The following is a 57671-nucleotide window of genomic DNA, read 5'->3' as shown; positions in this document are numbered from 1 at the left end:
ACCTGCAACCTTCCGTGGCTTGTCCTATGAAAACATCATCGTTGGTAACACCGTGATGTACGGTGCGACCACAGGCAGCAGCTTCTTGAGCGGTGTGGCGGGTGAGCGCTTCTGCGTACGTAACTCAGGCGCAACTGCCGTGGTTGAAGGCGTAGGCAACCATGGTTGCGAATACATGACTGGCGGGACCGTGGTGGTACTGGGTCAGACCGGCCAGAACTTTGCAGCTGGGATGAGTGGCGGCATTGCCTATGTTTACGACATTGACGGCCAGTTTGCCAAACGCTGCAATATGAGCATGGTGTCACTGGAAAAAGTCGAAGCGGCTGAAGCAGATGTTGGCAAAGTACAACACCTAGGCCAGCCAGACGAAGTGATTCTTAAAGGCTTGATCGAGCAGCACCTGGCGTTGACAGGCAGCCCTCGAGCAAAAGAACTGTTGGCCGACTGGTCAGCCGCGCGTGCAAAATTTGTTAAAGTATTCCCGAACGAATACAAACGCGCACTGACCGAAATGGCTGCAGCCTCCGCCAAGCAAGCCGCATAATCGTTTTTGTTAATTGAATGCCCCGCGTGATTGGCGGGGCTGTTTAAAGTTGTGTCTGTCACGAGCAACTGGGAAGAGATGATTTCACATGGGTAAAGTCACAGGTTTTATGGAATTTGGCCGACTGGCAGAAGAAAATCTGCCCGTTCAGGATCGCGTCAAGAACTACAAAGAGTTCGTCCTGCATTTGACAGACGACCAGGCCAAACAGCAAGGGGCACGCTGCATGGATTGCGGCATTCCATTTTGCACCACCGGCTGTCCAATCAATAACATCATTCCTGACTGGAATGACCTGGTCTATCATCAGGACTGGCGCAGCGCGATTGACGTGTTGCATTCCACCAACAACTTCCCGGACTTTACTGGCCGCATCTGCCCCGCACCTTGCGAAGCAGCCTGCACCTTGAACATTAATAACGACCCCGTCGGGATTAAGTCCATCGAGCACGCCATCATCGACAAAGCTTGGGAAAACGGTTGGGTCACACCACAAATCAACCCGAACAAAACTGGCAAAACAGTGGCGATTGTGGGGTCTGGCCCCGCAGGCCTCGCCGCAGCACAACAACTTGCCCGCGCAGGCCATGCCGTGACCGTGTTTGAGAAAAATGACCGTATCGGCGGCTTGCTGCGTTATGGCATTCCTGACTTCAAACTGGATAAAGCAAACATTGACCGCCGGATGGCGCAGATGGAAGCCGAAGGCGTGACCTTCAAGGTGAATCAGCATGTCGGTGAAAATGTCAGCGCGGCAGATCTGGAGCGTGACTTTGATGCCGTCATCCTGGCAGGTGGCGCAGAACAGCCACGTGACCTGCCCGTGACAGGTCGTGAACTCGATGGTGTTCATTTCGCCATGGACTTCCTGACCCCTAACAACAAAATGGTAGCCGGTGACAACGTGCCCAACCAGATTAAAGCCACCGGCAAACATGTGGTGGTCATCGGCGGTGGCGATACCGGTTCTGACTGTGTCGGCACCTCCAACCGCCATGGGGCAGCCAGCATCACCCAGTTCGAGTTGATGCCTCAGCCGCCTGAAAAAGAAGACAAATTTATGGTGTGGCCAAACTGGCCACTCAAAATGCGCACCTCCAGCTCGCATGAAGAAGGCGCAAACCGTGACTGGTCGATCACAACCAAAGAGCTGATCGGCGAGAACGGCAAGGTTAAAGCCCTTAAAGGTGCACGTGTGGAATGGAAAGACGGCAAAATGTCTGAAATTCCAGGTTCAGAGTTCACCATTCCTGCTGATCTGGTGTTTTTGGCCATGGGCTTTGTCTCACCGGTACAAAAAGTGCTGGAAGCATTTGGCGTGGAAAAAGACAACCGCGGCAATGCCAAAGCCACGACCGATGGCGAAGGCTGTTATAAAACCAGTAAGGACAAAGTCTTTGCTGCCGGTGACATCCGTCGCGGCCAGTCCCTGGTGGTCTGGGCGATTCGTGAAGGCCGTCAGTGCGCACGCGAAGTCGATGCGTTCCTGATGGGTAGCTCTACTCTGCCACGCTAGTCCAGGTTGCCTTGAAACCGCAAAACGCCGATGGTTTTCATCGGCGTTTTTATTTGTCATATCGCAAAAAAACCGCATTCTTTCAGGTGAAACAACGGCTTGGCCTTTATAATCATGCTTTTAGCTGATGTGCGTACGACCACACCAGCACAGGCAACCGAAACCATAGCAAATGACCACTCTTCAAAATGACACCTTTCTGCGCGCCCTGTTGCGCCAGCCTACTGAATATACCCCGGTGTGGATGATGCGCCAGGCAGGCCGCTACCTGCCTGAATACCGCGAAAGCCGCAAAACCGCTGGCAGCTTTATGCAACTGTGCCAGAGCCCGGCCTTTGCCACCGAAGTGACCCTGCAACCGCTGGACCGCTATCCCCAACTGGATGCGGCCATTCTGTTCAGCGACATATTGACCGTCCCTGATGCCATGGGACTGGGCTTGTATTTTGAAGAAGGGGAAGGCCCCAAGTTTGAGCGGACTTTACAAGAAGAGGCAGACATCCTCAAACTGGAAGTGCCTGATATGGCCAAACTGCAATATGTATTTGATGCTGTCAGCAGCATCCGTCAAGCACTGAATGGCCGTGTTCCTTTGATCGGTTTTTCAGGCAGTCCATGGACACTGGCCACCTACATGGTGGAAGGCAAAGGCGGCACCGACTTTTTGAATACCAAAAAAATGGGCTATGCCAGACCCGAATTACTGCACCGCATTCTGGAGATTACGGCGCAAACGGTGACGCAATACCTCAATGCACAGATTGCGGCCGGTGCACAGGCTGTGATGATTTTTGACTCTTGGGGGGGGGCCTTGTCGCATCAAGGCTATCAGGAGTTTTCACTGCAATACATGCAGAAAATTGTCGCTGGCCTCACTAAAACCGCAGAAGGCAAACCAGTGCCCAGCATCGTGTTTACCAAAGGCGGCGGGTTGTGGCTGGAGTCACAGGCAGCCATCGGTGCCGATGCCCTCGGATTAGACTGGAGCGTGGATCTCGGCCAGGCACGGGCACGCGTGGGGGACAAAGTGGCGTTGCAAGGCAATATGGACCCAGCGATCCTGTTGAGTTCTCCTGCCGCTATCGAAAAAGAAGTCGCACAGATTCTGGCCAGCTATGGCCATGGTCACGGCCATGTGTTTAACCTGGGCCATGGCATCACGCAATGGACCCCCCCGGAGCATGCGGCCTGCATGCTGGAAACCCTGCGCAAGCTGAGTCCACACTATCACCTGTAAACGTCGTCACCGCAAGAGCTTATTGCGGCCAGACTGTGCTGTGATGAGCTCACGAGGCCTTGTTTGGGCGAGGCAAAAACGTGAGACTTGCGCGGGACTGAATCGCCACAAATAGTGATCTCGCACAGTGGCGATCGGCGCGATGCCGGCGAGCATGGGTAAATGGTTGGCGTTACCAGGGTCGCCCGCCACCCAAACGGCCTGCTTCCGCCCTAGCTGGCAAACGTGTTGTGTCAACACACTGTCGGTTAACAACTGGTTTGCCGCTGTTTGCGGGTCAAAATGCTTGGCCTCTATCAACTCTTTTTCCCAACTGTCGTCCAACACCTCATACTCAGCAGTGCGCCAGTCAGCCACCATCCAGGCGGGATGCGATAACCGCAGATAAAACATCAAGTCAAACTGGTATTTATTGAGCAGAATCAATTGATCCTGTTTGCTAACCAAGGGCTGGACCTTGGTTGCCAGTAGGAAAGAAGCTGTTTTTTGCGCGTGCTGAATCACCATCCCCATGGCTATCACACAGGTCACTGCCGCCGCCAAAAATGTGACCCACAACCGCTTGGGGAAGCGGTGCTGCAAGGCTTGCCGCATACCCATGGCTGTCAAGACCGCTATCGCCGGCAAAACTGGCATGATGTAGCCCAGTGGTTTGGAAACCGGGATCGAAAAAAATAGTAGGATCAATGCCAGCCAACATACCATCAGCAATGCCACATCCTGCTGCCGTGAACTCCAGCACTGGACTTCGTGCTTGCGCAAGCGGGTCAACCACAGAGAAGCGGGCAAGGTCAGCGCCAATAGCACGGGCAGATAAAACCAGAACGGCTGCTGATTGTTAAAGTGCGTGCCGGTGAAGCGCTGCACATGGTGATGAATAAAAAAGTACTCCAGAAAGCCCTTAAACTGCGATTCCATGCATAAAAACCAGGGACTGGCCATCAGAAAAAACAATACCAGCGCTGGCCACCATAAGAAATACTTGAGAGACGCAAGACGGCGACTCACCAGCAGCCAGCCACCAACGACCAGTACTGGCAAGACCATGCCAATCAGGCCCTTGGCCAGAACGCCTCCTGCAGCAAACACCATCGCCATATACAGATATTTCCGCTCCGGCTGGCCTTGTTCAATACTCCAGGTAAATTCTGCCGCCAGCATGATCGTCATGGCAATCATGCTGGCAACCAACATATCCAGATTGGCAAACTGGGCACTGGCAAAAAAGAATGGCTGCGTCACGAGCGCGACAAAAGCCAGTACCGCAGTTTTTTTGTCCAGATGCCTGGCTGTAAACCAATACAGCGCGATCGCCATCAATACGGCAGCCAGCAAGGAGGCCAGCCTGCTCGCAAGCAGCGAAGGGCCAAACAGCTTGAAACTGGCCGCCGTGATCCAGTAAAACAAAGGCGGTTTATGAAAATATGGCAAGCCATCCAAATGAGGAATCGCCCAGTTTCCAGAGGTCAACATCTCCCAGGCAATGCCGACATAGCGGCCTTCATCCGGCAGAGTAAGTGGCCGACAAACGGCGGCTATGCCCAACCAAAGCAGGGTGACCGCTAACCACAGGAAGTGACTCAAATGACTGTTTTGTTTTATTTGTACTGGCGACATGCCTATCCGCTTGCGATTGATGAACGACTGAATGGCGAGTCAGGATTCATCACACGCTGATAGGCGCGATGTTGATTCCCGACATCCATCACTCACCAGCAAGGCGTATGCCAAATAAAATCACATTTAAAATCAATTACCTGCAATCAAAACCAATTTACCCTGTGCATTTTTTGCAGGGCTATAAATGCGTTTAATCAGCCGGGTGCACTTTTTGCAGTGCGCTTGGGCACCATCAGCCGAAAAAGGAAAATAAAAAAGCCTGCAATCGCAGGCTTTTTTCAGGCAAACCGCTCTCTACTTCAGAGACATGCGCGACATGGTCTCGTCTTTATCTTTCCATTGATGTTTGAGTGCCCCAAGCACATGCACGATAAATGCAGCCAGCATCAGGTTGGCAAACAATTCGTGAGACTCTTTGAACACATCGCGCAAATCGGCATTATCCAGCCCGCCGAACACCTCCAGCCCAAACCACTTCAAGCCGAACTTGCTGTAAAGCGTCATGAGTACGCCGCTCAGTGGGATCAAGACCATCAGCAAATACAGCATGTGATGCACGGCTGTCGCCAACTTACGCTCCAGCGCTGAATAGCTGGCCAGCATGGCAGGCGGGGTATGTGTCACACGCCAGTAGACGCGGAAAATCACCAGCCAGAGCAAGGTAAAGCCGATGGACTTGTGCAGATTAAAATACAGGGTCCGGGCTGTGGCCGGCTCGTCCATCTGCCAGGTGACGATCCCCAGATCGAACAGATCAAAGGCCGTTTGTTTTGGCCCGTCTTTCGGCAACTCGCCCATGTACCAGCCCAGGGCAAACATGCCAATAATGACCAGTGCGATGAGCCAGTGCAGAATAATCGCCACCTTGGTATAACGCTGGGTTGAACTCATTGAATCTCCTTTGTTGATGGATGTGACCAGCCTGTGACAGCGGTCACTATGACTGCATGCATGAATTGTTTATGATGCATGAATCATTCATGGGTAAGCCGTCATGTTATCAAAAATCAACCGCTTTGGTGTGCGTCTTGTATACGTATTTGTAACGCTGTGTAGCCAGGCCTGGGCCGACGACTTTGAATTTAAACAGGTGGCGGACGGCATCTATGTGCACCATGGCAAGCATCTGGATATTGATGATGGCTATCAGGGCGACATCTGCAATCTGGGCGTCATTATCGGCCAAGAGGCCATTGCCGTGATTGACAGTGGCGGCAGCAAACATACCGGTGACCAATTACTCGCCGCCATTCGCCGCATCAGCCCCTTGCCTATCCGATATGTCATCAATACCCATGTCCATCCAGACCACACCTATGGCAACGCTGCTTTTCAAAATGGCACTACTCACTTTGTCGGTCACGAAAAGCTGGCCACCAACATGCTGCTGCGCAAGGACCAATATGAAAAACTGAATGCGCGCCTACTGGGGGCTGACGGTGCGGCAAGCCCCACCATCCCCCCGGATACCCTTGTGCATGCTGAGCAGACGCTGGACCTGGGGCACCGCATCCTGCAACTACAAGCGCGCAAGGTGGCCCACACCCATACTGACCTCACTATTCTAGACACGCAAACCAATACCCTGTTTGCTGGCGACTTGCTGTTTGCGCAACGTACGCCAGTGGTAGAAGGCGACCTCAAAGGCTTGATCGCCGTGCTGGAGCAAATCAACCAGCAACCATACTCGCTCATCGTCCCCGGCCATGGGCTAGAGAGCAGCGACCAGAAAACCATCATTGGAAATGCGTTGCGCTACCTGAACCTGTTATTAAGCGATATCAGAACCAGCATCAAAAAAGGCATCAGCATGGAACAAACCATGGACACCGCTGCCGCCTCTGAGCATGACAACTGGGTATTGTTCGACATCGCCAACCGGCGCAATGTCAATGTGGTTTACCCGCAACTGGAATGGGAATAAGCCAGGCTACAAAAACCGCTTTGCCAGCCGAGCTTGTTGCTTCAAGCCCAGATTCACCAGCCTGGGCGCAACACCATTCAGCCAGGCAAAGAAGCTTTGCGGTTGCCCGATATACAGCTCTTGCTGGTCTTTGAGCAGCGCCTGGATAATTTTATCCGCAACAAATTGAGGTTCATCAATGGCTTGGCCGGACGCTTGCCACATGGCATTGGTGCGGTCATCATTCATAGGCGTGGCGATAGCGCGGGGGGCGATATAGGTGACCCCGATGTTGCTATCAATGAGTTCGCGTCGCAAGGCCTGGCTAAAGCCATGGATGGCAAACTTGCTGGCGCAGTAGGTGGCAAAATGCGGAAACCCCAGCGAACCAAAAATAGAGCCGACAAATGCCAGATGCCCGCGGCCGCGCTGGCTAAAATAGCTGACAAATTCACGGCTTAATACCAAGGTCGCCGTGACATTGGTATGAATCATGTTGTCAATGTTCACTTCGGCCTGCTTGGCAAACTCGGTGAACTCGATGATGCCAGCATTGTTCATCAGCAAATCGACATGCCCCATCTCGCGCAAAGACTGCGTGAGCAGTTGACTGGCCATATTTGGCTGCGCCAGATCGGCAACCATAATGTGCGACTTGCCGCCCTGGCTGGTGATTCTTTTTTGCAAGGCATGCAGCTTGGCCGGATCTCGGCCAACGAGTCCGACGACGGCCCCTCTTGCACTCAACGCAAGCGCCAGCACCGAACCGAGGCCGCCGGTTGCACCGGTCAACACCACATGTAAATTACGCAACTCCATGACTGATGGCTCCTAAGCTGCCTGGTGCAGCGTGTGATTGATCGCCGCTTGTGCCGCGACATGTTTAAAGATATCGCCATACAAGCGGTAAAACCGTTTGGCCGCATGAATGATCGCTTGCTGGTCTTCTACGTTGGTCACTTGATTCATGAGACTTTCGTAGAAAGTGACATGGCTAATATCCAGCGACCCATGCGAAAACAGGTAGCTAAAGGCTTTTTTGGGCAACTGCAGGGCCTGCATGATTTTTTCGCCGGCCTGGGTGGCCACCGCTGTGCTGGTGCCTTCAAGCACTAACACCATGCCAAAAAAGCCCAGTGGATTGACGCGGTGTATCATGTCGTAGGCATAAGCCACCATCACCTCGGTTGCATGGCAAGCGGCATCTTGCTCGGTTGCACTGTGACGCACAGACTCTTTGTCGCCACCGCAGGCTTCAATATCATTCAGCACCCATTCCTGATGCCCCATTTCTTCCTCGATATATTCACCAATCGCGGTCCGCAACCATTCATACTCACCGCTCAACCGGCCGCCGCAGGCCATCAGTAACGGCGTGGTGTGCTTGACGTGATGATAAGCTTGCGTCAGGAAAGCACGATAGGTTTCCAGAGTGATGTTGCCCTGTGCGCCTTGTTGAATCAAGGGCAAAGTCATTAAGGCGTTGCGCTCCTGCTCAGTGGCGCTCAATAATTGCTGATAAAAACTCATGCGGAAATTCCTTCATAAAGGGCGTTGATTTCTGCGGCATACGCAGCAGCAATCACATCGCGTTTTAAACGGCCATTGGCCGTCAGTTGTCCGTTTTGTGGGGTAAAGGGCTGCTTGGCATATATCACATCACCCACTTGCGCATAATCAGGCAAGCCCTGATTCGCCAGTGCAATGCCTTGCGCCACTTGCGCCTGACTTGCCTGTGGTGCAAGCACCACCACCGCCACGTTATACGGCCTCGCTTCTCCAAACACACAAGCCTGTAACAATCCGGCCTGCTGAATCAATGTCGTTTCGACCCACTCTGGCGACACATTGCGCCCGAATGAAGTAATAAACAGATTTTTTTTGCGGCCAGACAGGATCCAGTGACCTTCGGCATCCTGGTAGGCCAAATCGCCGGTCGGCAAGTAACCGTCCACATCAAGCGCTGGTTCAGTGATCGTCCCATCTGCCGCCATATACCCAGCGTAAATGGCTCCTTTGACCCACAACTCGCCGTGGCTATCCACGCGCAATTGCACGTGCGGCAAGGGCTGACCAATACTGCCGGGCTGATTGGCCAGTGGGGTATTCAGTGTGACCACCGAGGCACATTCGGACAAGCCATAGCCTTCGTATACCGGCAACCCCAGTGCATGTGCCTGTAACAGCAGCGCTGGCGACACCTTGGCGCCCCCCACTGCGACAAAGCGCAACTGAGCCAGGGCCGACTGACCGGCTTGCAGGCAAGCCACCAGCGCACGCAACAACTCTGGAATCAAAATGGCCGTGGTGGCCTGGCTGGCTTGCAGGCCATGGTAGAGCTTGAAGATATCAAACTGGCTACCGCTAAAGCCAACGGCCTCGCAGCTGTAGACCACGACGGTGGTGCCAGAAATCAGGCTGGCATAAACGCCGGCGACATTTTCCAACAAGGTCGCCAGTGGCAACACGCAAAAATGGCAGTCATCGTGGCCCGGTTTGACCAGTGCCCGAATCGAACTGGCAACTTGCCACATGTGGTCTTCGCTCAGGCAAACGCCTTTGGGCGCGCCGGTCGTGCCAGAGGTATAAGTAATTTTGGCCACAGGCGCCGCCCTGTCATGCGCCTGCACGCGAAGCACAGTGACCATCTTGTCGGCCACCTGCCATTTAGCAACTAGCGCAGCCTCGGGGAACAGGCCTAGCCAGACTGCGGGTGCATCGGTCAACACCAGGCTGACGCCCGCATCCAGAATGGCATGCTGCTTTTGCGTCGCAGAGAAAAAGGCGGGCACCGGTACATTGGTCCAGCCCGCCGCCAGTATCGCCAGATCCAGCACGATCCAGGCCGGGCTATTATCAAGCGCCAAGGCGACACTGGCTTGCGGTGTCAACGTCATCAACGCCGAAGACACGCGCGTGATTTCTTTGGCAAGGGCAGCATAGCTCAGTTGCGTCTGTGCGCCCTGTAAGGCAATCTGCCCGGGAACTTGAGCCGCCTGCGCTTGAATTTCGTTCAGTATCATGATCGTGGCTTATAAAGGATCAGCCACACCGCGAATCGCCACAATTTGCGGGATATGTTTGTAGTAGCTGCCCCATTTTTCACGTTCTTGCGCGTCCAGACGATCAGGATTCGCCGCCGCTAATGGATATAAGTCTCGCCCACCCTTGATCAGGCCATTTTGCAAACTGTGATGTGCGGTCGCAACGCCCCATGGTAAATTCATACTCAGGCTATGTTGAATCACATGCGCAATCAGCACGCCGGCATTACGCGGATTGGCCACCGCCAGGTTACCAAAATAGGTGATTTCCTCACGTGCAATGTCGCGGCCAAGCTGGCGCGACATCAACTGCTCAATCGGCTCATCAATATACTGCTCGAGAAACAGACGGCCATGGGCGGCATGATGCAAACCAAAGGCGGCCATCAGCACACCACTGGCATCCCGCAAGGCCACCAGTTGCGGCATAAACTGGCTGACTTCTGCACCATACATCTGTTTAAACACCGCAGCAATAAAGGCCTCCACCTCCTGACGGCAGGGGGCCCCCTGCTCGACTAGGTGTCCGGTAATTTCATTGACCTGATAACGCTTGGCCTGGGCAAAGTCTCTCAGCTCATAGGCAGAGGCCGCGTGATAAAATGCTGTGTTTGGTTCTGAATGTAACATGTCAACCGTCTCGCAAAGAATGCTCTTGGGCTTTCATTTGCAATCCTTATGCCAGATCAATTTATACTTATAAATCATCATCTTAATCAAAAGCCACCCCGCGAACCCCTGCATATTTTGCAGACTATTGAATACTGTGTATTCAGCTTCTGCACATTTTGCAGAGGCTGATCGTCTATGAGCTGGCGCAGCCCTGTCAAGGATACAGTGTTTTCCCAATGCAAATCAGTCGTTTACCTTAGTATTAACGACGCGTACGGGAATGTGGCACACGGTTTGCATTTCATGTCCACGTTTTTGAAAACAAGAGACGCACCTCCTGTTAATCGTGCGAATATGGATAAAAACAGGCATACACACTGAGCGATGAATACTCAAACAATAACGCAACCCTGGTTACCTGAACCGACCTTGGCCATGCTGTGGAAAGCGTGGCTGCTCTCCGCCATGGTGATTGTCTGGCTGGCCAATGGTACAAGCATAGATCTCTATCTGGCCGATCAGCACTTTGACTTTGCTCAACAGGCCTTTAGCCAAAAGCATGCTTTTTTTTACGAAACCATCATGCATGAATATGCCAAGCATCTGCTGACCTTGCTCTGGCTCACCCTGTTGTTGATCAGCAGTGTGCCTGAACGCTGGGTCGGCAAGCGGCTGACAGCCTCCATGCGCTATAAATTACGCTGGATTCTTTTTTTGGCCTTGCTCAATGCGCTGCTGGTCTCTGGCCTCAAACATCAAATGCCGCATGCTTGCCCCTGGGATGTCGTGCGTTATGGCGGCGAGCTACAGTGGGCGCCTACATTCAGCAGCCATGCCGGGATTGAAGAGGGACACTGCTTTCCAGCCGGACATACCACCAGTGGCGTCTGGCTGTCGGCGCTCTGTTTGTTGTGGCTGCCGCACGCCCCGCATAAAGCTCTGCTGGTGGCGCTATCTGGCCTGGCCGTCGGCTTAATGCTGGGTTGGGCGCAACAAGTCAGAGGTGCCCACTTTTTATCGCATACCCTGACATCGCTTTGGCTGATGTGCAGTTGGCTATTGCTGGTCCTTACTTATACCAAGAGTCGTATTGAATGAAACTATTTGCAAACCTCAAGCGTGCTTTGTACGTACTGTTTACCCCCCAAATCTGCCTGATTTGGGCCGTCAGCCTGTGGTTGATGCTGACCAGCAACCATGCGCTGTTTAGCCACATCCTGAATCTCTACCCCTGGAATGCAGAAAATGCAGGCTTTATTATCAGCTTGAGCCTGTTTTTCACCTTTAGTATTACCTGGTGGCTGATGCTGTTGAGCCATGGCAAATCTGCCCGCTGGGTGTTGGCGGTGATTGTGTTGTCTGCCGCCTGGGCCGCGTTTTATATGGATGAATTCGGCGTGATTATTGACCATGTCATGCTGGACAACGCCGTCAAAACAGATGCACGTGAAGTCATGGGGCTTTTATCGTGGGGCTTTTTCATCAAAATGCTGTTGCTGGGTGTGATACCGGCACTGGTATTGATCAAAGCCGTGCCTGCCCGTTTTTTTGTGCGGGATGCGCTTAGCATTCGCCTCAAACAGATCGGCCTGTTGATGTTGGGCATGGCCCTGGTAGTGATCCCCTGCAGCGCAGATTACGCGACCTTTATCCGCGAACACAAACTGGTACGCATGTATGCCAACCCCACCTTCTTTCATTACTCGCTGGTGAAGTGGGCCTCGAAAAAAGTGTTTACCCGCAGTATTACCGGCTTGCAGAAAACCGCGGTAGATGCGGTCAATGTAGGGGAGCCGCGTCACCATGAACTGATTATTATGGTGGTCGGTGAAACCGCCAGGTTCGATCGCTTTTCATTGAACGGCTACCATAGGCTGACCAACCCCAGACTGAGCAAGGAAACCGTACTGAGCTTTAAGCAGGTGACCTCTTGCGGGACGTCCACCGCGGTTTCCGTACCGTGTATGTTTTCTTTGCTGACGCGCAAGCAATATGACGAGGAGAAAGCCTTGCATATGGAAAATGCACTGGACGTCCTGCAAGCGCATGGCGTAAGCGTACTTTGGCGTGACAATAACTCGGATTCAAAAGGGGTGGCGTTGCGCGTACCGTATGAGGATTTCAAATCACCGATACACAATCCGTTCTGCAATGACAACGAGTGCCGTGACATCGGCATGCTGAGCGGCCTGGACAAATTTGTCGCAAAAAACAAAGACAAGGATATTCTGATCGTGCTGCATCAGATGGGCAATCACGGGCCGGAGTATTACCGCCGCTATCCAGATGAATTCAAACGGTTTACGCCCGTGTGTAAAACCGGTCGCCTGTCGGAATGTACACAAGAAGAAATTGACAACTCTTACGACAATGCCATTTTATACACCGATTATTTCTTATCTGAAGTAATTCAGTTTCTGAAAAAATACGACGCCCAACGTGAAACAGCAATGCTCTATGTCTCTGACCATGGTGAGTCATTAGGCGAACACGGGATTTACCTGCATGCGGCGCCCTACATGATTGCGCCGCAGCAGCAAACACATGTGCCGGCTATTTTGTGGCTGGGGCAGCACTTTGACTATCAGCTGTCGCAAGTGACCCCTTATGAAAACTATCCGCTCAGCCACGACGATGTGTTCTGCACACTGCTCACCGCCTACGAGCTGAAATCAGAAGTGTGTCATGCCGAATTTAGCTGGTTGGCACAAAACCGTGAATTGATCGAGGAGCAAAGAAAGCACCTGATCCCACAACCGGGGCAGGCTGCCATCCCGGCAAACTAATTCGTATCACACCTGATCGTGGGCGCATCGGCGCTCACTTTGCCGGAGGACAGCCACAACACGGGTTTGACACGCTCATCCACATGGCAGGCATCAATGTAGCCGACGGCGCCATCGGTTTCAGCCACGTAACGAATCATCGCTTCTTCGGATTGCACCGTGTAGGGCGGCTGCACCCCGTGGAAGTAGAGCCCGTTCCAGTAGTTGATTTGTGAGCGCGGCGTACTATGCAATACCCATTGTGAAAACTTGAGCCGCAGTGGGTGCTCACTGTGCAGATTGACAGGATGCAGCGCCTGCCCATGCTCGGCATACAGTTTCTTGCGCCAGAAAATCAGGCCCAGCTCATCGGCATGGATGCCGGGGGCCAGCCCCGCTTGTGCAGGCACAATCACGGCAATAGGACGGTTGTCGTCTGCCGCCTGAACGCTTGCCGCCATGAGCATTAGCATGCTCAGCAGACTGACGAGTCTACGCAGGCGATGATGTCTTTGCTGTAACAACATTAAAACATCACCGCAAAAGAGGTTACAAACCCGCGCGGCACATCGCTGTACTCCCCGCTGCCCCCAATAAACTCAAACTTGAGCAACTGGTTGGGTTTGACGCGCTTGGTCATGCCTAATACCCAGCGGTCTGCATTTTTGCTTTCCACTTCATGCAGCGTTTCCAGGCGGGTGATCCAGTACCACTCCTGACCTAGCGCATAGGCACTCTGCACGTAGCCGCCGCTGCCACCGTCATCGCCCGCCGTGGTTCTGCGCTCATACACTTCACCGCTAAACTCCCAGCGGTTGAGTTCAAGCAAAAAATCCAGGCCAAAGACATGATACGTGGGTGAGCCAGCATAGTTTTTCTGATAGCTCATCACATTGAGGCCCAAAGTATTTAAACCAGCATTGGCGCCGGTCAGGCCTAAAATATTGTTGAAGGCGACGCGGGCTCCCATGACATCGCGAAAGATGATTTCGTCGCCATCCTGATGCTGATCCTTGAGGGCTTCTGCATATACCTGATACTCAAGATCTACTTGCTTGACCGGCAAACTGCCAAACAACATGGCACCGTTGATGCCATAAGGGAACATGCGGCGTGTGACCAAGGGCCGGCTGGCGGTCCATACCAGCGGCGGCGCATGCAGTTGGTTCCAGCGTCCGGCAGGAGTTAGAAAACGTCCCAGCCTGACATTGGCTTTGTCATTAAGGTTGTAATCAAAATAAAAACGCTCGAGGTCAACGTAGCTTTTTTTGGTATTGACGCCCTGATGATGGTCGTAAGAAAGCGGGTCTTCCAGCTCCAGCTCGCTAAAAAACTTGACGCGCCCCCCTTGGTCCCAAGTGGTGATCATGCTGATCTGATTCAGCGTAAACTGGGTGGATTGCGTGCGAGGGACGCGAATGTCAGCACTGGTGTAGCCCCCCACATGAAACGCATTCCAGAATGCATCCAGGTCTTCGGCGGCCACCGGCTTGCATAGCATACTCAGGCTGATTACACTGAGCATGACTCGAATACTGAGCACAACCCGACTGAAGCTGTTTAACATATCTGACCCATGATGATCGTCCCGGCTAAAACCATTTGATGCGTATTTTCTCACATCTGCCGCGCTTGCAAACGCCACTCACCATCCGCAAAATGCTTTTAATTGTATTTTTGCTGGCGGGCCTGTTGCCGGCACTCATGGTTAGCCTGATCAGTTTTTACCAGGCAAGGCAGGCGCTACGCGTAGAAATCAAGCACGACCTTCAAACCACCGGTAAAGCAGTTGCCGAGCACGTCGACCGGGTGTTGAACGAACGTGTACAGAACGTCCGCAGCTGGAGCCAGCTTGGCATCATGCAAGACTTGCTGATAGAAGACATTGATAAACGCTTGTCGATGTTTTTGGCCGAGACGCGTAAAAGCTACGCCGAGCAATACCTCAACCTGGATGTCATTAACCTCAAAGGGCATGTCGCAGCCTCCAGCGAACCCGCGCATATCGGCCAGCACCTGGCAATTCCGCCTGAGTGGATGCGGTTCCAGGATGATGATCAGGTGATCACGCTTTACCGGCTGGATCATCAGCAGCTCATGATTTCGGCCCCCATCCTGTCGCAGAATACCCTGCAACCGCTTGGCACCCTGGTCGTCACCTTTAACTGGCGCGTGATTGAAAATCTGCTCGACCATGCAGCCCAACACAGCACCGAGCTGGCCTTGTTTGATCAAAAATTAAACTTGTTGGCTCAATCCAGCCACTGGTCCGATCAACAGCATAGCCTGCATGCACAGGCACCGCTGATCAGCCGCCTGCCGTTACAGGGCTGGCAGGTACATCTGAATAAAGATCACGATGAAGCCGTCGCGCCTGTGCATAGGCTGGGCATGATTTTTATTGTGGTGCTGGGCGTGACGCTGGTCTGCTCCATCCTGCTGGTGCGCCCGATCGCGCAAAACATCAGCCGACCGCTGGAAGCCTTGACCCGTTATGTACAACGCTTTCGCCAACTCGACGCCATTGCACCGGTATCCAGCGGGCCGGTCGAGGTGCAATCCTTGCACCAGGCGTTTACCGACATGGTGGCAGAGCTCGCCGCCTCGGAACAGCAACTGACACGCGCGGCCAAGCTGGCGGTGGTCGGTGAAATGGCAGCGGCCATGAGCCATGAAGTCCGCACCCCCTTGGGCATCATGCGTTCGTCCGCAGATGTCTTGTTACGCGAACCGAATCTTTCAGAAGATGGCCGAGAAGTGCTGGGCTTCATTATTTCTGAAACCGAGCGCCTGAACAAACTGGTCAGCACGCTGATAGACTCGGCCCGTCCGCGCGCACCCAGTAAAATCCCGCTCGACCTGCAAGCACATTTGCAGCATGTGATCGCCCTGCTGCAGGCGCAGGCACAATCCAAACAATTGACCTTGTCGCTCTCTGCCTCAGCGGCCGTGGTGGTGGAGGCGGACCAGGACCAGATGACGCAGGTCCTGCTCAACCTGCTCATGAATGCCATCCAGATTCTGCCCAAGGGGGGCAACATCGCCCTCAGCTTATGGTCAGATGCGACACATGCCCATATTTCGGTCGCAGATGACGGTCCCGGGGTACCCCCTGCACAACAAGCCCATCTGTTTGAAGCCTTTTTTACGCAACGCGCGGGCGGCGTCGGGCTGGGCCTGGCGGTGGTCAAACAAATCATGGAGACCCACGGTGGTACAATCCAATACTCAACCAGCCCCTGGCAAGGGGCGCAGTTTAACCTGACCTTGCCACTCGCAAACCCTTGATTATGTCCAGTCCACAACACACCATTTTAGCCGTTGACGATGAACCCCATATGCGCAGGCTGCTCGAAATCAGCTTGCGGCAAGCCGGCTACAAAGCGCTTTCGGCAGGCAACGGCCGCGAAGCGCTCGAGCTTGTCCAGCAACAGCAGATTGACTTGGTCGTGAGCGACCTGCATATGCCGGGCATGAGCGGCTTGCAGTTGCTTGAGGCCTTGCGCAAGCAATTTGAGCGCCTGCCATTCATCATGGTCACCGCCCAGGGCGAAATCAAAACCGCCGTCGAAGCCATGAAGCTGGGCGCCAGTGATTATATTTTGCGTCCGTTTGAGCTTGAAACATTGGAAATCGCGATTCAGAAGGCACTGGCAATCAACCGGATTCAACTGGAAAACTCGTTTTTCAAGGAGAGCAGACAACCCACGGTCACCGGCCTCATCGGCGATAGCGTGCCCATGCAGTCGCTCAAACAAATGATCCAGCAAGTGGCGCCGGAAAGGGCCACCGTGTTTATTGTCGGTGAAACCGGTACCGGCAAAGAGCTGGTCGCTAAAGCCCTGCATGATGCTTCGCCCAGAAAAACCGAATTGTTTGTTGCGGTGAACTGCGCGGCGATCCCGGCAGACATTCTTGAGTCAGAATTATTTGGTCATGAAAAAGGCGCATTTACCGGGGCGGTGAAAGAGCGCGTTGGCAAGTTTGAGCTGGCCAATGGCGGCACGCTGTTTCTGGATGAAATCACCGAAATGCCGATTCAACTGCAGTCGAAACTGTTGCGCGTATTGCAGGAGAATGTGGTGGAAAAACTGGGTGGCAACCGCCAAATCGCGCTTGATGTGCGCGTGGTGGCGGCGACCAACCGCGACCCCATGCAAGCCGTCAAAGAAGGCAAACTGCGCGAGGATTTGTATTACCGGCTCAACGTGATTCAACTGCAAGTGCCGCCATTGCGCGAGCGGGGGGAAGATGTCGGCTTGCTGGCAGCGTATTTTCTGGCTAAACGCCACGGCCAACTCAGCGAAAGCGCACGCCTGTGTTTGCATCAATATCGCTGGCCGGGCAATGTCCGTGAGCTGGAAAATATTCTGGAGCGCGCCGCGATTCTGGCAGGCAGCCAGACCATCCAGCCCCAGCACTTACCGGCGGACATTGCGCAATCGCCCGGCCTTGGCCCGGCTTCGTCCACCGCCAATCTAGACACGTCCGCGACTCCGGTGGAAAACGACCTCTCGATTCCGCGTGCCACGGAAGCCATTGAACGCCGCTTAATTCTCAAGGCACTTGAAGCCTGCCAGGGCAACAAAACCAAAGCCGCCAAGCAGTTAGAGATTAGCGAGCGCTCACTGTGGAACAAACTGAACCAGTACGGCCTGCGTTAATCGGCCATCCTCAACCCTGAGCGGTCCACAAGTAGGCATCCATGGCCAGAATGCCATAGGTGGTTTCGGGCGTGTAGCGTTGCGCGGCGCCAAACACCTTTCCAGGCGCCGTGCCCGACACACTGCCTGCGGCGACGAACAGCGGCATCAAATGATCTTCGGTGGCATGCGCTTGTCGTGCCCAGACACATTCATTGCGGTAATTGCACAGCGAGTCCCATTGCTGTTGCGCAATGCGTGCCGCCATCCAGTCGGCAAATGCATGCACATAAGTCAGCGGCGGTGCATTGCGCTCTGCGCTAAAAAAATCCGATAAATTATGCGTGATGGCGCCTGAGGCGAGGATCAGGATATTTTGCGCATGCAGTGCTTGCAGGGCCTGACCCAGCGCAAACTGGGCAGCAGGCGAGCTGCGGCTCTGGATTGAAAGCTGCGTCACCGGAATATCGGCTTGCGGATACATGAGCATCAAAGGCACCCAGGCGCCGTGATCCAGCCCCCGGTCAGGATGCGCTTGTACAGGTAAATCATGCGCCTGCAGCAAAGCGAGCACTTGCTCCGCCAACCAAGGCGCGCCTGGTGCCGGATAGGTTTGCATGTACATGGCCGGGGGAAAGCCCGCAAAGTCATGCATGGTTTCTGGCTGGCTAGCCAGGCTCACCGTTGGCACACGCGTATCCCAATGCGCAGACACCACCAGGATCGCCTCAGGCCGGGGCAAACTGGCAGCAAGCGCGGCCAGCATTTGCCCGGTCGGGCCCGGCGCTAACGCCAGCGATGGCGCGCCATGCGAAACAAACAAAGTGCTCATATCAGCCTTGACCGCAACCTAGCGGCGACGATTATCAACACTCAACGCCCCTGGCCCGAACGCAACAACCATCAACAACCCACCGACGATGGTCAGATTTTTCAAAAACATGATCTGCTGGATTTGGTCTGCCATATTGTTGTGAAACATGAACGCGGTTGCCACGGTAAATACGGCAATCCCCGCTGCGGCCAGACGGGTTTGATAGCCAACCAGCAAGGCGATGCCCAGCACCAGTTCGACAAACAAGGCAATCGCATAAGCCACTTCAGGCATAGGCGCGCCGACACTTTGAATATAGCCGATGGTTCCGGCGGGATTAGCAGCTTTGCTCAAGCCACTGATGATAAAAATATGTGACAATAAAATACGGCCGGTCACACTGGCGGCAGATTGCAAAGCATTCATGGGTAGGCTCCTAAAAGCGTGTGCAGGGGAATCTGCCAGCACGCATCTGATTAAAAAAGTCGGGTTCATCCGGCTCACTGACAAAACGCATTGTATGCCCGCGCCATAGAAATGATAATTACCCTATAATGCGTAAAACTGTCTCATTAAAGTTGACAATACATGACCTCTTTTGAAGATTTGCATTTCTTTGTCGAGGTGGTGAAGCATGGCAATTTCACCACCGCGGCGCAATCGCTGGGGATTTCCAAACAGCTGGTGAGCCGGCGCATTATTGCGCTGGAAGCGAGATTGGGCATGCGACTGCTGCAACGCACCACCCGCAAACTGTCTGCCACCGAGACCGGCAAAGTGTTTTTTCAGCGGGCGCAAACAATTCTGCAAGCACTGCATGAAGCGGAGCTGGAGGTCAGTAACCGCTCAGGCGATCTGCGCGGCCTGCTGAAAATTTCAGTGCCACTGTCTTACGCCAGCTTGCGCCTGGCGCCGGCTTTAACCGCATTCATGCAGCAACACCCGCAACTGGAAATCTGGCTGGATGCCGATAACCGGCATGTGGATATGGTCAGCGAAGGCTATGATATGGTGATACGCGTGACTGACCAGCCAGAGGAAGGCATGGTGGCACGCAAGCTGGAAGACGCCGCGATGAGCTATTGCTGCAGCCCGGCGTATATTGCACAGCATGGCATCCCATCGACCCCGCAGGCGCTGGCCAAGCATATTTGCCTCACCCATCGCGCCAGCGAGTGGCAGTTTGTCGAGCATGACCAGATCCACCGCATCCCCATCCAGCCCAGGCTCAAGTCCAACCACGGCGAAGTCTTGCGTGATGCTGCCCTGGCCGGGCTCGGGATCACCGGGCTGCCGGCGTTTTATGTGGCAGCTGACCTGCAAGCAGGCCGCCTGGTGGAAGTGCTGGCCGACTACCGGCGGCCGCAGGGGGGTATTTACGCCATGTACCCTTATCACAAACAGGTCTCAGCCAACACGCTGGCCTTGATTGAGCATTTGCGTCAATGGCTGCAAGCACCGCCTGCGGGGACAGCGATCACTGCGGTAACATAATGCGCTTGCCGCCATCCACACTGTAGCCGCCTGGACCAAAGGCAATCACAATCAGCAAACCACCGACGATGGTCATGTTTTTAAGAAACATAATGACTTGCAGCGGGTCGGCCATATTGCTGTGAAACACCAGCGCAGTGACAAAGGTAAACAGCGCAATGCCAGCCGCAGCCAGCTGTGCACGAAACCCCAGCAGCAAGGCAAGACCCAAGCCAAGCTCAACCACCAGCGCCACTGCATAAGCCAGCTGCGGCATCGGTAAATGCGCACTTTCGATATAGGCCAGCGTGCCCGCAGGATCCAGCACCTTGCCCACCCCACTCACAATAAACACCAACGATAACAACACACGCCCCAACAAACTGATCCAACGTTGCCGTACATTCATCTTGATCGCTCCTTATCATTATTTGGATTGCGCAAGCGTCGCCCGCCCCCATGACTCCACCGGCCAGTGCATTGCGGCAATCTTAACCCGCGGCGCAGCTCAAAACCGGATACCGGTGTATCACATTTGTTACTCTGCACCATTCAGCACAGAATTACCAGCACCCATTGACATTAAATAATTACAGTGTTAACTTAACAATGTTACATTTAATTTCATTGGTCAGCCATGCCCCCCAAGGTTAAGACAGAAGTCGAGAAGCAAGCGATCAGGATGCAGATCATGGATGCTGCGCGCGAACTGTTTATTCACCAGGGGATAGAAGCGGTCACCATGCGCGCGGTCGCCCAACGGGTAGGCTATACCGCCACCAGCCTCTATCTGTATTTCAGTGACAAAGAAGCCCTGATCCGGGCGGTGGTCGATGCCGATGTCCTCAAACTGGCGCAGTCGCTCAAAAGCACCTTTGAAATTCGCGACCCCTTGCAGCGATTTTTGCAATTTGGCCAACACTACATCGAGTTTGCACTGAAGTATCCCAATCACTACCGTATGATGTTCATGACGCCTCATCCACCTTTGGCCCCAGAACTGTCCAGTATCGAGCGTCACAACCCGGAGCAGGATGCTTACGCGCAGCTGATTGAAGTGGTGACCAGCGCCTGGCAGGCAGGCATCTTCCGGCCGACACTGACTGACCCGGTACTGATTGCGCAGACGGTATGGTCCGCCATGCACGGCCTCTGCGCCTTGCATATCAATATGTGTGATGACGCCTGGATCAACTGGCGGCCGGTGGAATCCCGCATGCAGGCCATGGTAAACATGTGCACGTATGGTTTTTTGAAAGCCCCTACCCATGAATAACGCTCGCCTTTATTTATACAGCCTGGCCCTCATGACCGTATTGAGCGGCTGCCAACCTGAGACAGAGGCGCCAGCTGCGCCGCGCCCGGTGTGGGTGATGACCATCGCAGACAGCGCAGTCGCAACCACCGCCCGCTACACCGGCGAAGTGAAGTCGCGCTATGAGTCGAATATTGGCTTCAGAATTAGCGGCAAAATCATTACGCGTGCCGTCAATGTCGGTGAGCTGGTTAAAAAAGGCCAACTCATTGCGCAACTGGATCCGAGCGATACCCGTTTGAATGCCCAATCGGCCAGCGCCGAAGTGCAAACCGCACAGGCCAACCTGGCGCTGGCGCAAACTGAGCTGGCCAGACGCCAGCAACTTTACCGCCAGCAATTTATTTCAAAATCGGCCCTGGACAGCTACGAGACACAAGTGAAAACCAGTGCAGCCAGGCTAGAGCAGGCCAAATCGCAAGCCGCAGTCAGCCAGCATCAAACAGGCTACACCCAACTGCTGGCAGACCGTAGCGGTGCCATCGGCATGATACAGGCCGAGCCGGGACAGGTGGTGGCCGCCGGACAAACCATTGCCCGGATTTACGACTTGCAAACGCTGGAAATCCAGATTGCCGTTCCCGAAACCGTGATTGATACCCTGCACCCCGGTGATCAGGCCAGCGTAACGCTGCAAGGCCTGTCCCACGCCTATCAGGGCCGTATTCGCGAAATTGCGCCAGCAGCCAATAGCCAGACCCACGCCTTCGATCTGCGCATCCAGTTGCTGGATGCCGATGCCAAAATCAAACTGGGCATGACCGCAGACGTGCGCTTTTTATCAGGTGCAGCCAGGCAAACTATCTTGGTCCCGAGCACGGCGGTCACCCAATTTGCCGACCACCCCAGCGTCTGGGTGATCGATGCGCAACAGCAGGCGCATCGACGTGCGGTGACCACCGGCAACGTCACTGAAGCGGGCGTAGAAATCACCTCTGGCTTGCAAGCCAACGAGACCATTGCCACCATCGGCGTGCATACCCTGACAGAGGGCATGCGCGTGCAGGCCGTCACCCCTGGCCCGGAGGTATTGCGCTAATGAGCGAACACACCACACCAGTGCATAAAGCCACCGGCCCCTCGCTGTCGCAGCGCTTCAACCTCTCGACCTGGGCCCTCAAAAACCAGGCCCTGGTGCTGTATTTCATTTTGCTGACCTTGCTCGCCGGCAGCTTTGCCTATACCCACCTCGGGCAATCAGAAGACCCGCCCTTTACCTTCAAAGTCATGCTGGTGCGCGCCAGCTGGCCGGGCGCCTCTGCGCAAGAGGTTGAGCAGCAGATCACGGATAAAATTGAAGAAAAACTGCAAGAAATCCCCTCCATCGATTACACCAGCAGCTATTCACGCCCCGGTGAGTCGGTGGTGTTTATTGTCATCCGCGATAATACCTTCTCCGAAAAAATCCCCGAGCTCTGGTATCAGGTACGCAAAAAAATTGGCGACATCCGCCACACCTTTCCACGCGACCTGCAAAGCCTGACCTTTAACGATGAGTTCAGCGACGTCTATGGCAGCATGTATGCCATCACCGCCGACGGCCTCAACCCGCAACAACTGAAAAGACAAGCCGAATGGGTAAGAGCGCGTCTGCTCAAACTACCCGATGTGGAAAAAGTTGATTTGTTTGGTGAGCAACCACAAAAAATCATCATCGAAATTTCCAATCAAAAACTCACTTCCCTGGGCATCACGCCGGCACAACTGGTGCAAATCCTGCAGCAGCAAAACAGTGTCGTTGGTGCCGGGACCTTTGATGCAGGCCCGGAAAGAATCCGCCTGGATGTCAGTGGTCGCTTGCAAACACTGGAGAATTTACGCCAGTTTCCCATTCGGGCAGGGAATCAGAACCTGAGGCTGGGCGAGATTGCCACCATTAAACGCGGCTATGCCAACCCGCCGGCAGAGCGCATTCACTTCAACGGCACGCCCACCTTGCTGATCGGGGTCAGCATGCAGGCCGGCGGTGACGTCATTGCCTTGGGCAAGGCCATGCAAAGCACCATACGCAGCGTGCAAACACAATTACCGGTCGGCGTGCAATTGCATCTGGTCACCTCGCAGCCCGAGATCGTGCAACACTCGGTGCATGATTTTGTCCGCTCCCTCATTGAAGCCTTGCTGATTGTGCTGGCGGTGAGCCTGCTCTCCCTGGGCTGGCGGACCGGCATTGTGGTCGCCGTCGCCATCCCGATTGTGCTGGCCGGGACATTTCTGCTCATGGACTGGTTTCAGATTGGCCTGCACAAAATTTCGCTGGGCGCACTGATTTTAGCGCTAGGCTTGCTGGTCGATGATGCGATTATTGCGGTCGAAATGATGGCTGCCAAAATGGAACAAGGCTGGGAGCGTATGCAAGCCGCCTCGTTTGCCTTCACCTCCACCGCCATGCCCATGCTGACCGGCACGCTGGTTACAGTGGCAGGCTTTCTGCCGATTGCCACCGCGGTCTCCTCAACCGGCGAATATACCCGCTCCATCTTCCAGGTCTCGGCCATTGCACTGAGTCTGTCCTGGATTGCCGCGGTGATTGTGGTGCCCTTTTTAGGCTATCACTTGCTGCCAGATGCCGCCGCACATGCCCAACCTTCACTCTGGCGCCGGCTCAAGCATAAATTAGGCTTTAAAAGCGATGATCAAGAAGCGAGCGCTCACAACGAAGAGACACTGTATGCCACGCCGTTTTACCAGCGCCTGCAAGGTACGGTCAGCTGGTGTGTCCAGCATAAGGGCCTGGTGATTCTGGCAACCATTGCCTTGTTTGTGGTGGCTATGCTGAGTTTTGGCAAAGTGCAGCAACAGTTTTTCCCCGACTCGACCCGCCTCGAAATCGTGGTCGATTTGCGTCTGGCCGAGAATGCCAGCGACCAGTCCACCGAAGCGGCCGTGACCAAACTCGAGCGCTGGCTCAACGATTGGCAAGCAAAACATGGCAAGGTGGAGAATGTCGTGTCCTACCTGGGCTCAGGTGCACCCCGCTACTACTTGCCGCTAGACGTGCAATTGCCACACCGCGCCTTTGCCCAACTGGTGATTTTGACTAAAGACCTGCAACAGCGTGAAGCCTTGCGCACAGATCTGCTGAACTTGTTTCAACACGATTTTCCACAACTCCGCGCCTCGGTATTGCGGCTGGAAAATGGGCCGCCGGTCGGCTTTCCGGTGCAGTTCCGCGTCGACGGCAAAAACCTGAAGGCGATCCGTGAGGTGGCGCACCAGATTGCAGACGCGATGCGTGCCAACCCGCACCTGATCAATGTGCAACTGGGCTGGGAAGAACCGAGCAAAGTGATCCACATTGAGGTGGACCAGCACAAGGCACGCCTGCTCGGCATCCATTCGCCAGACATCGCGCAGTTGCTCAACACGCAGTATTACGAACAGGTGGTCAGCGAGTTCAGGGAGGCAAATGAGCGCATAGACCTGGTCATGCGTAGTCCGGTCGATGAGCATGCGCAACTGTCGCAAATCGGCCAATTAACGGTATTGAGCCAGAATGGCGAACGCGTGCCGCTGGCGCAAGTGGCCACCATTGAATATGGCTTTGAAGAAGGCGTGATCTGGCGTCGCAACCGCGTGCCTTCGCTCACGGTGCGTGCGCATTTGCGCGGCAAAATGCAGGCACCGGTGGTCTCCGGCCAGGTGCAACAAGCCATTGCCCCGATTTTGCAGCACTTGCCGGCAGGCGTCACGGTAGAAACCGGTGGCGCAATTGAAGAGTCCGCCAAAGGCGCCAGCTCGGTGGTCAAAGGCGTCCCGCTGTTTTTGGCCGCCGTATTCACGTTGCTGATGCTGCAACTGCGCAGCTTGGCTAATGTCTTTCTGGTGGTATTAACCGCGCCCTTGGGCATGATAGGCATTAGCTTTGCCCTGCTGATTTTTAATATGCCGTTTGGCTTTGTCGCCATGCTGGGCAGCATTGCGCTCTCCGGCATGATCATGCGTAACTCTGTCATTCTGGTCGACCAGATCAATCAGGACATTGCCGAGGGCGCCTCGCTCGAGCAAGCGGTAGTGCAATCGACCGTGCGCCGCTTCCGGCCGATTGTACTCACGGCCGCTGCGGCCATTCTGGCCATGATTCCGCTGACGCGCAGCGTGTTCTTCGGGCCGATGGCGGTCGCGATTATGGGCGGGCTGGCCGCCGCCACCTTGCTGACCATTTTATTTGTGCCAGCACTGTATGCGTTCTGGGCCCGTTTGACCGACAGAACCATGCAATCATGGCGCAATCAATGATAGGGCGCTGCTATGCATGCAAATGGCTCAGCCAGACAAGGCGCGATTAAAAAATTTCGACGCCGCATAGATTGAATAGGTAAGGCGCAATTTTTTATGCGCAACGCAGTATCGCAACGAAAGTTGAATGAATAGAAGTGCCCTATAATGTTTTTTCTCTTTAACCGGATAGTGGGATTCAAAAATGACAGACCAGGCAACCGCACGTTTTAACATGATTGAGCAACAAATCCGCACCTGGGAGGTGCTGGACCCGCAAGTATTGGCCACGCTGAGCAACACGCCGCGTGAAGCATTTGTGCCAGACGCCTACCGTGGCCTGGCGTTTGCCGATATTGAAATCCCGCTGGACATGGGTCAGCACATGCTGAGCCCAAAAATCGAAGGGCGTTTTTTGCAAGCGCTGCAACTGCAAGCCAAAGACAAAGTGCTATTGGTCGGCGCTGGCAGCGGCCATCTGGCCGCACTGATGGCGCAACACTGCGCACAAGTCACTGCGCTGGAGATCTTCCCCGAGCTGTGCGCGCTGACCGCGAAAAACCTGGCCACACAAGGCATCCAGAATGTACAGCTGATTGAGGCCGATGGTCACAATGGCTATGAAGCCAAAGCGCCTTATGCCGCCATCGTGTTTACCGCCTCCAGCCCGGTTGAGCCCGAAGGCGTGCGCTACCAGTTGAGCATTGGTGGCCGTATGCTCATCGTGCTGGGCAAAGCCCCGGTCATGCAGGCGACGCTGGTACAACGTCTGGCCGAGCACAGTTTCAAACAAGACGTACTGTTTGAAACCAGCCTGACTGAAATGCAAAACGCCCCCCAGGCCCTGGCCTTTACTTTTTAACACCTCATGTCTGTTTAATGCCTTATGTCTAGCCCTGCCTATTTGAGAGTAGTGATGCTGATTGCCAGCCTGTGGTGGTCGGCACACGCCAGTGCTGCCGCGCAAAGCCTGGTAGACATTTATCAGGAAGCCCTCGCCAGTGATCCGGTGCTGGCCTCGGCGGGCAGTGCCAATCAGGCTGCGCAAGAAGTCATAGAACAAGCCAAAGCTGGCTACCGTCCTTCAGTGAATTTCACGGCGGGCGCGAATGCCAATCGCACCGATTTAAAAATCGTCGGTAGCCAGGCGCCCTTCCCCGGCGGACGCAATAACTACGAAGCTTATCAGGCACAGTTACAAGCCAGGCAACCGCTTTTCCGCAAAGAAGCGCTGGAGCGCATAGACCAAAGCAAGGTGCAGGTGAGCATCGCCGACAAGCAATATCACCTGGCACAACAAAACCTGATGTTACGCACCACGCAGGCCTATTTTGAGGTGCTGCTGGCGCAAGACCGCAACATGCTGATCACCGCGCAAAAAGAAGCCATCCAGCGCCAGTTGCAACAGGCCAAGGCTAATTTTGAGGTGGGCACCTCCACCATTACCGACGTCAATGAAGCGCAAGCGCGCTATGACCTGATCGTGGCGCAAGAGCTGGCCGCACTCAATGACATTGATATTGCCAAACGCAGCCTGCAGGCGATCACCGGTAAATTGCCAGAACGCCTGGCCAGTGTGCGCGAAGATATCCAGATCAGCCCCAGCCTCAAGCCCATGCAAGAATGGCAAGAGGTCGCCCATGCCAGCAACCTGAATATCCAGATTCAGCAAGAAACGGTACAGGTGAATGAAAAAGATATCGAAATCGCGCGCGCCGGGCATTACCCCACCGTAGATGCCGTCGCCAACTATCAGGACAGCTACGCCAATGGCGGCCAGTACGGGTTTGGTGCCGATCTGAAAAGTGCCAGTATAGGCGTGGAAGTCTCTGTCCCGCTCTATCAAGGTGGGGCCGTGAATTCACGCGTGCGCCAGGCGGCTTACAATCGGCAAAAAGCCCTAGATGACTTGCAAAACGTCATGCGCCAGACCACTCTGGAAACCCAACGCGCCTACCTCAACCTGAACACCAGCATCGCGCAGGTAAAAGCGCTTGAGCAAGCGCTCAAGAGCAGCCAAAGCCAGCTCGACTCCACCAAGCTCGGTTACGAAGTCGGCATACGCACCAGCGTAGATGTACTCAACGCCCAGCAGCAATATTACAGCGCCAACCGTGACTTATTGCAGGCCCGCTATAACTACCTGGTGAATATCATTCGCCTCAAAACCGCCAGCGGCATCGTCTCCGAAGCCGACCTGCAAGATATCGACCAACAACTCGCCAAGAGATAAGCCCATGAAGCCAGTCATTGCCACCACAGATGCCGTTTGGATGCTGATTGATATACAAACCCGGCTCTGTGACGCGATGCAACCTGAGCCCATGGCCGCCGTCATCAAAAACATCCAGCGCCTGATTCAAGGCGCCCAGCTCCTGAATATCCCGCTCTGGGTGACTGAACAATACCCGGAAAAACTCGGCGCAACCCTGCCCGCGCTGCAAACCCTCTTGCCCGATTACACCCCTCGCACCGCAAAACTCGCCTTCTCCGCCTGGCACGAGTCCAGCTTTCAGGAATCCTCCGTCAGCGTCGCCCCGCAAGTCGTTCTGTTCGGCCTGGAGACCCATATTTGCGTGCAACAAACCGCCCTAGATGCACTGGCCGCAGGCAAGCAAGTGTTTATCGTAGAAGATGCCGTCATCTCACGAAATGAGGCCAACCGCAACAATGGCATCGAGAGAATGCGTAATGCCGGTTGCATCATCACAAATACAGAATCCATGCTGTTTGAGCCCATGCAAGGCGCCACGCATGCGCAATTCAAGGCCGTGTCGGCACTGATTCGCTAGCTAGCTGACTGCACCAACGCCTTTAGCGTATTTGGATGTGGGAAATAAATACTTCGTTACCATTTTTCAGGCTTAGTCAGAGATAAAATATATTCGATGAGATATATTTTTAACCCCTTCCTCTCTAAAATCATAAAATATATGCGTTCCGATATATTCCTTTATTTTGAAAAAGATCTGGAATAGAATATATGCGATCATATATTTTTGGGGAATTCGCATGAAGGTTCCGATTAACTCGCCAGCAGATTTGGGCGAAGTCATTCGCGCTACACGCAAATCAAATAATCTTCGTATGGATGATTTGGCTGGTATTGCTGGCGTGGGGCATGTTTTCGTGGGCGATGTCGAATACGGAAAAGAAACCGCCCAAATCGGCAGAGTCATGCGGCTTTTAGGAGAGCTGGGAATAAAACTGTCTGCCGAGGTTCCAGCTTCTGCAGAAGCCTATCTGGGCAAGATTCGTGACCAGAACGGCTTGGTACGTCCCAGCCAACGCAAGTCCCAAAAAGGTACTCAATGAAGCGAATATTGCTCGCTTACATCAACGATGCCCATGTCGGCACATTGGTCGCTGAAGACAATATCTGGAGGTTTGAATACACAGATACCTGGGCCACGGATAACAAGGGATACGATCTTTCTCCAAATCTACCCAGAGTAGATGCTGAAGGCAAACCCAGCATTCACATTGACGGTAGCACGACAAGACCTGTGCAATGGTATTTTGATAATTTGCTTCCTGAGGAAACGTTACGAACGATCCTAGCTAAGGAAGCCAAAGTAGCCATAGAAGATGCGTTTGGTTTATTAGAAGCTTATGGTCGAGAATCTGCGGGATCGTTAACGCTCCTTCCTGAGGGCGTACTTCCAGAACAGGGAGGAAAGAGAAAGCTCTCCCTAAAAGAGCTATCTGATCGCATTAAAGCGATGCCCAGAATTCCCTTGAACGCAGATTCACCGAAGAAAATGTCCCTGGCCGGTGCTCAACATAAGCTAGCAGTCATCTATCAAGATGGGGAAATTTATGAGCCAGATGGCCAGGCAGCCTCAACACACATCTTAAAACCTGAGCATCCAGAAAAAAACCGCTACCCGTCGACCGTTATCAATGAGTACTTCACCATGCGCGTTGCAAACCTGGCAGGATTGGATGTGCCTAAAGTATATCGACTGTTTTGCCCAGAGCCGGTGTATCTCATTGAGCGTTTTGACAGGGCTATACATCAAGATGGCAGAGTCGACAGGCTCCATGTAATTGATGGATGCCAACTCCTCAACATAGACCGCGTATTTAAATATGATGCAGCCAGTACTGAATCACTTGCAAAGTTAGCTCAGCGCCTTTCAGTCCCGGCTATCGGAAGGCTATGGTTTTTCGATTGGATCGTCTTTAACATTCTGATGGGTAACGGAGATAACCACCTCAAAAACATCTCTTTCATGGTTTCCCACGATGGCATTCAAATTTCACCATGTTATGACCTTTTGAGTACAGCCGCTTACGAGACGCAAGCCATAGATAAAGAACATGCTAGCTGGCCTAAAACAGATTTCCCCATCAGACTGGGCCAAGCGCAAAAGTTTTTTTCAGAGATTACACGTGAAGATATTATCGAAACCGGTAAAAAACTGGGATTAAGTGGAGACACTGCCACCCGCAGATTAAATAATCTGCTCAAGAAAGTGCCGCTGGCATTCAGTCATCTGAAAAGTGAAATTACCATCGAAAACGCTAACCTGCCTGAAGACGCACGCTGGAAAGTAGAGGGTGATGGCCGCATGATAGGGATTATGGAAAAATACATCATGCATCCGATGGTGAAACAACTCAGCGGGATGGATGACAGAAACTAACCGAAAAATGCCGTCGAAAGAATATGCCATCCAAGGCAGTGATGGCATTGCTTCGCTCGCTCCTGATTAAAGTCTTCTGCGATAATGCCCAGTCACTTTAGAAGACTGGGCACATGAATCAAATCGAATGGAATGACTTCACCAAAGTTGAATTACGCGTTGGCCGGGTGATTTCGGCAGAGGTATTTGCGGAAGCACGCAAGCCAGCCTACAAACTACAAATCGACTTTGGCCCTGAGATTGGCCTGCGTAAATCCAGCGCCCAGATTACAGCGCACTACACGCCAGAAAACCTGATCGGAAAACTGGTGGTCGCCGTGGTTAACTTTCCGCCCAAACAAATCGGGCCATTGATGTCAGAATGCCTGGTGACGGGTTTTCATGATACAGAAGATAGAGTAACTTTATGTGTTCCAGAACATGAGGTTCCGCTTGGCACCAAACTACTCTAAATTCTCACTTATTAGAAAACTATGTCATCGCTGGAGTTAGCGTTGACGGTTGGTTATCGCTTCAACTCTTCAAACTTTTCAGCCATCGTCGGATTACCTTTAGTCAGTTTCTTGATAGTCACATCTTGTGCTTTGTCATTGGCTAAACGCAGGTTACGGCTGGTACTTAGCAATGCATCCTTAGTTTTTTGCAGGTGATCGATGGATTTATCAATCTCATCAATTGCTCTCTGAAAGTGATTTGAGGCTAGCTCATAGTTACGAGAAAACGTACTCTTAAAGGCTTCTAGCTCATTCTCAAAATTAGTGATGTCGATATTCTGCGCTCTTACGGTAGCCAACTCCGTTTTGTACTTCATTGAGTTTAACGCTGCATTGCGCAACAGGGTAATCATAGGAATAAAGAACTGCGGGCGTACCACATACATTTTAGGGTAGCGGTGGAACATATCGACTATCCCGGTGTTGTAAAGCTCGTTCTCAGGCTCCAACAAAGAAACCAGTACAGCATACTCACAACCTTTTTCGTTACGATCCTTATCCAGCTCTTTTAAAAAGTCTTCATTTTTACTTTTGGTTGCTGTGGTGTCTGACTCGTTTTTCATCTCAAACATAATTGAGACGATTTCTGTGCCGCCATCATCGTGGTCACGAAAAATGTAATCGCCTTTACTGCCAGAACGTGCATCGTTATCTTTCTCAAAATATGCTTTTGGGAAAGCCGTGGCGCGAATCCGATTAAATTCAGTTTCGCAATGCTGTTCCAGCGTTTCACCCACCATTTTGGTTGAGAGCTTTGCTTTCAAGTCCTTCAATCGTTCAATCGCATCATCACGATCTTTAATCTGGGTTTCGTATTTATCCTTGAGAGCCTTTTCAGCCAATTCTTTTTCAAGTGCTGCTCGAACCAAATTACTTTTGAGCTCATCTCTCTCTTTTTCAACTTGGCTCACCGCTTGATTAATCGCCAGCTTCTTTTCGGTTTCTATTGCGTCAAGCTTTGCTTTTAAATTTTGTATTTCACTATCTTTGGCTGAAGTTGTTTTTTGAATCTCATTCGCGAGCTTTGCTTCTGCCAAATTAGCCACACTAGCAACTTCTTGTTTTGCTTGAGCGAGCTGATTCGCCAAAGTATCACGTTCTTTTTCAATCTGACTCAACGCCTGAGTGACTGCCAATTGCCGAGCTACTGCCTCAGACTCAAGCTTAGCCTTAAGCTCTTTAATCTCACTGTCTTTGAGCGCGGCGGCTTGCTGTAACTCACTAGCCACTTTGGTAGTAGCTAGATCAATAGCGCTTTGCTTTGCTTTTTCAGCTAACTCAAGGCGTTCATGCAGTTGATGCTCAAAGTCTCTATCACGCACTTGTTTGAGGATATCAGCATAACCAGCCTCATCAATTGTGAAGGCTTTGTTGCAATGTGGACAGATAATCTCGTGCATACTCACCTTTCTAATACTTTATTCAATATTTGTTTTAGTATTTCTGGAATATCCCCCCCAGCTTTAAGCGTTGCCTGTCTGTAAGCAGCACTATTCTTTTTTAAATCAATACCAGCTTGATCTTCAAGCTCTTTGCAAGACGTCACCCATTCAGTCCAGTTTATTTTTAAAAATGACTCAATATTATCAGCGAATGTCGCTACTTTCTCTCCAACTTTATCGGGGGGAAAATCAACTACATCTTCATCAAGGTATGCTAACAACAACTGATTTTCTTTGATGAGTTTTATTCGCTCGCTATTTATATCCTTTTCGCTCCTTCCCAAGGCTATAGCTCTACCTTCAAAACCTGCATCACCATCAAAAAGTACGAATGTTGGGATACCAATACTAGTTAGAATCGCATGCGCTAAAGGTATTGCGCCCTTGCCACCAGCATCTATAACTGCAACGCCATTTGTCTCTAAAAGACCAATATTCTCTTTGTCAGCGACTCCATGAAGTAACGCTACATCCGAAGGCCCCTCTACTAAAAGCACACCCTCAGCAAACAATCCAACTGTCAGTCTTCCTGCAACAACACCATCTAATTGACGATCAACCTGATCCGGAGGTACTACTCCATTTAACTTCCCTTTTACTAAATCAACTGTTGAAAAGTTAACTTCAACATGAGTCTTACCTTCATGGTTAGATTTTCTTGTTAACCGCCTTACTTGATCAAAATACTTAGCTTCAATAAAGTACTGACTATGAGTAGCATAGGTTACTTGAACTCTTTTTGAATCATCCTCGGCAAGCGATCTAAGAACCTTCGCGAATGCTTGTGCTTGAATTGGATGTTGAAAAAGCTCGGGCTCCTCAATTGCTAGACATATAACACCTTCGGTATCAGCGGCCGTTGACTGAGCCAACAACTGAAGTGCTGAAATCAGCAATGTCCTTTGAAAACCATGCCCTTGTCGATCCACGGCTGTCTCAGTGTCACCATCCAACATACCCACATTGAAAGTAGTTTTTGGTGCTTTTAACTCAATTGATGCTGGCTCAACAGTAACCTTGCGCCCTGGTGAGTAGATCGAAATCACATCATTAAGTTGAGTAGTTAAAACATCAAGTTGCGAATTAAAGGTTTCTTCAAACACTTGTTGCTGCTTTAATTTTGACTCTGCGACTATTTCAGCAATTTTCGCATCTGCGGCAGTCCGATTAATCGACCTTTCAATGATTTTCCCAAGGATGCTTGATTTACCATCCTGAGATTCTTCACTCGCTCTTAGATCTGCGGTTACAAGAACGAAGTCAAACAAGCCGCTCATCTTGCCACCACTATTAAATCCAAAAAAATTCGTCTCTAACACGTCAGGTGCGTCAACAAGTCGGTCAACATTAGCAGCTTCCCAGGCAGTCAAAGTTTGGAATGCCGCATCTTGGTTTGTCCATGCTGCCAGTTGCAGTGCCGGATCAGCAGCTCTTAGTTCGTTATATGCCGCTCTCTTCTCACCTGCTGACATTTTTGAGCGGATTTCATTAAATGGTGGAAAACTTTTAGCGTTTGCTGATAACACTTCAATACCGGCTGGATTTCTATATTTCCATGCAGTAAATGTTTCAACCCCAGCTGGTACATATTTCCCAAGTGCGTCTTTATCTTTTGGTGTCAGCTGAGAAAAGGTAACTCGCACTTCAATATCTTCTTCAACTGCGCCAAAAGAGCAGTCATCGTCAGCAAGAGAGCCTTGCTTACCGTTAAAAAACCAATCAAGCGCACGCAAAACTGTAGACTTACCAGCCCCGTTCGGACCTATGAAGGTTGTCACCTTATCGAACGGAATGGTCACATCTTTCAATGTGCGGAAATTTTTTATTCCCACTGACTTTATTTTCATATTCCCCCTTAAGTTACTTTTATTTTCTAGGGTTTAGAAAAATAATTTATCGTTTATATCCATTTTTAACGGTAGGATGCTTCATTATGTAAGCGTTTAAACCATCCCCTAAATCAGCAAGCCTTTTCATATTAGATAGATGCTCAAATCCAATTATGGATGCCGGATACTCATATATTTTCCCAGATTCAAATTGCACACTGATACTTGTCTCAGTGTAGTCATAAGCTATAACGCCAGAATCATTATTGATATCTTTATAGGCTTTCATAGAACGTCTCCTTGACTGATTTAATGGTCTGATGAATCATCAGGATATCCCACTGCGCAATAAAATACCAATGGAGTCCCTCATTATAAGTATCTGATTAATAAGGAAAGTTGGCTTCTAAACGCAAGAAGATAAACCCACAGGATACATACTCGCTTGATTCAATAATTGACGCATCTCAACTACCTCGGAATAATATGCACCTTCGCATGCATCACCCCCGTCTGTGACGAGATTGCATTTACGCACGCTTCCACTTCAGCAATTTTACCCTTCAAAATCACCGTTTCCATACAGTTATCATGATCCAAATGCACATGCTGGGCAGTGATAATCACGTCATGGTGGTCGTGTTGTAGTTGATTTACCCGGCTGGCGAGCTGGCGCTCGTGATGATCATAGACATAACTGAGCGAGGCAACACATTCGGCCTGTGCGTGATCTGTATCGGCAATCACAGCTTCATCGAGTGCTTTACGGACGAGGTCACGGAAGGCCTCTGAGCGGTTGACGTAGGATCGAACGGCTACTAATTGGTCAAAGGCATCGGCCAGGTCATCTTCCACCGAAATGGTAATACGTCGCATAGGTCATGCTCCTCGTTAGAACTGATATGTGAGTGTCAGCCGTGCAGCCCTAGGCTCTACAGGGTGAAAGTGAATATCGCTGACCGGTGCAGCCTCGCCTTTGAGTTGTGATTCGTAGTAGTAGTCGATGTCACTGGCTTTGCGGTTAAACAGGTTAAATATGTCTAACGTCATGGTGGTTTTCGGGTTAAAGCGGTAGCCGACGCGGGCATAGGTGAGCAAGGTCGCGTTTGACTGGACCGTATTGTCTGCCACCAGTGGCCGTGGGCCAAAGTAGCGGAGTTGCACGGCGCCAAACCAGTGACCCCATTGGGTCACGGTGGCGCCTAGCGAGGCCACTTTATTGATGGATCCGGGAATAAAGTGGCCTGGGTCACTGGGGTCTTGTTGGGTAAAGCGTGCTTTGGAGAGGGCAATATCCATATCCAGCAGTAGCCAGTCATTCACCACATAATGGTTGTTCCACTCCACGCCATAGCGACGGCTGGCCAGGCTGGGTTCGGTTTCACCAGCGTCGCCGACAAAGACCAGCTCAGAATCAATATCCAGTTGCCACACCGCCAGCGAGCTTTGCAAGCCGGGCATCCATTCGCTGCGGATGCCTACTTCACTGCCGCGGGTGCCAACCAGAGGCGTGACGGGAGAGGCAGGGTTGCCATCGGGCAAGCGGGTTTGCGTGGTGCCGCGGGCATCATTACTGTGAAAGCCCTTGCCGAGATTATAGAAAAACTCGGTATGGGCCCACGGCCCGAAAATCACAGATACTTTTGGCGAGACGATGCCATCACTGACACGGCCTGAATTACCCTGAAGTGAGCTGTTCACGTCGAACTGGTAACGGTCATAACGCAGGCCTGCGATGGTACGCAGTTTGTCGTGCCACCAGACGGTGTTTTCGGCATAGAGGCCCGCGCTGCTTTCTTCAACCTTGTCTGAGCGTATCAGCGACAAACGCTGTTTTTGTGCCGTGTTGTATAACGCGACCGGTGACAGTTTGTCATAACGCGTTTGTACGCCCAGCTTGTTTTCCATGGGCAGCCCTGCCAACTCGCCCAACCAGAATTTGCTGAGATTGACGCCCAGCATGGTGCGTTTTTCGCTCTGGTTAAACTGGTCGCCATTGACCGGATCATTGAGAAAGTAGGTGAAATTGCTATATAAATCTAGCGCGGAGCGCACGGCATAGGCATTGATTTGCCAGCCGCCCTGCGCGTCACGGTGCAGCTTGCTAAACGACAGGCTGTAGCGCGATGCATCGCCACCATCGGTCGGGTCTATCGCATCAAAACGGCTGATCTGCCCGGCGCGGACGGCGCGCAACGGGATCTGGTCGGTGCTGTTCCAGCGGTTGTGATAAGCCATGGCGGTCAGGCTCATGTTGTCGTGCGCATCCCCTGTACTAAAACGCAGGACGCCATTGTATTTTTTGACGCCTTCGGCCACTTGCCAGGGGCCGTCATAGCGATTGAGTTCCAGCGCATAAAGGAGCTGGCCATTGTGCATGGCCTGTGAATCTGCCACCAGCATACGTTGATAGTCGTAACTGCCCAGCGTGAGACTGGCGATGCCTTGCGGCAATCGATTGACCAGGTGCAAATGCGCAGCACCGGCAGAGGAAAAATCCCCCTCCTCTGCTGAGTAAGTGCCTTTTTTATAGTGGATATGGCTGACCAGCTCGGGAATCAGGAAATTCAAATCGGTGTAGCCTTGGCCATGTGCATGGGTGCGCATATTGACCGGCATCTCGTCCACATAGGTGGCAAAGTCGGTGCCGTGATCGAGGTTAAAGCCGCGCAAAAAATACTGGTTGGCCTTGCCACTGCCGCTATGCTGGGTGACGATCATGCCGGGGACGAATTCGAGCAGCTCGCCCACCCGTGAAATGGGCCGGTTTTGAATCAGGCTGGCATTCACGCGCCCCTCGCTGGCGGCATCGGACGAACCGACCGCGTTGTCATAATGCGCACGCACGGGCACGTCATCGAGCGTGAGCGCCTCACTGGCGACAGTCAACCGGGATAACAGTACCGCAACCAGGCCGACACTTAGCCGTATGATTTTTTTGTTATTTTTCATACGGCGGCATTATGCGCGAAAGCAAGGTGACACCCTATAAGTAAATTAACGCAAGACGCGGTGCGCTGACGCCAATAAAAAAGCCCGCTGGCGCGGGCTTTTTTAGATCAGAGCGGGCAACTTATTCAGCTGCTGGCGCTTCTTCTCTTGCTGGTGGATCGATCAGGGCTTTCATGCTCAAACGCACTTTGCCTTTGTCGTCCAACTCAACCACTTTCACTTTTACAATGTCACCCTCTTTGAGGTAATCACTGACCGCTTTCACGCGCTCGTGAGCAATTTGTGAAATGTGTACCAGACCATCTTTACCTGGCATCAAGGTAACCACTGCACCGAAGTCCAGAATCTTGACCACTGGGCCTTCGTAGATCTGGCCGACTTCGACTTCAGCGGTGATCTGCGCGATACGGCGTTGTGCCTCAGCGCCTTCGTCCGCATTGGTACAAGCGATCTTCACGGTACCATCATCTTCGATGTCGATGCTGGTGTTGGTTTCTTTGGTCAGGGCCTGAATCACGGCGCCACCTTTACCGATCACGTCACGGATTTTGTCCGGATTGATCTTCATGGTGATGATACGTGGGGCAAACTGTGACATTTCGGTGTTTACGCCAGACACGGCTTGTTTCATCAGGCCCAGAATGTGCGCGCGGCCTTCTTTAGCTTGTGCCAGGGCCACTTGCATGATTTGTGCCGTAATGCCAGTGATCTTGATGTCCATTTGCAGGGCGGTCACACCTTTGTCGGTACCGGCCACTTTAAAGTCCATGTCACCCAGGTGATCTTCGTCACCCAGAATGTCGGTCAGCACCGCAACGCGGTTGCCTTCCTTGATCAGGCCCATGGCCACACCAGCCACGTGGGCAGTCAATGGCACACCGGCGTCCAGCATGGAGAGGCAGCCACCACAGACAGACGCCATGGAGCTGGAACCGTTAGACTCAGTGATCTCGGACACGACACGCAGGGTGTAGTCAAAGTCTTCTTTCTTAGGCAATACGGCTTTCAATGCGCGCTTAGCCAGGTTACCGTGGCCGATTTCGCGGCGTTTTGGTGAACCGACACGACCCGTTTCGCCAGTGGCGAACGGAGGCATATTGTAGTGCAGCATGAAGTTTTCGTAGTATTCGCCAGCCAGTGCGTCAATGATTTGCTCATCTTTGCCTGTACCTAAGGTGGTCACGACCAAAGCCTGTGTTTCACCACGGGTAAACAGGGCAGAACCGTGGGTGCGTGGCAATACGCCGGAGCGGATGGTGATCGGGCGCACGGTACGTGTGTCACGGCCATCAATCCGTGGCTCGCCGTTCAAAATCTGGCTACGCACGGTTTTCGCTTCAAGTTTAAAGAACTCGTCTTTAATCTTGTTGGCTTCTAAAGTAGAAGTTTCTTCAGTGATCAAAGTGCTCATGACGCGGGACTTGATTTCGTCCAGCTTGGCAGAGCGCTCGCCTTTGGATTTGATTTTGAAGGCAGCGTTGATGTCTTCAGCCGCAATCGCTTCAATTTTTGCAATCAGCGCAGTGTCTGGCTCTGGAGGTGTCCAGTCCCAGGCATCTTTACCGGCTTCAGCAGCCAGTTCGTTGATCATTTTGATCACAGGTTGCATTTGCTCGTGACCGAACACAACCGCACCCAGCATCACGTCTTCTGGCAATTCTTTGGCTTCGGATTCCACCATCATCACAGCGGTTTCAGTCGCAGCCACGACCAAGTCCAGCGCGGACTCTTTCAGTTGTGTCGCCGTTGGGTTCAAGACGTATTCGCCATTGATATAACCCACTTTGACCGCACCCATTGGGCCGTAGAACGGGATACCTGCCAGCGCAACCGCAGCAGACGCACCAATCATGGCCGGGATGTCAGCATCAATTTCCGGATCCAGGGACAACACGGTCGCCACAATCTGCACTTCGTTATAAAACGCATCCGGGAACAGTGGACGCATAGGACGGTCGATCAAACGTGCCGTCAGGGTTTCTTTTTCGCTAGGACGGCCTTCACGCTTGAAGTAACCGCCTGGAATGCGGCCAGCCGCATAGGTTTTTTCCTGATAATCCACAGTCAATGGAAAGAAATCCTGACCTTCTTTGACTTCGGTTTTTGCAGTTGCAGCCACCAGGACTACTGTATCGCCATAGCTCACCATGACGGCGCCATCTGCCTGACGTGCGACTTCCCCGGTTTCAATAGTCAGGGTATGCGCACCAAGCTGGAGGCTTTTTCTCGTAATTTCAAACATTGTTTTTCCTTTATCTACCATGGCTATTCACTACCTAATAGCCAATCTCAACAATGAAAACCAGACTGCCAGTGCCGGCACTCCACGCATATGCATAGCATTGTGCGCGACAACTGACGACCGGTTTCCCGATTTGCGGTGACTTCCATCAGCACGCTTTTTGTACAAACCATGCACAAAACGCACTCACAGAAGCCACCCCAGTTGGTGATATGAAAATCCCGAATATCAGCAATCTCAGGATTTTTAAAGCAAAAAAGCCGAGGCAGTCACCATGCCATCGGCTTTTATTTCGTTAAAAGTGAACTGGATTAAACGTCACTTTTAGCCAAATTATTTACGCAGGTTCAAGCGCTCGATCAGCGTTTGATAGCGGCTAACGTCTTTACCTTTGAGGTAGTCGAGCAAACGACGACGCTGGCTGACCAAAGCCAACAGACCACGACGGGAGTGGTTGTCTTTTTTGTTGGATTTGAAGTGCTCGGTCAGGTAGCTGATACGGTATGTCAACAAAGCCACTTGTACTTCTGGGCTCGCTGTATCGTTAGCACTGCGTTGAAAATCTTTAATGATTTTTGCGGATTGTTCTGCGGTAATCGCCATCTTTATTTTCCTTGAGTTAGCGTCAATATCGTCGCAGCCAGACAACCCATTTGCCTACCGCACCGACATTCAATTTACACGAAACGCGCATTATAGCGGCAAGCGCCAACCTTGCATAGGTTTTTATCACATTAAGTTTCTGTTTTTATGAATTAATTTAAATATCGCAGCTCATTGAAGGCTCTATAAAAAGTCATCATAAAAATCGGCAGCCGCTGGCACCGCCCCGCGAATGCCGCAAATGGAGGCGGCGAAACTGGCCGCGCGGGTCAGGATGGTGGGGCGTGACCAGCCCGCCAGCAAGCCGCGAATCACCACCGAGGTATAAGCATCGCCAGCGCCTACACTATCGACAAATGCCGTGCTCAACCGCACCGGCGGCACGCGAAAGCCCTGACCAAACCGGTCCAGCCAGAAACTGCCCTCTTCACCACAGGTGACAAACATTTCAGTCAAGCCACACACCATCAACAAGCGCCGGGCCAGCTCATTCACATCTGCCGCACCCGGCAGTCCAAGCAATTTACAGACTTCTGGCAACTCTTCATGATTGATTTTGAGAATATCAGCGGCCTGCAAGGCCATGCGTACGCTCTCCACGTCATACCATGGCGCACGCAGGTTGATGTCGCACAGCACCGTGGCGGGCTGGCACAGCGCCAACCACTGCGTGGCAAGCGCCTGCATGGGCGCATGGCGCAAAGCCAGTGACCCGAAATACACCAGCCTCGGGGGATGTTTCAAGGTGAGCGCCTCGACAGGCGGCCATTGCAAGTCATCATAGGCCTGCTGATCCAGAATCTCGAAGCGATGACCATCGGGGCCCAGATGCACCTTGACTTGCCCGGTCGGCAAACGCTCAGAGTGCTGCACCCCTTCGGTAGGCAGGCCACTCGCCTGCATTTCGGCCACAATACGTTCGCCCAGGTCATCCTGGCCGATGGCAGTGAGAAAGTGCACGGGCAAGCCAAATGCGTGACAATGGCGGGCAACATTATAAGGTGCGCCGCCGATGACCGTTTGCTCGGGAAACACATCCCCCAGCACCTCACCCAAAATCATGATCGAATCTGACATCTGCTTATCCTGCCTTTAATAACCAACCAATTGCCATACACGCTGGCAACAGCCAAAGAATTGAAATCCGCTTGCCGACCAACAACCACAGCGACAGCACCACCATGCTGGCAGCAGCGACATCTGGCGCATCGGGCCAGACCACGTGCCGGCTCAACGTGAGGGCCAGCGCCACCATGCCCGCGATCACCGCCGCACTGATGGCATGCAGCGGCGCAGTCCAACGCCATTGCTGGCGGGTACGCTCTATCCAGGGCGCCCCCAAAAACACCATGACAAAACTGGGCACAAACGTAAACCAGGTCACAATCGTCGCCCCAATCAACCCCGCCTGCCAATCAGGCAAGGCCAGCCCGGCCTGCCAGGCCGCAACAAAGCCAATATAGGTGACCACCATAATCAGCGGGCCCGGCGTACTTTCGCCCAAGGCCAGGCCATCCAGCATCTGCTCTGTCGTCAACCAGTGGTAATGCTGCACGCTGGCATCAAACACATAGGGCAAAACGGCATAGGCGCCGCCAAAAGTGAGAAACGCAGCCTGGCTAAAAAAAGCTGCCATGCGGGTGACCAGATGTGACGGCCCATAATAAAGCACTAAGGCCGCAGCGACACCTAAACCACATAGCGCGCCGCAGATCAGCACTGTCGCTGTCCACCGACGCAAATCAGCCAGCCCGGCCAGCGCCGTGTTGTCATCAATCACACTTGGCGCCGTCTGCATGGCCCTTGCCGCTGCATGGCCAACTGACGTTTCGACCCACTGCGGCCAATATTGTTGCACCGCAATGCCCAACACCGCGGCCAGCAGAATAATCACCGGGAATGGCAGATGGACCGTTTGCATGACCAAGGCCAGCAAAAACACGCCCCACAACCAGCGGGCGATCAGCACTTTTTTAGCCAGGCGCCAGGCGGCACAGCAGACCAGCGCGACTACCAGCGGCTTAACCCCATACAACAAAGCCGCGACGGCGGGCTGACTGCCCCACTGCATATACCCCCACGCCAGCGAGACCAGCAAGCCAAACGCAGGCAACACAAACAAACTGCCAGCCACAATGCCACCCCAGGCACCATGCAATAGCCAGCCCATATAGACCGCCATTTGCTGCGCCTCGGGGCCGGGCAATAACATGCAATAGTTCAAGGCATGCAAAAATCTGGCCTCTGAAATCCAGCGCTTTTCTACCACCAGCGCCTGGTGCATCAAGGCAATTTGTGCCGCAGGCCCACCAACACTAATACAGCCCAGGCGCAACCAGTAGGCCCAAAATGCCTGTGCAGAAGGCTTCGCTGGCGCCTGCATTTCAGGCGGTGTCTCGACAATAGACATCAACCATTCCTTTTAAAACAGCGGCCTCAAATACCGCCTCGCAAGCATATCAGGATTTTTTTTAACTTTTGTGTGCATTCTTGGCGTTCTTTGCTATAATGCGCGTCTTGCGATTCGGGACACACCCAAATTGCTGTTGGCCAGATAGCTCAGTCGGTAGAGCAGAGGATTGAAAATCCTCGTGTCGGCAGTTCGATTCTGCCTCTGGCCACCACTCCTCTTGCCTTTCGGCACATTTCTTTTTCTGGGTTTGTTGATGTCATTAAAACACTTAACACCGGATGAATTACAGCCATTACTCAATGATCCCTCATTGTTGCTGATTGATATCCGCAATGATCACGAGCTTGTTTCCGGTATCTTGCCTGGTGCCATGCATTTGCCATTAGGACATCTGGCGACGATGTTTGATCAACTGCCGCAAGACAAAAAAATCGTGTTTTACTGCCGTAGCGGTGTACGCTCCATTTCTGCAGGTGAGTTTGCCTTGGCGCAAGGCTGCCACGATGTCTCGCATTTGGCGGGCGGCATTCTGGCTTGGGCTCAACACGGCTTGCCCATCGAGCCCGCTTAATTCAGAGACTCAGGATTGTTTATGCAATACGACAAAGAAGTAGATGCCCGCCACCTGAATTGCCCCCTGCCCATTTTGCGCTGCAAAAAGGCCCTGAACGAGTTGCAAGCAAATCAGGTACTCAAAATCACGGCCACGGATCCTGGGTCAAAGAAAGATTTTGATGCCTTTTGCCGCCAAACCGGCCACACCCTGATCGAGATGCAAGAGGCAGAAGGTGTTTTTACCTTCTGGCTACGCAAGCGCAGCCAGTAAACCGCTCTCCCGCGGACTGACACTCAGCAACCAACCGCACCCACCATCCATCCATTCATCCGCTGCAGCGCAAAAAAAGGGCTTCCGAAGAAGCCCTGTGAGGAACGACGTTAACCCGTGGGTTAACGTGGTCTGCATGCCGAAACAACGATTGCCCCACTGGCGACTCAGGGACTCAACCTGACTTGCAGATTGCCGGCATGGCTTCCGACAATCTGCACACTCCAGACGCAATCATTGTTATCTAAAGATGATTTCGGCAGCTTTGCGCAAAACTTTAGGGTGCGCTCAAAAAAATTTAATAAAAAAGCCCGCCGATCAGGGCGGGCTTGTTCAATCAATTGAAACGCGATTGGAAATAAATTTATTTGGCGTTTTCCAGACTACCCATGGCTTTAGGGAAGGTCACCACGCCCCATGGCATATTTTTGACTTCAATCTGGTTCGTGACTTCAAGCTTATCTGCATCAATCACGAATACCGCATCAGACTTGCCGCAAGCCAACAGCACCTGCTTGTTGTCCGGGGTAAAACTAAAATGCCAGCACCGGTTACCGGTCGGCACTTCCTTGATTTTTTCAAAGGTCTTGGCATCAAACACCTGCAACAGTTTTGCCTTGTTGGTCGCCACAAAAATCCGCTCACCCTTGCTGTCGTAGGCTATGCCGTATGGGGTTTCAGCCGTGTCTACCGTGCGTACCACATTAAAGTCTTTATCCATCACCATAAACTTGTTACCAAACTCCAGCGTGGCCAGATAGGTATTGCCATCCGGAGAGACTTTGATGCCGCGCGGACGATCTCCATATTGATGGGTGGAAATGGTTTTGACCAGATCGCCAGTTTCGATGTTGTGTACAGTGACGGTATTGTCAGCTTCGTTCGTAATCACCAGCTGTTTGCCATCGGCCGAAAACTCCAGGCCTTCGGTTTCTGGCCCGCCAGTAATTTCGCGGACTTTTTCACCTTTGGTCAGATCAACAATCGCAATCTTGGCTGGGACTTTTTCTTCATCGTCGTCATCGTCTTCTTCTGGCTTGCTGCCCGGCTTGGGTGGCGGACCAGCTTTAGAGCTAGGCTCGGACGAAACAAAAGCATAATTACCACTCACCCGCACAAACTCAGGGTTTTTGCCGACCTCAATCTGCTTGACGACTTCGCCTGTGGCGGTATCAATCACGGACACACTGCCATTTTCACGCGTCGCCACCACCAGTTGCTTGCCATCGTCTGTCAGCGCCAGGCCACGCGGGCCCTTGGCTTTCACATCCAGCATGCTGGTCACTTGCATGGTCGCCAAGTCAATCACGTCGACGCCGGCATCCTGGGTGGACACATAAGCCAACGTCTTACCAGAAGAACTTTCGCTAACAGCGCTCGTGGCCGCTGGCGTTTCCGGGGTTGGTGCGGACTCTTCTTGCTTGTTACAAGCGGTAACGCCAGCGAGCAAGGCCAGCAACCACACGCTGGTGCGCGCACGACGCGCCAATGATGAATTCAACATTTGCATTTATCTCCTGATTATTATTTAAGTCTCATCGCTCTAAAGTGCAGGCATTCCCTGCAAGAATCGTTCTCAGCCATCCAATCAGCGCCGTGGCTCGCATTCAGCTGACATCACCCACGGCACTGGCTGCAAACAACCACCATCATGGCTGCTATCAGCCTAAAAATAAACGATACGCCGGATTATGGCTCTCATCCCAGTACGGGTAACCCAATTGCTGTAAAAACTGGGTAAAGGCTAGCTGATCCTCGGGCGGTACCTGCATGCCCACCAATACCCGGCCAAAATCTGCCCCATGATTACGGTAGTGAAACAAACTGATGTTCCAGTTGTGACCCATGGATTCGAGAAAGTTCATTAAGGCGCCGGGTTTTTCAGGAAACTCGAAACGGTAAACCACCTCGTTTTGGACTTGTGGCGCATGCCCGCCCACCAGATGGCGCAAATGTAACTTGGCCATCTCGTTGTCGCTCAAATTAATGGTGGGCAAGCCAGCCGCCGCCAATTTGCTCGCGATAACATCGGCCTCGGTTGGGTGATGCACCGCCAACCCGACAAAAATATGCGCCTGCTCGGTGTCAGCAAAACGGTAATTGAATTCGGTAATATTGCGCTGCCCTAACAAGCGGCAAAAACGCTTAAACGCGCCGGGGGTCTCAGGAATGGTGACGGCAAAGACCGCCTCCCGGCGTTCCCCCAACTCCGCGCGCTCGGCAATAAAGCGCAAGCGGTCAAAGTTCATGTTGGCACCTGAAGCCACTGCGACCAGGGTTTTACCTTGACACTGTGCGCGTTGACTGTAGGCCTTCAAACCAGCCACGGCCAGCGCCCCGGCCGGTTCCAGAATGCTGCGCGTATCCTCAAACACGTCTTTGATAGCGGCACAAATCGCATCGTTATCAACCACGATCATTTCATCGACATATTGCTGCACGAGCGCAAAGGTATGCTCGCCCACTTGCTTGACCGCAGCCCCATCTGCAAACAGGCCCACTTGTTCCAACATGACACGTTGGCCGAGCTTCAGCGATTCGGTCATGGCTTCGGCATCTTGTGCTTCGACGCCGATGACTTTGATTTCGGGGCGGACCGCTTTCAGATAGGCCGCCATGCCTGCCAGCAAGCCACCGCCGCCGACACAACAAAACACGGCTTCAATCGGCGCCGCATGATCCTGCACCAACTCCAGCGCAATCGTGCCCTGTCCGGCAATGACATCCGGATCATCGTAAGGATGCACAAAGGTCAACCCTTCCCGTTGCTCGAGATCGAGCGCGTGCAAGTAGGCATCGGAGTAACTGTCGCCAAACAACACCACTTCGGCACCGCGTGCGCGCACCGCATTGACCTTGATCGCTGGCGTGGTGGTCGGCATCACAATGACGGCACGGCAGCCCATTTTTTGCGCACTCAAGGCCACGCCTTGCGCATGGTTTCCGGCACTGGCGCAAATCACGCCACGCTGCAAAGCCTCAGCCGAGAGGTTGGCCATTTTGTTATAGGCACCGCGCAGTTTGAATGAAAATACCGGCTGCATATCTTCGCGCTTGAGCAACACCCGGTTATTCAGTCGCGAGGACAAGTTGGGCAATTCATCGAGCGGCGTATGTCTGGCAACGGCATAGACTTGGGAGTGTTCGATTTTTTCGCGGTAATTGATGGTCATGAAATGCGTGGAGATTTTAAAACCGCAAGGTTGCAGTGTATGATAGAGAATTGTTTGTATTATAAAGAATTAATCAAGGATTGAAGCACATGGCGATGGATAAAGCACAACAAGACGCATTGAAACTCGAAGTGGCAAAAGCAGCAGTCAATTATGTCAAGGATGGCATTATTGGTGTGGGCACCGGCTCAACCGCCAACTTTTTTATCGACGAACTGGCCAAAGTCAAACATAAAATCACCGGCGCAGTCGCCAGCTCAGAAGCCACCGCGCAACGCCTGCGTAACCACGGTATCGAGGTCTTTGACTTGAACAGCGTCGACAGCATGGATATCTATGTGGATGGCGCCGATGAAATCACGGAGCACATGCATATGCTCAAAGGCGGCGGCGGTGCATTGACCCGTGAAAAGATCGTGGCAGCTGTGGCCAAATCTTTCATCTGTATCTGCGACGAAAGCAAATTTGTACCCGTCTTGGGCAAGTTTCCCCTGCCAGTAGAAGTATTACCGATGGCTCGCAGCCATGTGGCACGTGAACTGGTAAAACTGGGTGGTCAACCCCAATTGCGTGACTTCACGACTGACAACGGCAACTTGATCCTTGATGTGCATGGCTTGAGCATTACCGACCCGATTGCAATGGAAGCCAAGATTAACCAGATCGTAGGGGTGGTGACTAACGGCTTGTTCGCAGCACGCCCAGCCAATGTGTTGCTGCTGGCCACGCCAAACGGCGTTAAAACTCTGACCAAGTAATTGCAACTTCTGCACACTGAAAATTATCATACAGTTGTCATATTGGGCTGGTACTCTGCACCGGCACAATAATTAGGAAAAATTTGTCATGCAATTTGAACACACCTCTAAGCAATATGATGTTGAACTGGAGTCCGTCCGGGCCAAGGTTCTGGAAATGGGCGGGGTCGTTGAGCAGCAAATCGTCAATGCACTGGAGTCGCTGACCAACGCGGATGTCAATCTAGCCAAAGACGTCATGGAGCGCGATGCGCGTGTCAACGCCTTAGAGGTGCAGGTAGATGAAGACTGCAGCCATATTATTGCGCGCAGACAACCTGCAGCACGTGATTTGCGCATGATCATGATGATGGTGAAAACCATCACGGATCTGGAGCGGATTGGTGATGAAGCCACTAAAATTGCACGGACTGCCCAGCGCATCTACGAGCAAGACCGGATGTACAAACCACGGTTCAACGAGATCAAAACCATGGTTGGCATTGTGCGTGAAATGCTGCGTACAGCGCTGGATTCATTTGCACGCCTGGATGTCAGCCAGACCGTGGAAGTCGCCAGACAGGATGAGCAGGTGGATGAACAATTCCGCGCCGCCATGCGTCAGTTGATCACGTTCATGCTGGAAGATCCGCGTACGATCTCGATGTCACTTGAAGTACTGTTTGTGGCAAAAGCCATTGAGCGCATTGGTGACCATGCGAAAAACATCTCGGAGTACGTGGTCTATATGGTCAAAGGCAAAGATATCCGTCATACCAGCCTGGAAGATATTCAGCGCGAGACGCAGTCGTAATAGACCGCAAATAAAAAGCACTCCGAGGAGTGCTTTTTATTTTTGTTGGCCGGGATACGTTTAAAGCCTCATCGCATTAACCATTTTCACTAGGCAGAAGGAGGCACATAGCCAGTGGCAACATCTGCGCCTTCGCCAAAAAAGTACTTTTCGGTTTGCTCGGATAGATATTTACGTGCACTCGGGTCCGCAAGGCTCAAGCGGTTTTCATTGACCAGCATGGTCTGCTGTTTTAACCAGCCTGCCCAAGCTTCTTTAGACACATGCATATAAATCTTTTTACCCAGTTCTCCCGGATAAGGCGGAAAATCCATGCCTTCGAGCTCTTTGCCCAGTTTCACACATTGCACCAATCTTGCCATGTTCGATCCTCACTACACTGCTAAAAGCGCTATCATAGCGCATGTTAAAATCTGATGTTCGCAATTTTAGAGATAACCCATGCAAAACAACACCCCTTCAGGTCACCAGGAAAGTCCGTTCAAAGGCAAAACCGGCCTCCGGCGCTTGATTAATGCCTTTGGCTACTCCATGGATGGCTTCAAAGCCGCTTACAAGCATGAGGATGCTTTCCGTCAGGAGGTCTGGCTCTCGCTGGTGCTGATTCCTCTGGCATTTTACCTGGAGTCTGAAGCCCTGCACCGCATCCTGATGGTGGGCAGTGTGTTGCTGGTCATGATTGTGGAGCTGCTGAATTCGGCGGTTGAAGCGGTCGTAGACCGCGTGTCGATTGAACGGCATGCGCTGGCCAAGCGAGCCAAAGATATTGGCAGTGCTGCCGTGTTGTTGGCATTGATCAACTTGACGGTAGTCTGGGGCTTGATTTTATTCAATTAAATGACAACAGGCTGACCAAGTCAGCCTGTTGCTTTGATCTGTTGCGCCTCTGCGCGCCGCGTAATGCGGCGTCCAGAGGCGCAGTTAGTTCCACCGCTTAAAAGTCAGCGCGGGCGCCCACCAATACCGCCCTCGCGCCTGACGGGGCAATATCCTTCAGAAAAGAAGCGTGCTCACGGATCTCTTCATTGAGCAGGTTATTCGCCTTGGCAAACAACTCCACGTTATACTTCACCGGCAACTTGTATGCGACCAATGCGCTAACATTAGTATACGCATTGGTTTTGAGCTCGTTCTCGGCCACGTTATTCTGCTTAAAGGCATGCAGCACATCGAGGCGAGCATTCCAGTTACCCAGGCGATAATCTAACCCACCGCCCAAACGCAAGGGCGAGATCCTTGGCAAGTATTGATTGTTACGCGTGTCTTTGGCATGCACGTAGTCACCGCGCATTTTTAATGTCCACTCGTCGTTCAAGGCAAACTTGCCTTCTAACTCCAAGCCCTTGAACAAGGCCGGAACCGCTCTAAACTGTGCTTCAGGCAACAGCTCGCCATCCACCGGCACCTCAATGCCTGTATTAAACAAGCCGATAAAGTTTTTAAATTTGGTGGCATACGCGCCTAGCGTCACACTGTGACCACCTGACTTCCATTTCAGCTGAGCATCAATACCGTTGGAGCGCTCTTTGCTGAGGTTAGTATTACCGACCTCCACCTGCCCAGTCGCAATATGTGGTCCATTCGCATACAGTTCAAAATAGCTAGGTGCACGCTCGTTATGCGACAAGTTGGTCGTCACACTCCAGGATTCATCAATGGTGTACAGCCCCCCCAGCGCAAAGCTATTAGGGTTAAAGTGTTTGCTAAACGCCTGGGTGAATTTATCATCGACATGGGAGTCTATCGAGGTATCGCCCAACCGCCCGCCAAAGGTGACTTTGTGTTTATCGATTGCATATTCTTCGTAGACATAAGCCCCTTGGTCCACGGTGGTAACACTAGGCACAAATGCCTCTTCGCCTAAGGCCTGAAAACGCGTGTTCTGGAACTGATAGCCGACCACCCCATTCAAGCCAGCCAGTGGGACATGGGTGGCTTCGAGGCTACCCTGTAAACCACGGTTTTTAAAAGTGGTTCCAACCACCCCACTCTCAACTTCTACGTGCTGGTAATCGGTGTAAGCCATTCTCACCTTGATTTTTTGTACAGGTCCCTTGAGCTCTCTCACTTCACCTGCCAACTCCGTACGTTTGTTTTCCATATTGATTCTGACATTCTCTTCGGCCACGGTGCCATAGTGGTTGTTGGAGTCAGCATAGGAAATCCCCAGATAGCCTGTATCAAAGGTCCAGGAAGCACCCAATGCGCCGCCATTGGCCAGCGCAGAACTATTATTGAGCTTGTCCTTGCCGCGACTATCGCGCGCAGTACCATCGGCCAAACTCTTGCGCTTGGAAAGCGCATAACCAGGAATCTCAAGATTGCTGGTTTCACGGCTGTAGATATCGGCATGCAATGCAAACAGGCCATTGCCCACATCGACCACAGCAGCGCCATTGCGCGTATTGTCTGGCCCGCCAAACCTGGTTTCAGCGCGGCCGGTATAGCCATTAAGGGATTCCTTAGGAATACGGTGGTCAATGGCGTTGACGACACCGCCCATGGCACTGCCGCCATACAGCAACGCTGCCGGACCTCGCACCACATCAATTTGCTCAATAATCAATGGATCCACGCCCACTGCATGGTCAAAACTCAGTGACGAGGCATCCAGAATACCAACACCGTTTTGCATGATACGCACACGCTCGCCGTCCAGGCCACGGATAATCGGACGCGAAGCATTTGGACCAAACTGTGTGGCCGTCACGCCCGGAATGCCATTCAGGGTTTCGCCCAGAGTCCCCTGACGACGCAAACTGAGCTCACGTCCGCCCAGTACCGAGACCGGCACCACCATATCATCCGATGCCACGCCGAGGGGATTGCCCGTGACAGGCACATTATCAATATCAAGGGTTTTCGCGTCTTCTGCCGAGACCAGCATGGGCGAGCTCAACGCCGCCATCAATGCCAGCCATAATGATTTTTGCTGCCCACGTGCAGACATCCTCTTTTGTAACATTTTCATTGTTTTTTCCAGACAAGGTCAGGCAGTGCTGTGTGCACTGCATAAATAGCTCACTCCAGCCGCAAGCGCGACCTGGAGAATGTATCGTCAAGGGTTAAACAATGGCAGGAGGGGCGCGTGCGGCATAGGCCGCGAGCGTTGGGCGCTGTATGGCAATCGCCAGGGCGCTGATGACAGCAAGATAGCTAAGCTCTGGCAAGCTCCATTGCTGGGCCTGCGTCATCACCCCGACGAGATGCGCGTAGGCGACACAGAGCCTGCATTGGTCTTTGCTTTGATGTTTGTCAGATTGCGAGTGTTGCGTCAGCTCTTTGAGATGGGTAATTTCATGTGTGACAAGGCCTGTCTGCGTGATCGCAAACAACACTGCCAATAGAAAATACACATAAAAGCGCTTTAACATGTTGAATATACTAACATAAATTCTTGCCCACAGAATGCAACTCTATTGCATTTTTATGCAAAAGCCATGCGTTTTAGCGAGATGAGCAAGTGAAAAGCTAGAGATTAACGACGCGCTTGGGGGCAATACGGCCATCGCGCTGCTGCTGGCCGACCCCAAGAAACAAGCCGGAAGCACTGTAAATACGTAAATCGCCCGCTGGGATAACGCCAGCCAGCCAGACTGGATTGCCTTGTTTGAAATAATAGGCGGCATCCTGATGCAGCTCGACTTTAGGCAGGATTTGAATAGCACTATCGACAGGCAGCAGCAACGCATCGCGCTGCTCAATAGACATCTGCTCCAGAGCTTCTATCGTCACGGTCTCGGCGATTTGATAAGTGGCGGTCGCCGTACGGCGTAAAGCTGTGAGGTGCGCACCCACATTGAGTGCTTTACCGATATCCTCGCCTAAGGTGCGGATATAAGTGCCTTTGCTACAACAGACTTCGATTTCTGCACTATTCTCAGCACAGGCCAAGACACGCAATGCATGAATGGTTACCTGACGCGGTGCACGTTCTAGCTCGACACCATTACGCGCGTATTCATACAAAGGCTTACCGTTTACCTTGAGCGCAGAATACATGGGAGGCACTTGTGTAATTGACCCCATAAACTGCGGCAACACGCGCTCAATCTCTGCACACGACACCTGGCAAGCCACCTCACTGACGACGTCACCCTCTTTATCTCCGGTGGTGGTGGTCACACCAAACTTGACGGTCGCCACATAGGTTTTGTTTTCATCTGTCAGGTGTTGTGCAAATTTGGTGGCTTCGCCCAAACAGATCGGCAACACGCCAGTTGCAAGAGGATCCAAGGTCCCGGTATGTCCGGCTTTTTGGGCCTGATATAACCATTTGACCTTTTGCAGGGCCTGATTGGATGAAAAGCCATAGGGCTTGTCCAGCAACAACACGCCACTGACGGCACGTTTAATGCGTTTGGTTTGCATAGCGCGAAAGGAGGTGAAAATTATTCTTGCGGAGGGGTATCAGACAAAGCGTCGCTGATCAGCTTGTCCATATGCATCCCACGATCTATGGATTCATCATAGACAAAATGCAACTGCGGGACAGTACGGATCATCATGCGCTTGCCCAGCTGCGTACGCAAAAAGCCGGCGGCTTTCTCCAGGCCGGCTTGCAGACCTTTGCTATTCTTCTGCGCGGTGTAAAAGACCTTGGCATGTGCCATATCACCCGCCACCTCAACCCCGGTCAAGGTGACCATCTGCACACGCGGATCTTTCACCTCAAACATGAGCAAATCCGCCAGTTCACGGCGCATTTGCTCAGAGATGCGGTCATTTCTTGAAAATGCTTTAGCCATTAGAGTGTTCTGGCCACTTCAACGACTTCATAAACTTCAAGAATATCGCCGACTTCAATCTCATTGTAGTTCTTGAGAGACAAGCCGCACTCAAAGTTATTTTTAACTTCTTTAACGTCATCTTTGAAGCGCTTGAGGGAGTCGAGCTCACCCGTGTGGATAATCACATTGTTACGCAGCAAACGGACTTTGGAGTTACGTTTAACCACGCCATCCTGTACATAACAACCGGCCACTGCACCCACTTTGGAGATCCGGTATACCTCGCGGATTTCTACCGTACCAATCATTTGCTCTTTCTGCTCTGGTGCCAGCATGCCACCCAGCGCCGCTTTGATCTCATCCACAGCTTCGTAAATAATGTTGTAGTAACGCAGGTCGACATCCAGATTCTCAACCAGCTTACGTGCGCCGGCATCTGCCCGGACGTTAAAGCCGATCAGTACCGCACTTGAAGCGGCGGCCAGGTTCACATCTGACTCGCTAATAGCACCCACGCCGGTGTGAATAATATTCACACGTACTTCGCTGGTAGACAGTTTTTGCAGGCTGGTGGTCAAGGCTTCGTAAGAGCCCTGTACATCTGATTTGATAATCAGGTTCAGGGTTTGTACTTCGCCTTCAGCCATCTGCTCAAACATGTTTTCAAGTTTGGCAGCCTGCTGCTTGGCCAGTTTCACATCGCGGAACTTGCCCTGACGGAACAAGGCAATTTCACGCGCCTTGCGCTCGTCGTTCAAGACGATGGTTTCTTCACCAGCACTTGGCACATCAGACAAGCCCAGAACTTCTACCGGAATAGACGGGCCGGCTTCTTTAATGTCGTTGCCATTCTCGTCAAGCATGGCACGCACACGGCCATAAGCCGTACCTGCCAGCAGCATATCGCCGCGGCGCAGGATACCTGACTGCACCAGAACGGTAGACACCGGACCACGTCCTTTGTCCAGACGACCTTCAATGACCAGGCCTTTGGCTGGCGTATTGAGCGGGGCTTTCAACTCAAGCACTTCCGCTTGCAGCAACACGGCTTCCAACAACTCATCAATGCCTTTACCGGTTTTGGCAGACACTTCACGGAACATGGTATCGCCACCGTACTCTTCTGGCACCACCTCATGTGAGATCAGCTCGCTTTTCACGCGCTCTGGCTGGGCTTCCGGTTTATCAATCTTGTTAATCGCCACCACGATAGGCACATTACCTGCCTTGGCATGGTGTATCGCTTCAATCGTTTGTGGCATCACGCCATCATCAGCCGATACCACCAGAATCACGATATCGGTCGCCTTCGCACCACGGGCACGCATAGCGGTAAAAGCCTCGTGGCCAGGGGTATCCAGGAAGGTCACCATGCCGCGTGGCGTTTCCACGTGGTAAGCACCGATATGCTGAGTAATGCCGCCTGCTTCACCTGAAGCCACGCGACTGCGGCGGATATAGTCCAGCAAGGAGGTTTTACCATGGTCAACGTGACCCATGACCGTGACCACCGGTGGACGTGATTCCAGAATCGCTTCAACGCCTTCGGTTTCCTCCAGGAAGCTTTCAGGATCATTCGCAGCCGCGGCTTGCGCTTTGTGACCCATTTCTTCGACCAGAATAATCGCAGTGTCCTGATCCAGCACCTGGTTGATGGTCACCATCATGCCCATTTTCATTAAGGCCTTGATCACTTCCGCCGCTTTGACAGACATTTTGTGCGCCAAATCCGCAACCGAAATGGTCTCCGGCACCATCACCTCTTTGATGATAGGTTCGGTTGGTGCATTAAAGGCGTGCTGATCATCTTTATTGGATTTGTGATGCTTGCCCTTAGGGGTGCGCCAGCCTTGAGCGCCGCCAGCAGGTGCATCACCACGGGTTTTAATGCCGCGTTTTTTGTTCTCGTTTTCATTCCAGTCGCGGTTGTCGGTCTTGGCTTTTTTATCTTTATTTTCTGGCTTGTCTGTTGCTTTGGCAGCGGGCTTGTGTAGCGTCCCTTCAGACAACTTGGTGGCTGCGGGTTTATTCTTCGCAGCCTCGGCCTCTGCCTGGCGCTTGGCTTCTTCTTCTGCGCGACGTTGTGTCAACGCTTGCTTGCGCTTGATATCTTCTGCCTGCAAGGCAGCCAGCTTGGCCGCACGCGAAGCTTCTTGTTCACGTAAGGCAATCTCCTGCGCCGACAGAACCACGCCTTTTTTCACAGGGGCTGGGGCTTCTACGACTGGTGTAAGTGCTGGTGCCTCAACTACTGGCTCTGGCTCTGGCTCTGGCTCTGGCTCTGGCTCTGGCTCAGGTTCAGCCACGACCTCAACGATCTCTTCGATCACAGGTTCTTCCACCACGACCGGCTCAACCTCTACGGGCAAGCTCTCCAGAACTTCTGCTGGTACTGGCTCGGCTTCATCATAAGCAGCGGCATCCACAGGCGGCTCATAACCCAGCTCAGGGCGCTCCAGCACGCGTTTTTTACGCACTTCCACCTGAATCGTACGGGCTTTACCTGAGCTATCCAGCTTTTTGATTTCGGTGTTCTGCTTACGGGTCAGCGTAATCTTGTTTTTAGGCGCGTTACCTGCCCCATGCTCTTTACGCAAGTAATCCAGCAAGGCAGCCTTGTCACCCTCTTCCAGGAAATCATCCACAGACGTTTTATGAACGCCTGCGCTTTTCAGTTGCTCGATAAGAAGAGTCGTTGGAAGACCCAGCTCGGCGGCAAATTGTGCGACGGTTGAAAGTGCCATGTACTGCTCCAGTTCAATTACTTTATTTTTTAATTAAGAGGTATGCATGATGTTTTAAACGCATAGGTTATTTAAAACGCCTGGTTACTTAAACCAGGGTGCTCGCGCCGTCATAATCAATGACTTCGCACGCTCTTCATCTATTCCGGTCAACTCAACCAGCTCATCGACTGCCAGTTCGGCCAGATCTTCGCTGGTATGAATCTCGCTGGCTGCCAGTTTATGGGCAGTGTCTGCATCCATACCGTCCAGCGTCATCAGGTCGTTGGTGTCTTCTTCAACTTTTTCTTCTTTGGCAATCGCCTCGGTTAACAAGGCAGCACGTGCGCGTGAACGTAACTCATTGATCGTGTCTTCATCAAAGGCCTCGATTTCAGCCATCTCTGCCAAAGGCACGTAGGCAATCTCTTCCAGTGTGCTAAAGCCTTCCTGCACCAGGATATCCGCCACTTCTTCGTCCACATCCAGCTTCTCGATAAACAATTGGCTGATTTTGGCATACTCGTCCTGACTCTTCTGCGCAGCCGCTTCTTCGGTCAGGATATTCAGGTTCCAGCCAGTCAGTTCCGACGCCAGACGCACGTTTTGACCGTTGCGCCCAATCGCTACCGCCAATTGCTCTTCGTTCACCACCACATCCATGCTGTGTGCATCTTCATCGACCACAATCGACGTCACTTCAGCTGGCGCCAAGGCATTAATGACAAACTGTGCCGGATCCATGCTCCACAATACGATATCCACGCGCTCGCCACCGAGCTCAGAAGTCACCGCTTGTACACGGGAGCCACGCATGCCCACGCAAGTCCCCACAGGATCCAGGCGCTGGTCATTGGTTTTAACCGCAATTTTGGAACGCAAGCCAGGATCACGCGCCGCAGAACGAATCTCCAGCAGGCCTTCTTCGATTTCAGGCACTTCCAGCTCAAACAAACGCTTGAGGAACTCGGGAGCGACACGCGACAGGATCAGTTGCGGCCCACGGCCACCACGGTCCACGCGTGACAGATAAGCACGCACACGGTCACCCACGCGCAGGTTTTCTTTTTGAATCATGGCTTCACGTGGTAGCAGGCACTCAATACGGCCCACTTCAATAATCGCATTGCCTTTTTCCATCCGCTTGATCACGCCAGTGACCAGGCTTTCGCCACGCGCCAAAAAGTCCTGGATCATTTGCTCACGTTCAGCTTCGCGCACCTTCTGCAAAATCACCTGTTTGGCTGCCTGTGCGCCAATGCGGCCAAACGAGATCGATTCTAATGGCTCTTCGTAATAGTCGCCAATTTGTCTGCCAGCAGCACGTTCGTCTTCTTCATCAAACTGGTAAGCCGAGCTTTCCAGCAGGTCATATTCTACATATTGCCAGCGTCTAAAGGTTTTGTAATCTCCGGTTTCACGGTCAATTTCGACACGAATATCAGCGCCTTCTTCATGGTTCTTTTTCGTCGCCGAAGCCAATGCCAGTTCCAGGGCAGTAAAGATTACCTCTTTATCCACGTTTTTTTCATGGGCCAGGGCATCAACCAACAACAATAATTCACGACTCATCGTAATCTCCAACTCACCGTACGGATTAGCTAAAACAAATTAATCAAAAACCGGGCTCAATCGAGCCTTATCTATATTATCCAGCGACAATCTATAAACCCAGCCATCGCACTCAATCAACACTTTCCCCTCGTCAATGCCTTGCAACTTCCCCAAAAAAGTCTTTCTGGGCAATGTGGTTGGCGTTGCTTTAGGGCCATCATCCGGAATTCCCACTCGCAATTTGATTTGTGCACGCTCACCAGTAAAACGCATAAAATCACGTTCCTTGCGCAACACACGATCCAGACCGGCAGAAGAGACTTCCAGGCGGTCATAATCGATATCCAGTTCTACCGTCAGCACGTTGCCAAGCTGGTTGCTCACCAGAACACAATCATCAATCGTAACGCTGTCCTTATTGTCTTTGGGTGCCAGCTTGTCGATGAACACGCGCAATAACTTGCCACGATTGGCTGCCTCAAAATCAACCAGCTCGTATCCTAACTGCGTGACTGTCTTTTCAACTACCGAATGCAAATTTTGCATACGCACCCTTAATTCAAAACGTTACGTCCAAAAACAAAAAATGGGCGTAACGCCCATCTATCATTTTGATTATACCAAAATTCCTTTTAAATTCAAAGTAACAGATGGCGCAATGGCAGGGTCGGGCGGGTTTTGTTTGACGTCTACAGCCTGTAGTAGCCCGAACGGGTCAATGACATACGCCTGTGTATTTTTTAAGATGTGTGTAAAAGAGGGAGAAGCAACAGATCAACAACC

Annotated in this window: 54 protein-coding genes and 1 tRNA gene (1 of these 55 running past the window's edge); 25 read left to right on the top strand and 30 right to left on the bottom strand. The window is 52.4% G+C overall.

Translation table 11 applies throughout. The features are described from left to right. The 3 genes from Q9292_RS06630 to hemE all read left to right on the top strand — a co-directional run. Positions 1-547 carry the 3' end of a glutamate synthase-related protein gene (locus Q9292_RS06630; RefSeq protein WP_409934478.1) on the top strand. The gene continues 4103 nt to the left of window position 1, outside the view, so only the last 547 of its 4650 coding nucleotides appear in the window; its start codon lies beyond the left edge, outside the window; the stop codon is at positions 545-547. Positions 548-635: 88 nt separating this feature from the next. Beyond that, positions 636-2063: a glutamate synthase subunit beta gene (locus tag Q9292_RS06625; protein ID WP_313986214.1), complete on the top strand. Its 1428-nt coding sequence runs from the start codon at positions 636-638 to the stop codon at positions 2061-2063. Positions 2064-2235: 172 nt separating this feature from the next. Beyond that, positions 2236-3300 (top strand): uroporphyrinogen decarboxylase, encoded by a 1065-nt coding sequence (hemE, locus tag Q9292_RS06620; protein WP_313986212.1) that lies wholly within the window; start codon positions 2236-2238, stop codon positions 3298-3300. Between the two features lie 6 nt (positions 3301-3306). Here hemE and Q9292_RS06615 read toward each other — a convergent pair whose 3' ends face one another. Together Q9292_RS06615 and Q9292_RS06610 are read right to left on the bottom strand one after the other, a co-directional pair. Next, positions 3307-4917, bottom strand: coding sequence for a glycosyltransferase family 39 protein (locus Q9292_RS06615; RefSeq protein WP_313986210.1), 1611 nt, complete (start codon positions 4915-4917; stop codon positions 3307-3309). A 297-nt stretch (positions 4918-5214) separates the two neighbouring features. After that, on the bottom strand, positions 5215-5811 hold the full coding sequence (locus Q9292_RS06610; RefSeq protein ID WP_194749732.1) for a cytochrome b: 597 nt from the start codon (positions 5809-5811) through the stop codon (positions 5215-5217). Positions 5812-5914: 103 nt separating this feature from the next. Here Q9292_RS06610 and Q9292_RS06605 point away from each other — a divergent pair, with 103 nt between their 5' ends. Further along, positions 5915-6844 carry a quinoprotein relay system zinc metallohydrolase 2 gene (locus Q9292_RS06605; RefSeq protein WP_313986207.1) on the top strand — a complete coding sequence of 310 codons (930 nt, stop codon included), beginning with the start codon at positions 5915-5917 and terminating at the stop codon, positions 6842-6844. Between the two features lie 6 nt (positions 6845-6850). Here the strand turns inward: Q9292_RS06605 and Q9292_RS06600 are convergent, their stop codons facing one another. Genes Q9292_RS06600 through Q9292_RS06585 form a run of 4 tightly spaced genes read right to left on the bottom strand, consistent with a single transcriptional unit; the run spans position 6851 to position 10497 of the window. Beyond that, positions 6851-7642: an SDR family oxidoreductase gene (locus Q9292_RS06600; protein WP_313986205.1), complete on the bottom strand. Its 792-nt coding sequence runs from the start codon at positions 7640-7642 to the stop codon at positions 6851-6853. A gap of 12 nt (positions 7643-7654) precedes the next feature. Further along, positions 7655-8353 carry an iron-containing redox enzyme family protein gene (locus tag Q9292_RS06595; RefSeq protein WP_313986203.1) on the bottom strand — a complete coding sequence of 233 codons (699 nt, stop codon included), beginning with the start codon at positions 8351-8353 and terminating at the stop codon, positions 7655-7657. Continuing rightward, on the bottom strand, positions 8350-9846 hold the full coding sequence (locus Q9292_RS06590; RefSeq protein WP_313986201.1) for an AMP-binding protein: 1497 nt from the start codon (positions 9844-9846) through the stop codon (positions 8350-8352). The genes Q9292_RS06595 and Q9292_RS06590 overlap by 4 nt, the downstream gene beginning before the upstream one ends. Positions 9847-9855: 9 nt before the next feature. Next, a complete protein-coding gene (locus Q9292_RS06585; protein ID WP_313986199.1) occupies positions 9856-10497 on the bottom strand; it encodes a thermostable hemolysin in 642 nt (213 codons plus the stop codon). A gap of 366 nt (positions 10498-10863) precedes the next feature. Here Q9292_RS06585 and Q9292_RS06580 point away from each other — a divergent pair, with 366 nt between their 5' ends. Then, on the top strand, positions 10864-11577 hold the full coding sequence (locus tag Q9292_RS06580) for a phosphatase PAP2 family protein (RefSeq protein ID WP_313986197.1): 714 nt from the start codon (positions 10864-10866) through the stop codon (positions 11575-11577). Continuing rightward, entirely contained in the window at positions 11574-13265 is a 1692-nt protein-coding gene (locus Q9292_RS06575; RefSeq protein WP_313986195.1) for a phosphoethanolamine--lipid A transferase, read from the top strand. The genes Q9292_RS06580 and Q9292_RS06575 overlap by 4 nt, the downstream gene beginning before the upstream one ends. Here the strand turns inward: Q9292_RS06575 and Q9292_RS06570 are convergent. After that, positions 13262-13705, bottom strand: coding sequence for a hypothetical protein (locus Q9292_RS06570; RefSeq protein WP_313986193.1), 444 nt, complete (start codon positions 13703-13705; stop codon positions 13262-13264). The genes Q9292_RS06575 and Q9292_RS06570 overlap by 4 nt on opposite strands. 65 nt (positions 13706-13770) lie before the next feature. Further along, positions 13771-14811: a hypothetical protein gene (locus Q9292_RS06565; RefSeq protein ID WP_194749744.1), complete on the bottom strand. Its 1041-nt coding sequence runs from the start codon at positions 14809-14811 to the stop codon at positions 13771-13773. A gap of 38 nt (positions 14812-14849) precedes the next feature. Between Q9292_RS06565 and Q9292_RS06560 the strand changes: the two genes are divergently transcribed. Both Q9292_RS06560 and Q9292_RS06555 read left to right on the top strand, forming a co-directional pair. Beyond that, the gene (locus Q9292_RS06560; RefSeq protein WP_313986191.1) at positions 14850-16532 is read left to right on the top strand and encodes a HAMP domain-containing sensor histidine kinase; all 1683 of its coding nucleotides are present in this window, start codon (positions 14850-14852) and stop codon (positions 16530-16532) included. A gap of 2 nt (positions 16533-16534) precedes the next feature. Then, positions 16535-17908, top strand: coding sequence for a sigma-54-dependent transcriptional regulator (locus Q9292_RS06555; RefSeq protein ID WP_275356431.1), 1374 nt, complete (start codon positions 16535-16537; stop codon positions 17906-17908). Positions 17909-17918: 10 nt separating this feature from the next. On the opposite strand, the gene Q9292_RS06550 is transcribed toward Q9292_RS06555, so the two are convergent. Beyond that, complete coding sequence (locus Q9292_RS06550; RefSeq protein WP_313986187.1) at positions 17919-18719, bottom strand: class III extradiol ring-cleavage dioxygenase; 801 nt, start codon at positions 18717-18719, stop codon at positions 17919-17921. Between the two features lie 18 nt (positions 18720-18737). Continuing rightward, a complete protein-coding gene (locus tag Q9292_RS06545; RefSeq protein WP_313986185.1) occupies positions 18738-19127 on the bottom strand; it encodes a DoxX family protein in 390 nt (129 codons plus the stop codon). A gap of 162 nt (positions 19128-19289) precedes the next feature. Between Q9292_RS06545 and Q9292_RS06540 the strand changes: the two genes are divergently transcribed. After that, complete coding sequence (locus Q9292_RS06540) at positions 19290-20195, top strand: LysR family transcriptional regulator (protein ID WP_313986182.1); 906 nt, start codon at positions 19290-19292, stop codon at positions 20193-20195. On the opposite strand, the gene Q9292_RS06535 is transcribed toward Q9292_RS06540, so the two are convergent. Then, entirely contained in the window at positions 20179-20583 is a 405-nt protein-coding gene (locus tag Q9292_RS06535) for a DoxX family protein (protein WP_194749749.1), read from the bottom strand. The genes Q9292_RS06540 and Q9292_RS06535 overlap by 17 nt on opposite strands. A gap of 282 nt (positions 20584-20865) precedes the next feature. On the opposite strand from Q9292_RS06535, the gene Q9292_RS06530 reads away from it, so the two are divergent. The 9 genes from Q9292_RS06530 to Q9292_RS06490 all read left to right on the top strand — a co-directional run bounded on the left by Q9292_RS06530 (position 20866) and on the right by Q9292_RS06490 (position 30808). Beyond that, positions 20866-21450 (top strand): TetR/AcrR family transcriptional regulator, encoded by a 585-nt coding sequence (locus Q9292_RS06530; protein WP_313986178.1) that lies wholly within the window; start codon positions 20866-20868, stop codon positions 21448-21450. After that, complete coding sequence (locus Q9292_RS06525) at positions 21443-22528, top strand: efflux RND transporter periplasmic adaptor subunit (RefSeq protein WP_313986175.1); 1086 nt, start codon at positions 21443-21445, stop codon at positions 22526-22528. The genes Q9292_RS06530 and Q9292_RS06525 overlap by 8 nt, the downstream gene beginning before the upstream one ends. After that, positions 22528-25728, top strand: a complete 3201-nt coding sequence (locus Q9292_RS06520; RefSeq protein WP_313986172.1) for an efflux RND transporter permease subunit — start codon at positions 22528-22530, stop codon at positions 25726-25728. Before Q9292_RS06525 ends, Q9292_RS06520 begins: the two co-directional genes overlap by 1 nt. A gap of 184 nt (positions 25729-25912) precedes the next feature. Further along, positions 25913-26569 carry a protein-L-isoaspartate O-methyltransferase gene (locus Q9292_RS06515; protein WP_313986169.1) on the top strand — a complete coding sequence of 219 codons (657 nt, stop codon included), beginning with the start codon at positions 25913-25915 and terminating at the stop codon, positions 26567-26569. A gap of 24 nt (positions 26570-26593) precedes the next feature. Further along, positions 26594-27940 (top strand): TolC family outer membrane protein, encoded by a 1347-nt coding sequence (locus Q9292_RS06510; protein WP_313986166.1) that lies wholly within the window; start codon positions 26594-26596, stop codon positions 27938-27940. A 4-nt stretch (positions 27941-27944) separates the two neighbouring features. Further along, positions 27945-28499 (top strand): isochorismatase family protein, encoded by a 555-nt coding sequence (locus Q9292_RS06505; RefSeq protein WP_194749755.1) that lies wholly within the window; start codon positions 27945-27947, stop codon positions 28497-28499. Between the two features lie 220 nt (positions 28500-28719). Beyond that, entirely contained in the window at positions 28720-29022 is a 303-nt protein-coding gene (locus Q9292_RS06500) for a transcriptional regulator (RefSeq protein ID WP_313986161.1), read from the top strand. Next, entirely contained in the window at positions 29019-30356 is a 1338-nt protein-coding gene (locus tag Q9292_RS06495; RefSeq protein WP_313986159.1) for a HipA domain-containing protein, read from the top strand. The genes Q9292_RS06500 and Q9292_RS06495 overlap by 4 nt, the downstream gene beginning before the upstream one ends. Positions 30357-30469: 113 nt before the next feature. Next, a complete protein-coding gene (locus Q9292_RS06490) occupies positions 30470-30808 on the top strand; it encodes a tRNA-binding protein (RefSeq protein WP_313986156.1) in 339 nt (112 codons plus the stop codon). Between the two features lie 53 nt (positions 30809-30861). On the opposite strand, the gene Q9292_RS06485 is transcribed toward Q9292_RS06490, so the two are convergent. The 9 genes from Q9292_RS06485 to chrA form a co-directional block, all read right to left on the bottom strand. Further along, positions 30862-32250 carry a DUF2130 domain-containing protein gene (locus Q9292_RS06485; RefSeq protein ID WP_313986153.1) on the bottom strand — a complete coding sequence of 463 codons (1389 nt, stop codon included), beginning with the start codon at positions 32248-32250 and terminating at the stop codon, positions 30862-30864. Positions 32251-32252: 2 nt separating this feature from the next. After that, complete coding sequence (locus Q9292_RS06480; RefSeq protein WP_313986150.1) at positions 32253-34139, bottom strand: ATP-dependent endonuclease; 1887 nt, start codon at positions 34137-34139, stop codon at positions 32253-32255. 46 nt (positions 34140-34185) lie between these two features. Continuing rightward, positions 34186-34410 (bottom strand): hypothetical protein, encoded by a 225-nt coding sequence (locus tag Q9292_RS06475; protein ID WP_313986147.1) that lies wholly within the window; start codon positions 34408-34410, stop codon positions 34186-34188. Between the two features lie 182 nt (positions 34411-34592). Next, a complete protein-coding gene (nikR, locus tag Q9292_RS06470) occupies positions 34593-34997 on the bottom strand; it encodes a nickel-responsive transcriptional regulator NikR (RefSeq protein ID WP_313986145.1) in 405 nt (134 codons plus the stop codon). A gap of 15 nt (positions 34998-35012) precedes the next feature. Next, the gene (locus tag Q9292_RS06465) at positions 35013-37073 is read right to left on the bottom strand and encodes a TonB-dependent receptor (protein WP_313986142.1); all 2061 of its coding nucleotides are present in this window, start codon (positions 37071-37073) and stop codon (positions 35013-35015) included. Positions 37074-37194: 121 nt separating this feature from the next. Then, positions 37195-39315, bottom strand: a complete 2121-nt coding sequence (gene pnp, locus Q9292_RS06460; protein WP_194749761.1) for a polyribonucleotide nucleotidyltransferase — start codon at positions 39313-39315, stop codon at positions 37195-37197. Positions 39316-39648: 333 nt separating this feature from the next. Continuing rightward, positions 39649-39918, bottom strand: coding sequence for a 30S ribosomal protein S15 (gene rpsO / locus Q9292_RS06455; RefSeq protein WP_194749762.1), 270 nt, complete (start codon positions 39916-39918; stop codon positions 39649-39651). Positions 39919-40101: 183 nt separating this feature from the next. Further along, positions 40102-40995 carry a PfkB family carbohydrate kinase gene (locus Q9292_RS06450; protein WP_313986138.1) on the bottom strand — a complete coding sequence of 298 codons (894 nt, stop codon included), beginning with the start codon at positions 40993-40995 and terminating at the stop codon, positions 40102-40104. Positions 40996-40999: 4 nt separating this feature from the next. Then, on the bottom strand, positions 41000-42328 hold the full coding sequence (gene chrA / locus Q9292_RS06445; RefSeq protein WP_313986135.1) for a chromate efflux transporter: 1329 nt from the start codon (positions 42326-42328) through the stop codon (positions 41000-41002). A gap of 138 nt (positions 42329-42466) precedes the next feature. Between chrA and Q9292_RS06440 the strand changes: the two genes are divergently transcribed. The 3 genes from Q9292_RS06440 (at position 42467) to Q9292_RS06430 (ending at position 43157) form a co-directional block, all read left to right on the top strand. Beyond that, positions 42467-42542: transfer RNA gene (locus Q9292_RS06440), tRNA-Phe, on the top strand. Between the two features lie 42 nt (positions 42543-42584). Beyond that, entirely contained in the window at positions 42585-42902 is a 318-nt protein-coding gene (locus Q9292_RS06435) for a rhodanese-like domain-containing protein (protein WP_275356412.1), read from the top strand. A gap of 21 nt (positions 42903-42923) precedes the next feature. After that, entirely contained in the window at positions 42924-43157 is a 234-nt protein-coding gene (locus tag Q9292_RS06430; protein WP_275356411.1) for a sulfurtransferase TusA family protein, read from the top strand. Between the two features lie 364 nt (positions 43158-43521). Here Q9292_RS06430 and Q9292_RS06425 read toward each other — a convergent pair whose 3' ends face one another. Both Q9292_RS06425 and ilvA read right to left on the bottom strand, forming a co-directional pair. Beyond that, positions 43522-44667, bottom strand: a complete 1146-nt coding sequence (locus tag Q9292_RS06425) for a glutaminyl-peptide cyclotransferase (RefSeq protein ID WP_313986128.1) — start codon at positions 44665-44667, stop codon at positions 43522-43524. A 151-nt stretch (positions 44668-44818) separates the two neighbouring features. Further along, complete coding sequence (ilvA, locus tag Q9292_RS06420) at positions 44819-46330, bottom strand: threonine ammonia-lyase, biosynthetic (RefSeq protein WP_313986125.1); 1512 nt, start codon at positions 46328-46330, stop codon at positions 44819-44821. A gap of 95 nt (positions 46331-46425) precedes the next feature. On the opposite strand from ilvA, the gene rpiA reads away from it, so the two are divergent. Together rpiA and phoU are read left to right on the top strand one after the other, a co-directional pair. Continuing rightward, complete coding sequence (gene rpiA / locus Q9292_RS06415) at positions 46426-47088, top strand: ribose-5-phosphate isomerase RpiA (protein WP_194749787.1); 663 nt, start codon at positions 46426-46428, stop codon at positions 47086-47088. Between the two features lie 88 nt (positions 47089-47176). After that, the gene (gene phoU / locus Q9292_RS06410; protein WP_194749768.1) at positions 47177-47881 is read left to right on the top strand and encodes a phosphate signaling complex protein PhoU; all 705 of its coding nucleotides are present in this window, start codon (positions 47177-47179) and stop codon (positions 47879-47881) included. Positions 47882-47970: 89 nt separating this feature from the next. On the opposite strand, the gene Q9292_RS06405 is transcribed toward phoU, so the two are convergent. Continuing rightward, positions 47971-48243: an oxidative damage protection protein gene (locus Q9292_RS06405; protein WP_194749769.1), complete on the bottom strand. Its 273-nt coding sequence runs from the start codon at positions 48241-48243 to the stop codon at positions 47971-47973. Positions 48244-48322: 79 nt separating this feature from the next. Here Q9292_RS06405 and Q9292_RS06400 point away from each other — a divergent pair, with 79 nt between their 5' ends. Continuing rightward, entirely contained in the window at positions 48323-48718 is a 396-nt protein-coding gene (locus tag Q9292_RS06400; protein ID WP_275356407.1) for a diacylglycerol kinase, read from the top strand. 97 nt (positions 48719-48815) lie between these two features. Here Q9292_RS06400 and Q9292_RS06395 read toward each other — a convergent pair whose 3' ends face one another. The 7 genes from Q9292_RS06395 to rimP form a co-directional block, all read right to left on the bottom strand. After that, positions 48816-50846: a TonB-dependent receptor gene (locus Q9292_RS06395; protein ID WP_313986368.1), complete on the bottom strand. Its 2031-nt coding sequence runs from the start codon at positions 50844-50846 to the stop codon at positions 48816-48818. Between the two features lie 100 nt (positions 50847-50946). Further along, positions 50947-51255 carry a hypothetical protein gene (locus Q9292_RS06390; protein WP_194749771.1) on the bottom strand — a complete coding sequence of 103 codons (309 nt, stop codon included), beginning with the start codon at positions 51253-51255 and terminating at the stop codon, positions 50947-50949. Positions 51256-51352: 97 nt separating this feature from the next. After that, a complete protein-coding gene (gene truB / locus Q9292_RS06385) occupies positions 51353-52252 on the bottom strand; it encodes a tRNA pseudouridine(55) synthase TruB (RefSeq protein WP_313986116.1) in 900 nt (299 codons plus the stop codon). Positions 52253-52272: 20 nt separating this feature from the next. Then, positions 52273-52629 (bottom strand): 30S ribosome-binding factor RbfA, encoded by a 357-nt coding sequence (gene rbfA, locus Q9292_RS06380; protein ID WP_313986113.1) that lies wholly within the window; start codon positions 52627-52629, stop codon positions 52273-52275. After that, positions 52629-55355, bottom strand: a complete 2727-nt coding sequence (gene infB / locus Q9292_RS06375; protein WP_313986110.1) for a translation initiation factor IF-2 — start codon at positions 55353-55355, stop codon at positions 52629-52631. The genes rbfA and infB overlap by 1 nt, the downstream gene beginning before the upstream one ends. A gap of 84 nt (positions 55356-55439) precedes the next feature. Beyond that, complete coding sequence (gene nusA, locus Q9292_RS06370; protein WP_194749775.1) at positions 55440-56906, bottom strand: transcription termination factor NusA; 1467 nt, start codon at positions 56904-56906, stop codon at positions 55440-55442. 39 nt (positions 56907-56945) lie between these two features. Continuing rightward, positions 56946-57434, bottom strand: coding sequence for a ribosome maturation factor RimP (gene rimP / locus Q9292_RS06365; protein ID WP_313986107.1), 489 nt, complete (start codon positions 57432-57434; stop codon positions 56946-56948). A gap of 40 nt (positions 57435-57474) precedes the next feature. Here rimP and Q9292_RS06360 point away from each other — a divergent pair. Continuing rightward, the coding region (locus tag Q9292_RS06360; protein WP_313986104.1) for a hypothetical protein at positions 57475-57671 on the top strand (197 nt) is incomplete at its 3' end.

Source organism: Methylophilus sp. VKM B-3414, assembly GCF_032248435.1.
GTDB lineage: Bacteria > Pseudomonadota > Gammaproteobacteria > Burkholderiales > Methylophilaceae > Methylophilus > Methylophilus glucosoxydans.
This window is presented reverse-complemented; position numbering and strand designations above follow the sequence as displayed.

What these genes read in the sequence shown, in the direction of transcription:
- truB (WP_313986116.1), bottom strand. Translation starts at nt 52,252, where the DNA reads ATGCAAACCAAACGCATTAAACGTGCCGTCAGTGGCGTGTTGTTGCTG.
- Q9292_RS06490 (WP_313986156.1), top strand. Translation starts at nt 30,470, where the DNA reads ATGAATCAAATCGAATGGAATGACTTCACCAAAGTTGAATTACGCGTT.
- Q9292_RS06505 (WP_194749755.1), top strand. Translation starts at nt 27,945, where the DNA reads ATGAAGCCAGTCATTGCCACCACAGATGCCGTTTGGATGCTGATTGAT.
- pnp (WP_194749761.1), bottom strand. Translation starts at nt 39,315, where the DNA reads ATGTTTGAAATTACGAGAAAAAGCCTCCAGCTTGGTGCGCATACCCTG.
- rbfA (WP_313986113.1), bottom strand. Translation starts at nt 52,629, where the DNA reads ATGGCTAAAGCATTTTCAAGAAATGACCGCATCTCTGAGCAAATGCGC.
- rpsO (WP_194749762.1), bottom strand. Translation starts at nt 39,918, where the DNA reads ATGGCGATTACCGCAGAACAATCCGCAAAAATCATTAAAGATTTTCAA.
- Q9292_RS06435 (WP_275356412.1), top strand. Translation starts at nt 42,585, where the DNA reads ATGTCATTAAAACACTTAACACCGGATGAATTACAGCCATTACTCAAT.
- rpiA (WP_194749787.1), top strand. Translation starts at nt 46,426, where the DNA reads ATGGATAAAGCACAACAAGACGCATTGAAACTCGAAGTGGCAAAAGCA.
- hemE (WP_313986212.1), top strand. Translation starts at nt 2,236, where the DNA reads ATGACCACTCTTCAAAATGACACCTTTCTGCGCGCCCTGTTGCGCCAG.
- rimP (WP_313986107.1), bottom strand. Translation starts at nt 57,434, where the DNA reads ATGCAAAATTTGCATTCGGTAGTTGAAAAGACAGTCACGCAGTTAGGA.
- ilvA (WP_313986125.1), bottom strand. Translation starts at nt 46,330, where the DNA reads ATGACCATCAATTACCGCGAAAAAATCGAACACTCCCAAGTCTATGCC.
- Q9292_RS06625 (WP_313986214.1), top strand. Translation starts at nt 636, where the DNA reads ATGGGTAAAGTCACAGGTTTTATGGAATTTGGCCGACTGGCAGAAGAA.
- Q9292_RS06520 (WP_313986172.1), top strand. Translation starts at nt 22,528, where the DNA reads ATGAGCGAACACACCACACCAGTGCATAAAGCCACCGGCCCCTCGCTG.
- Q9292_RS06425 (WP_313986128.1), bottom strand. Translation starts at nt 44,667, where the DNA reads ATGCAAATGTTGAATTCATCATTGGCGCGTCGTGCGCGCACCAGCGTG.
- Q9292_RS06610 (WP_194749732.1), bottom strand. Translation starts at nt 5,811, where the DNA reads ATGAGTTCAACCCAGCGTTATACCAAGGTGGCGATTATTCTGCACTGG.
- Q9292_RS06525 (WP_313986175.1), top strand. Translation starts at nt 21,443, where the DNA reads ATGAATAACGCTCGCCTTTATTTATACAGCCTGGCCCTCATGACCGTA.
- nikR (WP_313986145.1), bottom strand. Translation starts at nt 34,997, where the DNA reads ATGCGACGTATTACCATTTCGGTGGAAGATGACCTGGCCGATGCCTTT.
- Q9292_RS06480 (WP_313986150.1), bottom strand. Translation starts at nt 34,139, where the DNA reads ATGAAAATAAAGTCAGTGGGAATAAAAAATTTCCGCACATTGAAAGAT.
- Q9292_RS06595 (WP_313986203.1), bottom strand. Translation starts at nt 8,353, where the DNA reads ATGAGTTTTTATCAGCAATTATTGAGCGCCACTGAGCAGGAGCGCAAC.
- Q9292_RS06510 (WP_313986166.1), top strand. Translation starts at nt 26,594, where the DNA reads ATGTCTAGCCCTGCCTATTTGAGAGTAGTGATGCTGATTGCCAGCCTG.
- chrA (WP_313986135.1), bottom strand. Translation starts at nt 42,328, where the DNA reads ATGTCTATTGTCGAGACACCGCCTGAAATGCAGGCGCCAGCGAAGCCT.
- Q9292_RS06550 (WP_313986187.1), bottom strand. Translation starts at nt 18,719, where the DNA reads ATGAGCACTTTGTTTGTTTCGCATGGCGCGCCATCGCTGGCGTTAGCG.
- nusA (WP_194749775.1), bottom strand. Translation starts at nt 56,906, where the DNA reads ATGAGTCGTGAATTATTGTTGTTGGTTGATGCCCTGGCCCATGAAAAA.
- Q9292_RS06575 (WP_313986195.1), top strand. Translation starts at nt 11,574, where the DNA reads ATGAAACTATTTGCAAACCTCAAGCGTGCTTTGTACGTACTGTTTACC.
- Q9292_RS06500 (WP_313986161.1), top strand. Translation starts at nt 28,720, where the DNA reads ATGAAGGTTCCGATTAACTCGCCAGCAGATTTGGGCGAAGTCATTCGC.
- Q9292_RS06605 (WP_313986207.1), top strand. Translation starts at nt 5,915, where the DNA reads ATGTTATCAAAAATCAACCGCTTTGGTGTGCGTCTTGTATACGTATTT.
- Q9292_RS06560 (WP_313986191.1), top strand. Translation starts at nt 14,850, where the DNA reads ATGCGTATTTTCTCACATCTGCCGCGCTTGCAAACGCCACTCACCATC.
- Q9292_RS06475 (WP_313986147.1), bottom strand. Translation starts at nt 34,410, where the DNA reads ATGAAAGCCTATAAAGATATCAATAATGATTCTGGCGTTATAGCTTAT.
- Q9292_RS06600 (WP_313986205.1), bottom strand. Translation starts at nt 7,642, where the DNA reads ATGGAGTTGCGTAATTTACATGTGGTGTTGACCGGTGCAACCGGCGGC.
- Q9292_RS06450 (WP_313986138.1), bottom strand. Translation starts at nt 40,995, where the DNA reads ATGTCAGATTCGATCATGATTTTGGGTGAGGTGCTGGGGGATGTGTTT.
- Q9292_RS06590 (WP_313986201.1), bottom strand. Translation starts at nt 9,846, where the DNA reads ATGATACTGAACGAAATTCAAGCGCAGGCGGCTCAAGTTCCCGGGCAG.
- Q9292_RS06545 (WP_313986185.1), bottom strand. Translation starts at nt 19,127, where the DNA reads ATGAATGCTTTGCAATCTGCCGCCAGTGTGACCGGCCGTATTTTATTG.
- Q9292_RS06485 (WP_313986153.1), bottom strand. Translation starts at nt 32,250, where the DNA reads ATGCACGAGATTATCTGTCCACATTGCAACAAAGCCTTCACAATTGAT.
- infB (WP_313986110.1), bottom strand. Translation starts at nt 55,355, where the DNA reads ATGGCACTTTCAACCGTCGCACAATTTGCCGCCGAGCTGGGTCTTCCA.
- phoU (WP_194749768.1), top strand. Translation starts at nt 47,177, where the DNA reads ATGCAATTTGAACACACCTCTAAGCAATATGATGTTGAACTGGAGTCC.
- Q9292_RS06555 (WP_275356431.1), top strand. Translation starts at nt 16,535, where the DNA reads ATGTCCAGTCCACAACACACCATTTTAGCCGTTGACGATGAACCCCAT.
- Q9292_RS06530 (WP_313986178.1), top strand. Translation starts at nt 20,866, where the DNA reads ATGGATGCTGCGCGCGAACTGTTTATTCACCAGGGGATAGAAGCGGTC.
- Q9292_RS06400 (WP_275356407.1), top strand. Translation starts at nt 48,323, where the DNA reads ATGCAAAACAACACCCCTTCAGGTCACCAGGAAAGTCCGTTCAAAGGC.
- Q9292_RS06615 (WP_313986210.1), bottom strand. Translation starts at nt 4,917, where the DNA reads ATGTCGCCAGTACAAATAAAACAAAACAGTCATTTGAGTCACTTCCTG.
- Q9292_RS06570 (WP_313986193.1), bottom strand. Translation starts at nt 13,705, where the DNA reads ATGGCGGCAAGCGTTCAGGCGGCAGACGACAACCGTCCTATTGCCGTG.
- Q9292_RS06405 (WP_194749769.1), bottom strand. Translation starts at nt 48,243, where the DNA reads ATGGCAAGATTGGTGCAATGTGTGAAACTGGGCAAAGAGCTCGAAGGC.
- Q9292_RS06430 (WP_275356411.1), top strand. Translation starts at nt 42,924, where the DNA reads ATGCAATACGACAAAGAAGTAGATGCCCGCCACCTGAATTGCCCCCTG.
- Q9292_RS06495 (WP_313986159.1), top strand. Translation starts at nt 29,019, where the DNA reads ATGAAGCGAATATTGCTCGCTTACATCAACGATGCCCATGTCGGCACA.
- Q9292_RS06565 (WP_194749744.1), bottom strand. Translation starts at nt 14,811, where the DNA reads ATGTTAAACAGCTTCAGTCGGGTTGTGCTCAGTATTCGAGTCATGCTC.
- Q9292_RS06540 (WP_313986182.1), top strand. Translation starts at nt 19,290, where the DNA reads ATGACCTCTTTTGAAGATTTGCATTTCTTTGTCGAGGTGGTGAAGCAT.
- Q9292_RS06395 (WP_313986368.1), bottom strand. Translation starts at nt 50,846, where the DNA reads ATGTTACAAAAGAGGATGTCTGCACGTGGGCAGCAAAAATCATTATGG.
- Q9292_RS06585 (WP_313986199.1), bottom strand. Translation starts at nt 10,497, where the DNA reads ATGTTACATTCAGAACCAAACACAGCATTTTATCACGCGGCCTCTGCC.
- Q9292_RS06535 (WP_194749749.1), bottom strand. Translation starts at nt 20,583, where the DNA reads ATGAATGTACGGCAACGTTGGATCAGTTTGTTGGGGCGTGTGTTGTTA.
- Q9292_RS06515 (WP_313986169.1), top strand. Translation starts at nt 25,913, where the DNA reads ATGACAGACCAGGCAACCGCACGTTTTAACATGATTGAGCAACAAATC.
- Q9292_RS06580 (WP_313986197.1), top strand. Translation starts at nt 10,864, where the DNA reads ATGAATACTCAAACAATAACGCAACCCTGGTTACCTGAACCGACCTTG.
- Q9292_RS06465 (WP_313986142.1), bottom strand. Translation starts at nt 37,073, where the DNA reads ATGAAAAATAACAAAAAAATCATACGGCTAAGTGTCGGCCTGGTTGCG.
- Q9292_RS06390 (WP_194749771.1), bottom strand. Translation starts at nt 51,255, where the DNA reads ATGTTAAAGCGCTTTTATGTGTATTTTCTATTGGCAGTGTTGTTTGCG.